The organism is Paenibacillus sp. SAF-068 (assembly GCF_051967555.1).
Taxonomy (GTDB): domain Bacteria; phylum Bacillota; class Bacilli; order Paenibacillales; family Paenibacillaceae; genus Paenibacillus.
This window is the reverse complement of sequence record NZ_JBQCJX010000003.1, coordinates 1-57671: the sequence shown is the minus strand read 5'-3', so window position 1 is coordinate 57671 and position 57671 is coordinate 1. Positions and strand designations below refer to the sequence as shown.

Sequence of the window (57671 nt, the reverse complement as noted above, 5' to 3'; positions counted from 1 at the left end):
AGAAATCATGAGGAACATGGATTATCTCCAACAATTTATAAGCACGCCTGCTTACCTTCCAATCTTATTCTGTTTGCAGTACTTCCATCAGATTGTCGTACTCTTCACTGGTCAGGTACTTCGAGATGACCTGTTCAATCTCACGTAGTTCCTGTTCCGTTAGGCCACCTTCCATGGCGCCTGAGATCTGCTGCATTTCTTTTTGCGGCAATTTATTCATGAGCAGGCTGAAGATCTTTTCTTTCTCCGCTGCCGGCAGCTTGTCCTTCGCTCCTGTAATGTCATCCGGTGATACAACAATGGCATCATTGCCTGAAGAAGCGCCTCCGCTGGCCGCCCCGGTACCGTTTCCTGAAGCTGAGCCACTCTCTGCTGTTCCTGATTCATTACCCATGCCCGTATCCGTCTCAGTGCCTGCACCTGCTCCCTCGCCTGAGCCGTCCCCCTGGGACGCTTCGCCGCCTGTATCTACGCCAGATTCACCGCTCTCTGTCCCATTGCCCATAACTGAAACAGCATCTTCCGGAACCTGCTCTTCGTCTGCTCCTGTCGGCTGATCTGTGGTCCCATTTCCCGGTTTATTCCCCTCGCTGGTTTTAGCACCCAAGGCACCCTGAAACATGGCGGTTAACCCCATGGGTTGACCTTCCCACTGAATATTGAAACTCGCGAGTAGCGACTTTGCATATGACTGTACAATTAATCCGGTCGTAAGCAGTGTCAGTGAACTGACCAGCAATACGGTTAGCACGATTTTGACAAACCACACAAGCAACTTCATCCCGTTCTCTCCCTCCGATTATCCCACCCGTCTAGCATGCGCATGTCGGGATCTGTGACTCTACTGTTAACCAGTATTGACGGAAATCTCGGGATTATATCCGAAAAACATACAAAAAAAACTCCAGTCATCGCTATAAAAGCAACAACTGGAGGCTTTACTGCCTAATCGGCAAAGTATCCTATTTTATAACTCAAGTAACAATCTCTCTATTTTTTCGATTACTCGTAGATTGGGAGAACTTGATTCGTTTGCTCACGGTTACGACCAACGGAGAAGATGGCAATTGGAATGCCTGTCAGTTCGGAAACGCGTTTTACATAATTCTGTGTGTTTACTGGCAGGTCTTCAAGTTTCTTCGCTCCAGTAATATCTTCGCTCCAGCCTGGCATCTCTTCGTATACCGCTTCACATTCAGCCAGCATTTTGAGGCTTGCCGGATAGTGTGTGATGATCTCGCCGCGGAATTTGTATCCTGTGCAGATTTTTACGGTTTCCAGACCTGTCATTACGTCCAGAGAGTTCAGGGACAGACCTGTTATTCCGCTAACCCGACGCGCGTGGCGAACAACAACACTATCGAACCAACCCACACGACGTGGACGTCCAGTTACCGTACCGTACTCATGTCCCGTCTCACGAATTTGGTCGCCGATCGCATCATGCAATTCCGTAGGGAATGGGCCATCGCCTACACGGGTTGTATAGGCTTTGGCTACCCCGATAACTTGCTGGATACGAGCCGGGCCTACGCCAGAACCGATACATACGCCTCCTGCGGAAGGATTGGATGATGTAACAAACGGATAAGTTCCTTGATCAAGGTCCAACATCACACCTTGTGCGCCTTCAAACAATACTTTTTTGTTCTCATCAATATATTCGTTCAGAACAACGGATGTATCACGTACGTAAGGACGCAGAATTTCTGCATATCCGAGGTAATCTCTGAGAATCTCTTCCACATCAACAGGCTGACCGCCGTAGACTTGCTCGATGACACGGTTTTTTTCTTTGACCAAGTGACGCAGTTTCAGTTCGAAATCTTCAGCATCCAGCAGGTCAACCATCCGAATACCAATACGGGCTGATTTGTCCATGTAACAAGGGCCAATTCCTTTGCCAGTCGTACCGATTTTGTTCGGGCCTTTGCTCTCTTCTTCCAATGCATCCAATACCATGTGATATGGCAGGATGATATGTGCACGCTCACTGATGGACAGGTTCTTCGTTGTAAAATCATTGTCATGAATATAATTAATTTCTTCGATGAGTGCCTTCGGGTTGATAACCATTCCGTTACCAATGACACACGCTTTATCCGTGTAGAAAATCCCTGATGGAATCATCGTCAGTTTATATTTTTTGTTATCAATCAAAATTGTATGACCCGCATTGTTACCACCTTGATAACGAGCCACTACATCAGCGCTCTCCGCCAAATAATCCGTGATTTTACCTTTTCCTTCGTCTCCCCATTGCGTTCCCACTACAACTACCGTTGACATAGTTAACATTCCTCCGTGGGTGCCTTGCGCACCTTTGTATTGGTCTGTCCGTCCTCTATCCCGGCAGGCATGTTACGCAATAAACCGACTGAGAAGCGTGCTAACGGACAGTAAAAATGTCCTTCCGTTACATTCAAGGGAAGGTTTGTGCTGCTTTAACGCAGCAATATTAGTGTACCAGTACCCTTTTTCAAAGTCAAATCAAATGGCGAACAATTAGATATAGTGCAACCGTAATGTTCGGGAATTACCCACTATTTCGACACAAAAAACCGGCGACTTCAGCCCAATCTTGCTTGACTGCTATCACCGGTTCAAGGATACCCATTTCAAAGTGGACCTATATCTGGTATTTATATGACATATTTGAGTTCAGTTGTGCTAATGGTTGATCTTCGGGACAGGCGATTTGGCTTCTTGATCGAAGCTGTCAGCACCTGTCCGCTACATCGCGAAGGCGTCATTATGTGCCCTCTCGTAATTGACGAATTTATTAAAGTTTTTCAGGAAGACCAATTCTACCGTACCTACCGGACCGTTACGCTGTTTGGCGATAATGATCTCGATAATATTTTTCTTTTCGGTATCCTGATTATAGTAGTCATCCCGATACAGGAACGCTACGATGTCGGCATCTTGCTCGATCGAACCCGATTCCCGCAAGTCACTCATCATCGGACGTTTATCCTGACGCTGCTCTACACCCCGGCTGAGCTGAGACAAGGCGATCACTGGAACTTCCAGTTCCCGGCCAATCTGCTTCAGTGTACGTGAGATCTCGGATACCTCTTGTTGACGGTTCTCCCCGGCTTTACCGCGTCCACTAATCAATTGAAGGTAGTCAATCAGGATCATACCCAGACCTTTCTCCTTCTTCAGACGACGGCATTTGGCACGAATATCGGCTACCGTGATACCAGGTGTGTCATCGATATAGATATTGGCTTCGTTTAGAGCTGCAATACCCATCGTCAGCTTCTGCCAATCTTCGTCCCCTTTGAATTCCCCTGTACGAAGAACTCCGGCGTCCAGGTTCGCTTCCGCACAGATCATCCGTTGTACGAGCTGTGCAGCCGACATCTCCAGACTGAAGATGGCTACCGTTTCTTGCGCCCGGATACCTACATTCTGAGCGATATTCAAGGCAAAGGCCGTCTTACCTACGGATGGACGTGCCGCTACAATGATCAAGTCACTGCGCTGGAATCCGGCAGTCATCTTGTCCAAATCGATGAAGCCGGAAGGGATTCCGGTTGTCGTTCCCCGGTTCTGATGCAGCGTTTCGACTTTATCGAATACTTCCATCAATACATCCTGAATGGCTATAAAACCACTACTGGAGCGACGATTGGAAATCTCCAGAATGCGACGTTCAGCTTCTCCCAGCATGGCTGCAACATCTTCGCCGCCTGTATATCCTTCGCTTACGATCTGTGTTGCCGTACGAATCAGACGACGCAGCATTGATTTCTCTTCAATAATCTGAGCGTAATAGTCTACGTTCGCGGCTGTAGGTACACCATGGGCCAGCTTAGCCAGATAACTAACGCCGCCGATGTCCTCCAGCTCACCTTTATCCTTCAGAAGCGAAGTCAGTGTTACAAGGTCAATCGGTTGATTTCCCTCACCCAGTTGAATCATCGCTTCGAAAATTAATTGATGGGGCTTATCGTAAAAATCCTCGGTTTGCACCCGTTCCATCGCTGTAATCAGGGCCTCGCCCTGCAACAGGATTGCACCCAGCACGGCCTGTTCGGCTTCCAGGTTCTGCGGGGGAATCCGGTCGAATAACATTTCGCCGCCCATCTTACTCTTCCGTTACCTGTACCTTCAAGGTTGCCTTCACTTCAGGGTGAACCTTGACAGTTACTTGTGTTACGCCGAGTGTACGAATAGGCTCGTCCAGCTCAATTTTGCGTTTGTCTACTTTCAGACCCTTTTTAGACAAAGCTTCTGCGATCTGTTTGCTGGTAATGGCACCGAACAGACGACCACCTTCGCCGGACTTGGCTTTCAGTTCAGTCACTTCTGCTTCCAGCTTCTTCGCGAGTGCTTCCGCTTCGGCTTTCTCTTCCTGTTTGAGTCTTTCTTCAGCCGCCTTCTGGTTGTCGAGTGTCTTCATGTTGCCGTCTGTTGCCAGACGTGCGATTCCCCGTGGCAGCAGGAAGTTCTGTGCGTAGCCCTCAGATACTTCCTTCACTTGCCCTTTCTTGCCTTGACCCTTCATATCTTTTATAAAAATGACTTTCATTCGAACAGCCCCTCTTCCTTTTCGATTTCAGCCAGTACGTTCGTCAGCCGTTTTTCTGCCTCTCCAAGCGTTCCTTCAAGCTGCACGGCAGCATTCGTCAAATGTCCGCCACCGCCCAGTCGTTCCATGACAACCTGAACATTCATGCGCCCCAGCGATCTCGCGCTGATGCCAATCAGTCCATCTGGACGCTCACTAATAACAAATGAAGCGACCACGTCCGTCATGTTCAGCAATGTGTCCGCCACTTGGGCGATCATCATCTGTGAAATCTTGCTACCAGGGTCCGTGACCGCCAGTGCAATGTTCCCGTATACCATTTTAGCATGCTTTATGATTTCTGCCTTAGCAATATATTCTGACAGATCCTCTTTCATCAACCGCTGGACCATAATGGTATCCGCACCACTACGGCGCAGGAAGCCTGCCGCTTCGAAAGTTCTGGACCCGGTGTGCAATGCAAAGTGCTTCGTATCCATTGTAATGCCGGCCAGCAAAGCCGTAGCTTCAAGCGGAGTGAATTGTACCTTGTCATGAATGTATTGTAAGAGCTCCGTTACCAGTTCCGCAGCCGAAGATGCGTAAGGCTCCAGATAGATCAGCACAGCATCATTGATGAACTCCTCACCCCGACGATGGTGATCCACAACGACCACACGGGTTGCAGACTGCACCAGTTTCGGCTCCATTGTCATAGAGGCCTTGTGTGTATCCACTACAACCAACAGCGTGTGCTCTGTCATCATCTGGGTTGCTTGTTCCGGTGAGACAAATGCCTTGGACAACTTCTCGTCCTTGTTCACTTGCTCCATCATCCGTTCAATCGCTGGATTAATTCCATCCAGAACAATGCGTGCTTCTACATTGTACAGACTCGCCGCTTTCCATACCCCGATGGATGCACCGATTGCGTCCATATCCGGGATTTTGTGCCCCATGATGAGCACTCGATCGCTCTCCTGCATGAGGTCACGCAGCGCATGCGCAATAACACGTGCTCTGACCCGTGTCCGTTTCTCCACGGCGTTGGACTTGCCACCATAGAAAGACAGACGTTGCCCCGATTTCACAGCGGCCTGGTCGCCACCGCGCCCAAGTGCCATATCCAGACTGGACTGAGCCAGTTCTCCCATCTCGCTGATGCTATCCGAACCAAACGCCAGTCCTACACTGAGTGTCATTGGCACTTTGAGGTCAGCGGTCATCTCCCGAACTTCATCCAAAATGACAAATCGGCTTTGCTCCAGTTCCTGCAAAGACTTATGATTCAGCATTAACAGATAACGATCCGAGGACAGCCGGCGCAGGTACACTTCATACTGCTTGGCCCATGACGTAATCTCGCTGGTCACACGAGCAATCAGCGCTGTACGCTGCTGGTCATCCATACCTTGGGCAGCCTCGTCCAGATTGTCCAGAACGAGAATACCCAAAGCAAGACGTTCATTTTCATATTTATCACGAAGAATGGCTAGCTCCGTAATCTCGTACACATATACATACCGCTCCTGCGGGTTATGAATAACTCCATAATGCCGATCATCCAACTGGAATTCATCATGGAACTCCCTGGATGAAGGTTCCTTGGCCCCATCCTTCTTCTCTTTAGGCTGAGGAAGTTTGGGAAACAAATTAAGTAGCGGATTACCCACCATTGTCTTCTCTTGGAACATCTCCGCAACGAAGCGATTATGCCACTCTACCGTACGATCTTCGCTGTACAGCACAATTCCGAATGGAAGCATGCTGACCGCTTCCCCCTCCATCCGTTTGATCCGAATGGACAGGCCATTAATGTAGTCGTTAAGCTCACGGCGGAACGCGAGCTCCGCCTTAATCATGACGATTCCCAGCGCCGAAGCCAGTATCAGACTAATCAAACCAAGCGTCCAGTTATAAATGGTAACGAACATAACGAGCAACAGCAGCAGTATGAACGCCCATACGGTATAGTAGCCGTGCCAGCGTTTCTTCAGAAATTTAGGCAAGACTCATCACCCTATCGTTTTGATTTCGATATTGCCTCACGAAGCGGGAACGCCAGATCGATAATCCCGATAATCCGAAGCGGACCAATGAAGAAGACCGCAGCCGCCAGGAAATAAGGTATAACCGGATTCCATTTCTTAGTATGTGAGAGAAAGAAGAAGAAGCCGATCGCTTGAATCATGAAGCCCAGATTGATCAACGGCGACAGATTCATGGCAATCATGGTCCAGTATGTTCCATCACTTTGTCTGGAGATCACTTCGATCAACAGTGCCAGGAAATAATACCAGATCAACGCACGCGGCATACGCCACTCTCTCGCTGGTGGAAGCTTCGATACCACCACACCCATCACATTCAGAATCGGACGTGCAATGGCGTGCGTAATGAAAGCCATGACCATCGATGTGACAACGAGGGCAAACGGAATCATAAGCTGCGTTTGTTTGGCGACATCCTGAGTCATCTCCGGTGTCCACGCAAACCCGTTGATCATCTGATTAGATGAATTCGTTAACGGTTCAATGGTTAATTTGACTACATCTTCAATATAACTGGACAGGTCGAATTGGAAAATGACACTGCCGACCAAGAGCAACAACAAGTATTCTGCCAACATCATGCCACTTCCCGCCATCAGCGCAAACAGGGCCGACTTGCGTGTTTTATACGCGTGACCCATAACGATCGCAGGCAGGGTAAAGATGAGCAATAGTAACAGATAAATGGGGTGGAATACGACCAAAATAACCGCTACGGGCACGAGATGCCATATAAATGATTTTAAGGACAATGAAGCATACAAAATAACTCCCGGAATCATCATAAAAAATATGGCAAGTACTGATAAAGGAGTTAACAGCGAAAGTAGCAAGAGCAGATAGACTGCGCTCCAAACAGCTGATTTAAAGCTAAATTTCAACAAATTCACCTCTTACGCATATGATCTTCTAGCGCGGAAATATCCTGGTACCAGTCTTCAAGCTGGTGACCTTCCTGTTTATGCTTTTTCAACTTCTCAACTAGCAGTTCATCCAGATCCTTGAAAGGAATACCGAGCCTGCGGCCCAATATGTAACTACTCATCATCAAACTGGCAAGACTGTCCCCGATTCGAGTTGTACTGCCTTCCCATAACGCCTTGAATAATCGGGATACCTGATCAAGCACTTCGGTTTTCAGCCATTCAATCACTTTAGCACGTTTGGCTACATCCAGTTCTTTAGGCATATTGGCGAAAGTCACTCCCCCGAAAAAGCTTTATTCTCGATTATAGCATAAAAAGAGGGCCCGCAAAATTACCCCAAAAAGCGGAGAAGTTCTCCGAAACTGATGTCAGGTACTTATGCGGAGTCCTCCGTACATCCTATTGAACTTTATATTTTGTAAAAAGCTTCAAATGCGCCCTTGATTCACGACTTCTTAAGTTTAACATGATACCGGGCGGCGGTGATTATCCCTAATGACACAATAATGTTTAAATTCGGCGCAGCTTTACTTGGCCTTGATTGATTCTTTGGCTACAATGCCCTCGCAGTACTCAATAATCTGACTCCGTCTGACAATACCAATGAAACGCTCCATGTCATCGACCACAGGGACAAAGTTCTGAACTTTAGCCAGATTGATCAGGTCCTCCATGTTGGCATCAATGGACACGGGTTTAATATCCAAGCGAAGTGGAACGTCTTTGAGCAAGAACTTTGAAGCGTTTTCAAATGTAATCTTTCCCTCGGCATTCTTCATATACCACAGTAAGTCGCCTTCGGTAACCGTACCAATATATTTGCCCTCTTTATTCAAAATGGGAACCGCCGTAAAACGATGATATTCCATCCGTTCCAACGTTTGCCGTAGCGTAGAATCCGACGTCACACACGTAACCTCTTGTTTGGGTAGCAGAAAAAATGCGATGTTCATACCCTTGTGTATCCTCCTTGTGAATTTCTTCGTTCAACCTATCTCGCTCAACTTATATTATACGAATCAGAGCGCAGGATGTTCCAAAAGGATCATATTTCTCGCTACAAAGAAAAAAAACAGCAGCCCGCGAATAAACGTACTGCTGATTGTGGTCTACAACACATCATCGGTATGGAATTGGTTATTCAATCTTTTGCCGGTCAGGAATCATTACTTCACCGGCTGGGGTGGATTGATCCATCCAGTTGTTAATCAGCTCTTTGGCATATTGGACATCTTTCTCGTCAGCCTGACCATAATAGATACCATCTTTTTTCATCCCCTCACCAAGAATAGTGAAGCTTGAAATCTGCGGTTTCTCCTGAGTAAGCACCTGTTTAGCCAGATCAATAATAAAGGAAGCTCGCATATCCGTCTGGAAGCTATCTCCCATAATCTGAATCAACTCCGGAATTTTGGCGATTTGATTCAAGTTCAGCATCTCGTTCGCCATCGCGTTGAGGAAGATCTGTTGCCGCTTGGTACGATTAAAATCGCTATCCTCACGGTATCTGACATAATACAGTGCGTCCTGCCCGTCATAGATCGGCTTACCGCCTTCAATCGTGAATTGAACATGATTCGGGTTCTTGTTCACAATGTCCTCATCAATTGGGAGTTTCACACCACCAAGTGCATCAACCACTTTTGTGATTCCATCGAAGTTGATCGTTGCATAGTAACCAACATCAGCATCAAGAAATTTCTCCACCGTATTGATGGACATATTCTCCCCACCGAAAGCATAGGCATGCGCCAGCTTATCATAATCATCTACGCCGTCCTTGTTTGCATCCCGTCCCACAATTTGCACATACGTATCACGTGGAATGGATACCAGAAGCACACGGGATTCCTTGGGACGTACTACAGCATAGATGACGGTATCCGAACGTCCACGCGTCTTCTCATAGGCGCGTTTGTCCGAACCCAGCAGTAACACGGAGAAAGGTTCCTTACGATACACCGTTGGATCAGGCGTATTGTTGCCTTCTTGCGGTACATAAGAGCGGGATAACTGCTCTTCTACCGAACCGGCGAGAAACAGATCAAATGCCGCTACAGCCAGCTGTTGACGGAACAAATAACCTCCGATTAACAAAACAACAAGTGAAACGAGCGTTATATATAGGCCTTTTCTTCTTTTCTTCTTCTTATCTTTAGTTCTGCTTTTCATCCATCGATTCCTTCTTCACTATGAAAATGATACTGCATAATACCAATTAAACGCCTGGGATGCCTTGTGACTCGGTGTTCTCTGAAGTTTTATCTCTCTGGAATCAAGACACCGCTTACGCTCGTTCTATTGTAATCATTGCGGGAGCAAGAAAAGTTACAATCCGGTTAAATTGAAAAGAACAGCGACTCCTTTTTGAGTTACAAAAGGTGCACTGTTCTCTTCATTTCCACACGATATCTAATCAATTCGAGGATACACTTTCCACATGATGACTCTTCTCCTTATGACGCAGACGTCCCGTTATAAGTGCAGCCACCAGCGTAAGCACGCTGAATATAACCGCGGACCAGAAAAGCCCATTGTAACCCTGCCCTGTCGTTTGATGCACTGCCTGAAGCAATACATCACGGATCCCTTCATCAGGGATTTGGGCCAGACCTGCTGTCAGACCGGATACATCACTCCCGGATGCTCCACCTGAAGCATATTGCTCCAGCATCTCAGGCGGCACCTGAATTCCTTTGTCAGCAAACCCAGTCTGAATATTGGACCCCAGATTAATGAAAGAACGCGCCAGGAATCCGGCGAAAATCGTAGGTGCAATAGCCATCGCCATCTGGCGGAATAACGAACTGGTCGCTACCGCGATGCCTTTATTGTTCTCACCCGCCTGTTCTGTGACAAGCACGTTTACTGGTGCACCAAGCATCATGCCGAAGCCGATCCCTACGAGCGTACTCGCAATGACAAATTGCCAGATATGCTCCACCCATAATGGGAACAGCAGAAATCCAATGGCAGATAATAGCCCGGCAACCGATAACGTCCAGATGGGCCCTTTGCGGTCAACGAGGTAACCACCTCCACCCGCCCCAATGCCGGATGCCAGCGCGAGCGGAGTAAACCAGTATCCGGATGCCGTATTGGATACGCCAAGATACTGTTCAACAAAACCGGGAATAAAGATCACCGAGGCCAGGATGGCTCCGGAGAAAAAGGCAATCAACAGCGTCCAACGAAAGGACGCAATGCCCAGAAGCTGTGTCGATACAACTGGTTCACGTTCAGATCCTTCCAGTCTTTTTTCCATGAAATAAAAGAGTATCAGAATAATTATACCTGCCAAGAAGAAGCCGTAGAACATCGGTGATCCCAGGCTTTGAATCATGTTCACACCGTCCAGATTGCTGAAGCTATACATTAAACTGAGTACACCTAGCGTCAGGACAGCGATACCGCTCCAGTCCACTGCTGTACGGTTCAATTCCTGTTCTTCATGAATATATCGAATACCTGCAATGAACAACAGAATGGCGATAGGTACATTGATTAGGAATAACCAATGCCAGTTACCCGTAATGTCCAATATGAAAGCACCGACATTAGGTCCCAGAATAGCAGCAACACCATTCATACCTCCAAGCAGACCCAGAGCAGTGCCTTGACGCTCCACTGGGAACTTGCTTAATACGTATGAGCTGGCAATGATAAATATCCCCCCACCGCCCAAAGCTTGAATAACACGAGCGATCAGGAAGAACGTAAACGAAGTGCTAAGCGCAACGAGCAGGGACCCGATCCCAAACAACGCCACTTCAATCAAGAACAGTTTCTTGCGACCATAACGATCCGACAGTTTACCTGCAATAGGAACACTCACCGCAAGCCCTAGCGTGTAGAGCGTAATCGTCCATGCCCCCCACGTTGGAGATACACCAAATGATGCATTCAAAGTGGTCAATGACGAGGTGATGATTCCGTTATCCAACGCAGCCATAAATACCCCTATGGCAAAGAGGATTAACGGCCATTTCATTTGTTTTTGCATCACATGTTACCTCCCGATCAGATCATAAATTCAGTATCGTACCGTTGGTATTGTACATATATATTAAACCGAATCGAATAATAATGACTCACTGGTCATTTTAAAACAAAAGAAATCCATATGTCAATTTAATAATATGATTATATGGTTCAATTTACCTCTGATTCGATAAAATAAAGGCTGTCCCACCGTTTCAATGAAACCGGCGGGACAGCCCTCGTGACTAACGTATTATGGCTGCATCAGATGACGATTCAGGAATTTCTCCATCGCACGGTACAGATCAAGCTGATTCTCGACGTTCGCAAAGCCATGGCCTTCATTGGTCTTTAACATATAGGGTACATCGACACCACGCTTGCGCAAGGCTTCAACGATCTGGTCTGACTCAGCCTGTTTGACCCGTGGATCATTAGCACCCTGAACTACGAATAATGGAGCCTTCATCTGATCGATGTGGAAGAGCGGTGAAATCGCCGTCAACAATTCCTTGTCTTTCTGGGGATCTCCTACACGTTCATAGAACATGCTGCGCTCTGACTCCCAATAAGGAGGCAGTGAGTCCAGAAGGGTGAAGATGTTGGAAGGTCCCACATAGCTAATGCCAGCAGCATAGACCTCTGGTGTGAAGGCCAGACCTGCGAGAGCAGCATATCCACCGTAAGATCCTCCATATATGGCTACACGTTTAGGATCAACTTTCCCCTCTTCAACCAGCCAGTTCACACCGTCTGTGAGGTCGTTCTGCATGGCTTTGCCCCATTCTTTATTACCTGCATCCAGGAATTCCTTGCCGTATCCCGTGGAACCACGGAAATTAACCTGTAGAACGGCATAACCGCGACTTGCAAGGAATTGAACCTCCGGATTAAAGCCCCATGAATCGCGAGCCCAAGGACCCCCATGTGGCACTACAACCAATGGCAAGTCGGAAGCCTCTGCTTCAGCACCTTGAGGCAGCGTCAGATAACCATGCAGGGTGAGGCCATCGCGTGACTTATACGTAATGGGTTTCATATCCGCCATTTGCTTTTCATCAATCCAAGGTGCGGCATCAGCCAGTTTATCAAGTTTGCCTGTTTTGGAATCGTAGAAATAATACGTACCCATCGCTTTGTCACTATACGCTACGAACAATACTTGGCTTTCCTCGCTTATGCTGCTGATACTAATCTCCTTGCCTGGCACGTTTGCTTTGATATCCTGCATTAGCGTTTTGAACTCTTGATCAAAGAATTCATAGTTCACTTTATCTGTCTCATACACAGCAGCAAGAATGGTACCCTTTTCTTTGGAAGGTACGAAGCTGCTTACATCCACATCTTTATTTTCATAGATGGTTTTGGTTACCTTCTTACTGCTTGGGCTGTACTCGACAATCGCCGTTTTATCTCTCTCCAAGTTGGATATGGCATAGATATTTTTGTTATCATACGTGAACATGACTGGCGCAAAGGTCTCTCCAAGCTTCGTTGTCAGAAGCGGCTCAAATTTTTGATCTTCTGATTCACGATACAGTAACGAAGACACATTGCCATCACTAGACACAGCAACACGAATTTTACCCTCGTGATCCGTCAGCCAGCCCGTAATATTACCCGGGTTCTCTGCGGCAAGTACAGCCTCCCCTGTCTTGATATTAATCCGATACACATCGAAAATGCGCGGATCACGCTTGTTCAAGCCTACCAGAATCTCATCCGGAATATTTTCAAGTGGATCTATCAGGATCGCTCTTGTGTCAGGATACGGCGTCAGGTCCTTGCTATTTTTACCATCGATATCCGTCACATATATATGGTAATTTTCATCGCCTGCTTTGTCTTGTACATAGAGTAGCTTTTCATTGGTTGCCCACGCAAACCCAGCAATATTACGTTCAGTTTCGCTCGTAATCCGTACAGGCTTGTCCTGACCGTTTGCAGTAACTACGATATTCATGCGGTTGTTCCATGGCTCCAGGTAAGCAAGATGCTTACCGTCCGGCGACATCTGGAACCCTGCCTGAGCAGGCTGTTTGAAGAAGTCCTCCAGAGGAGTAAGACCATCCGATTTCACATCAAGTCCAAGTGCCAGATACAGTGCATCAGCGAATTCCCCATGGGTGACTGATTGTTTGGCGTTAAATGCGCTACCTTCGATAATAAAATGCTGTTTTACCCGCGCAGCGTCATCGGCATGCACAGCTGGAATCTGATCGGCATCACTGTATACGACCTGGATTCCATTATCCTTCAGTTCAAATGCACGTGTGAACAACGATGCCATCTGTGCACGTGTTAGTGGAGCATCTGGCGCGTAGCCTTTGGCCTTCCCTTGAATGAATCCGCCTTGCTTTAATGCGTAGATGGCAGGCGCAGCTTCATTCTCCGGCAAAACATCTGCAAAACCTGTGAGTGAAGCAGGCGCATCCAGTTGAAGTACACGTTGCAGAATGATTGCTGCCTCCGCGCGAGTGATTGGAGTCGTTAATTGGGTCATGCCATCTGTAATGCCATCTATGTATCCCAGTTGTTGCAGTGTTTTTGTCGCCTTGGAAGCAATGGCCTCCGAGACTGAGGCTGTAGGTTTTACGGCTTCGGCCGCCTGTACAGCTGGTTGAATCAGTGCAATGGACATGGCCATGGTGAGTGTGAGAGCATATACCTTTTTACTAATCGTGTTCAAACAATCTCCCCCTTTAAAGTGAATTGCATAAAAATATGGAATTATACGTAAGTCATTTTACCATGATTAACCACAAGTTAACAGCGAGATGGGTCTTCTTGAGTATGTTCATGTCCTCTCTTTATTTGGAGCCCGAAAATCCATAGTTGAATAGCTTCCGTGTCTCCACAAAACGTCCTTCACGAGTTTCTGTTCCAAATACAACTGAAATCAGTCTTTTGCCATCACGTTCAGCTGTCCCCACAAAATGATATCCGGAATCCTCATCATACCCGGTCTTCAATCCGTCATTCCCATCATAAGCATAAGGCCCACCAATGGAAGACAACATCCAGTTCGTGTTGCTCATGTACATCCCTTTTTGATGCATCGATACTTGCATTTGACTGGAGATTCTTAAAATTTCGGGATGGTTGTTCAGCAGATATCGCGCAAGCTTGCATGCATCTATAGCCGTCATCAAGGTCTGCCCTTTTATTTCCATCGGACGGTTAGGACCGAGCAGCTTTTCACTGAGGCCTGTTGAATTCCTGAATTTTGTATCCTCAGACAGCCCAATCTGAGTTGCTTTCTGATTCATCTGTTGCACAAAATTCTGCTCAGTACCACTGATATGTTCAGCCAGAGCCACTGCTGCATCATTCGCTGAGTATACAGCTACCACTTGGAACAACTCCTGAACAGTGAACTGTTCTCCCTGTTTCAGAGTCAGTTGACTGCCACCCACGGAACTGGCATATAGACTCACGTTAACGAGATCATCCCACCGGATATCTCCATTAATTACAGCTTCCATCACTAACAATTCTGTCATCAACTTACTGACGCCTGCCGGAGCAATCTCTTCGGAGCCATTATAATCCATTAAGATCTGTTCGGAGTTCATATCCATTAATACTGCAGATTCAGCTTTTATTCCCGGTTTGCCTACCAGCATGTCCGGTTTTACACCCAAATATATAATGAGCAGCAGAGCCAGTAGCATACCTGACCGTTTCCACCATTTTTTCATAAGATGATCACCTCTTACCTATATAGACGAAGTGAAAAGGCATTTTGTCTGCACTTTTTTGAAAAAAAGTTAAATTTTTTTTATTTTTTGGTTACAAAAAAAACATGAACCCCATACACCCATGCCAGAGTGTACAGAATCCATGTTTTAAAGACACTTTAGTTCAATCTCCCAGGAGAATTCTTCAATATCATTTAGCAACCGACTTCTTAAAAGGACCCCAATCCTTACAGCTGCTAATGGAAGAAGTATTACTCAGCTACAACTGCCTTGTCTGCATTAACTTGCAGGTCGCTCAGGTAAACGCCTGTTCCATCACCAATCGCATAATTCATTACACGTTTGTTAACTGGTGCTACAACTGCACGATACAGTGTAGGGAATACAGGAACTTCATCTACCATGTATTGCTGCCATTGATTGTAGACCTCTTTACGCTTGTCTACATCAAATGCTTCAGCAGAGATACCTTGTGCCAACAATTTGTCATTCTCTTCGCTGGAGAATCTGGAGAAGTTGTAGAGTGCATCACGGCCGTACAGACCAGATGGATCTACGTCAATACCAACACCCCATGCTGCTTGATACACATCAATGTTCGGATCATCTTTACCTGTGTTACCTACACGGTCATAGAAGCTGTTGAACTCAACCATTTCCAGGTTTACTTTCAAACCAATAGCAGCCCATGATTGAACATAGTAACGTGCCAATGGTTCAGCTGTGTCGCCACCAGTCATGGATACAAAGTTGATTTCGAGTGGTGTTCCATCCGGATTCGTACGGAATTCACCATCCAGCTTGTAACCAGCTTCATCGAGCAATGCTTTCGCTGCTTCCGGATCATACGTTACACCCGGATTGCTGGAGTCATGGAATTCTGGGTGAGACGGTGGAATCAGGGTTGTTGCATTCCAGCGCAGACCGTTATAGAAACGTTTACCAACTTGATCGTTATCTACAGCCATCCACATTGCTTTACGCAAGTTTTTATCGCCCATTTTTGCTTCGGCATTGCTTACCACTTTTCCGTTCTCTTCATCCCACGTACCCAGTTTGAAGCCGATGTACGTATACGCACGATCGATTGCACCCAGGAATTCTACGTTGGACAGGTTAGCATTGTCTTTATATTGATCTGTCGGGAATGCATCCACGAGGTCTACCCCGCCAGATTTCAGTTCTTGAACAACCGTTGTCGGGTTGATAACTTTCAGAGTTACACTATCCAGTTTTGGAGCTCCACGCCAGTAGTCATCGTTTTTAACAAAAGTTACAGACTCACCTGGAGTGATAACATCCACTTTAAATGGACCAAAACCAATTGGTTTTTCACGTACTTCTTTGGAAGAAGACATTTTTGCTACATCCATATCTCCGAAGATATGTTTAGCGAGTGGATACGTCCATACGCCACCTGTCAGCAGGGACGGAGTAGATTCTTTATACGTAATGCTGATTTGTTTGTCGCTCAGCACTTTAATACCAGAGATTGTTTTTGCTTTTCCAGCATGATACTCATCCATACCCACGACACTAGTGAAGTTGGAGTCGTAACGTGGACCATCATAAGCTTTGTTACCGATAACTTCGTAAGCAAACTGCAGATCTTCAGCCGTTACCGGCTTGCCATCATGCCAGTTTACATTGTCGCGAATGGTCAGTGTGAACGTTTTGCCATCTTCGGAAGTTTCATATGTTGCAGCACCATCATTGGTGTACACATAGTCTTTATCCCAAGTCAGCAAACCTTCATCAAACCATTGAAGAACCTGTGCATCCGGGTTACCGGAATAGAAGTTGAAATTCAGTGTACCTTCAAAAGCAGTATCCGATACAAGTCCGAATGTAATCGATCCACCCTCGATCGCAGTACCTTCATTCGTTTTGACATTGTTGAAGTCTTCAATGGAGTAAACGCCCTCTTCATTTGCAGGTTTTTCCTCCGTTTTTCCCTCTTCTGTGTTGTTGGTAGCAGGAGCTGGAGTAGCTGCTTCTTTCTCAGAGCACGCTGCGAGCACCAATACAAAGACCAACATCATCGTGAAAAATAGTCCCCGTGAAAATAATCCCTTTTTCATGAACCTTTCCTCCCTTTTTTTAACCTCTTCTTTGTCTTGCATCAGTCGCACGCTTTAGGGCTTGACCGACATTATTTATACTCAACATCAATACCAGAATCAGTACCGATGCGGGTAGCCATATCCACCATCTGGACTCCAGGGTTTGCGGATTACGTGCATAACTTACGAGTGTTCCAAGACTAGGCGTACTTTCGGGAAAACCAAACCCCAGAAAAGACAGCCCGGATTCGAGGCCAATGTTGGCAGCGAGGTTCAATGTCATCGTTACGATAATAATGGAGCTCAGATTCGGAAGAACCTGTGAGAGCATAATCTTCAGATGAGAAGAGCCCAATGTTTTTGAAGCTTTTACATAGTCCAGCTCCCGTTCCTGTAATGCTTTGGAGCGAATCAATCTGGCAATACCCATCCAGAGAAACGCCGTCATGATCAGAGAGAAGGAGATGATATTGTATTTCGGTACTGCCGTAACAAACGCGATAACAATCATCAACATCGGAAGGATCATGAAGAAATCAACAACACGCATAAACAGGTTGTCTACCATGCCACCGAAATAACCGGATAAAAGGCCAATGAAGATACCTATGAAGCCAGTCATTAACGTCACAATAATACCAATGGTCAGGGAGTTACGTGTACCGATGACCAGTTGGCCAAACACATCACGACCTCCATAATCTGTTCCAAGCCAATATTTCGCGGATGGCGGTTCATATAAGGCAAATAGATCCACGCGTACGATATCATCCTGATTCAGAATGAGAGACGTGCCATATACCAGCAACATGACCAAGCCCAAGAAAATGAGCGAGATTAGTGCCACCTTATCTCTGACAAGCTCCCTCCATAAAATACTCAAGCTGGAGGGGCTTTTATCAATCTTTTGTGAAGTTACAACTACCTCGTTGGCCTTGCTCATCTTGTTTTCACCCCGAAATCTTCAAGTTCTTACTTGATCCGTATACGTGGATCTACAATTCCTAGAATTATGTCAGACAGCAATGCCCCGAGAATGGAAGCCACGCCATATAACAATACGAGTGCAGTCACAACGCTGAAGTCCCGCAATGAGATGGAACTCAGGAACAACTGCCCCATACCTGGATAACTGAATATGCTTTCGATAAATACCGTACCTCCGATAAGCCCTGTAATCTCATATCCGAAGAACGCAGCGATAGGTAACAGTGAGTTCCTCAAAATATGTCTGTTATAGATCCGGGATTCCGAGGCGCCTTTGGCTCTCGCGGTAATAACGAATTCCTTATGCTTGATATCAATGATTTCACTACGCAAATATTGAACCGTAGATACCGTTGTAATCAATGCCATGGATAGTGCCGGTAATAATAAATGATAGAACTTACTCATCACATAGCTGAATGTACCTGGTGTAAGACCTGGTGCAACACTTCCTCCCGTTGGGAACCAGCCGAAGTGGAATCCGAAGATCCACACCATCACCAGTGCAAAGATGAACAAAGGTGCGGCAAAGCCCAGGTAGGTGTATCCGGTGATCAACCGATCAGACCAGGTATCGTTGTAACGACCACTGATGATACCGAGTGGAATAGCAATCAGGTAAGTCAGTACAAGTGTCGCCAGTGCCAGCCAGAATGTGTTTGCCACACGTTGGCCGATCAGGTCCGTAACCGGCATTTTAAATCGGAAGGATTGTCCAAAATCACCTTGAATGGCGTTTTTGATCCAGTCCCAATATTGCACGTACCAGGGATTGTTTAATCCCAGTCTCTCTCGCTGTGCTTCCAATGCTTTGGGATCAACACTTGGATCAAGCAATCCCGTTAGTGCATCACCCGGCATGGCTTTCGCCATCAGAAAGACCAAAAGACTTAGTAAAAAGATCTGAGGGATCATTATGATAATTCTGCGTACTATCGTTTTCCACATATGGCCTTCAACCTTTCTGAGGTAGAGCTACTCGGTGAGTATCGGAAATGGATTGGAGCGAGTATGCAAGCCCTTCCTCATCAAAGAAATTTCGGTATGAATGTTCATACTCGGATTTGACCTGTTGACGGAAGGCTACCATTTCCTCTCGTTTGGTTGGGTCCATATCCGGAATGGCTGCAATCAGACGTTTGGTATAGATGTGTTGCGGATTCTCAAAAATATCATTTGTTGTGCCCTGTTCCACATATCGACCTTTATACATAATCCCAATCTGATCACACATATGACGGATAATGCCCAGATCGTGACTGATGAACAGATAAGTCAGATTTAATTCTTTTTGAATTTCCTGCATGAAATTGAGTACCTGAGCCTGTACTGATACATCGAGTGCAGATACTGGTTCATCCGCAATAATCAGCTTCGGCTTCAATGCAATAGCCCGTGCAATGCCAATCCGTTGACGCTGCCCCCCTGAGAATTCATGCGGGTATTTGTAGATTGACTCTGGACTCAGACCAACCTTTTCAAGCAATTCTCTTACTTGTCTTTTCTCCTCGGTCGCTGTCAGACGCTCATAGTTACGAAACGGCTCAGCGATGATATCGATAACTCGCTTCTTTGGATTCAGTGATGAATATGGATCTTGAAAAATCATTTGTACATCCCGCTGGAGCTGCCTGTTCTTACGTCGCTCCGTAGCCAGATTTTTACCGTTAAACAGAATCTTTCCCTCAGTGACATGGTTTAGCCCAATAATGGCTCTTCCTGTTGTTGTCTTACCTGAACCTGATTCGCCAACCAGACCATAGGTCTGACCTTGTTCAATGGAGAAGCTAACATCATCAACAGCCTTTACACTGCCAATTTCCCGTTTAAGCAATCCACCGCGAATTGGAAAGTGTATCTTGAGTCCTTCTACTTCGAGTAATGCCATTATGTTATTCCTCCTCAGCTTTGGTCAGGGAAATGAAAATGCTGGTAGCAGGTACATCTTACAAAGTGACCTGGCGCAATTTCATGCATCTGTGGGTTCTCTTCATGAGCCGATTCACTAATCCATGGAATTCGGGCTTTGAATCTGCACCCTTTGCGAGGAAGATTTTTGAGCGATGGAACAATGCCTTGGATAACATGCAATTTGGATCTTTCTTCAGACAGGGTAGGAATAGAGTTCAACAATGAGCGGGTATATGGATGCTTCGCATCGTTCATCAATGTGAAGATATCTGCGATTTCAACAATTTCGCCTGCATACATAACGGCAACGCGGTCAGCCATCTCAGCTACGACACCCAAATCATGTGTAATCAGAATGATGCCTGCGTTAATATCATTCTTCAGATCACGGATTAGTTCCAGAATCTGTAGTTGAATCGTAACGTCAAGCGCCGTCGTTGGTTCATCGGCTATGAGTAGTTCCGGTTTGTTGGCAATCGCAATGGCGATGACAATTCTCTGTCTCATACCACCAGATAATTCGTGAGGATATTGCTTGTATATTTGTTCGGGACGTGGGATCCCTACCTGATTCAATAAGTGAATGACCTTTTCTCTCTTCTCTCTGGAAGATAGCTTAGACTGATGAAGTGTGAGGATCTCTTCAATCTGTTCACCAATAATCATTAGAGGATTTAACGCAGACAATGGGTCCTGAAAAATCATGCCCATTTCTTTACCGCGTAGCTTGTTCAACTTGTTTGGAGAGATGTTGGCAATATCTTGTCCTTTATAGAGAATCTGGCCTTCGATTTTTGCTTTGTTATGCAAACCCATAAGAGAGAAAGCAAACGCACTTTTACCTGAACCCGATTCACCTACAATCGCCAATACTTCATTTTTTTTCACCTTAAGGTTAACGTGATCCACTGCTGCATAATAGTCATCTTCAATTCTGAATGATGTTGTTAGATTTCTGACTTCCAATAGCTCTGTATTCAAATCAATCACCCTAACCCCATAATTTCCGTAGATTGTATTCACGTATAGATGAATGCATCCACTGTATATTTCCAAGTTCTTGAAGATAACGAACAATAGCTTATACAAAATACCAAATCATTAGGAGAAACAAGTTTAAAAGACTTATATTTAGACCATTGGTCAATTAATGTTGATAATTCCTAGCGGAATTAAACAGCAAAATAATTAATGTAATCATACGTGTAATTTTAGCTAACGTCAATGCTTATTTTGAGATTTTTGGTATAAATGTTTTTTATACTACAGATTTGGATATTAGTAATACTATAAAGGTATATAGCCAGGAGTTTGGGAGGTATTATCATGTTTTTGGCTGTGAGGAGTACATAGGCAATTAGTCAATTTAACGTATACGTAACATAATAGTTACATAGAGTGTATGTGTGTGTTTTGATTTGAGTAGATAATCCTAACTATACGTGAGGTAAATGTCATATTTATGAGTGTTGAATAGTTCTCGAACTATAGCTGAGATTTAATCCATTGGAGTGGTCATGCTTATATTTAAACCATATGTGCGATCAAAGTAAAAAATCTAGTTATTATAGTATAGTTTTATTTATTTGCTAATGTAAAGACCAAATTGTCATCTTTTATCATTTATTTTACAAAAGAAAGAAAAAAGCCCTGCAAAATGCAGAGCTTATCTAATATTTATTCATTTAAATGTATATATAATATCGTTTTACTGTGATTCAGGAGGTCTTTTACCACGTTTCAACTCATTGATATTCAAGCCGAAATCCATCTGTAAGTGAGGATAGTCCGGAAAGTTTGCCCAGTCTCCACCCCAAGTGAAACCTAACTCTTTGGCGAGATCTACAACTTCCATCCAGTCTGCCTTGCCATTCCCGTTATCATCCCGCTCCATATCCCACACCACATCACCCTCAGGCGTCCTCAGTGCAAAATCAATAGCTAATCCATAGTTATGATATGACTCGCCACCACGCGCATTAGTAACAATATTGCCTGGACTTGAGCGACCTTGGTTAAATAGTGCATCTTGCTCTTCAGAACTCCGGTAGCCGTGGGTGATAACAATCTCTATTCCGCGTCTCGCTGCCTTCCGTACCAATAATTTCTCATTCTCTGCTACCACAGGATGAAGACCGGTGATCGGTACAACCTCTTGGACCGTTGTCCCGGGCCACATGTTATCCATATCACCGTTTTGCTGTAACCATACATATATAATGGAAAGTAAAAGAGTAGCTATAATCCAGGTTTTCAGACTTCTCTTTTTTCTCTGTTTGCCTTTATGTTTTGATGTATTCATGTCCACTCCTGGTGATTATTCTGAAATAAAGCTATTCCTGCTAACTGAGCCTTTTCAGTAGGTAGACTCTATTATAATTCATTTGAGGTTTGAATGCTTCTATCACCATAGTATTGGATTCTCTGATTAGTTAGAGTGAACATGCAACTTCGCACTTACATAAACAAAAAAGCAGCCGGCTATAAGCCGACTGCTTCGTATGCAAGCTGAGTATAAACTACTCAGTTGTGTATGGCAATAATGCGATTTGACGGGAGCGTTTGATTGCAATCGTCAGCATGCGTTGATATTTAGCGCTAGTACCTGTTACACGGCGTGGCAAAATTTTTCCACGTTCGCTGATAAATTTACGAAGCAAGTCCGTATCTTTATAATCGATGTGAGTAATTTTGTTAGCTGTGAAGAAGCACACTTTACGACGTTTATTACGGCCGCCACGACGTGCCGGTCTTTTATCGTTGTCTCCGCCTTCTCTTTGCTTGAAGCCCATGCTTTTCAGTCCTTTCCTATCATGTAACCCATATCTCCTAAGAGTATCAGTTCATGTTAAAATGGCAAATCATCATCCGATATATCAATCGGTTTTCCGTCATCGGAAAAAGGATCCTGATTGTTGCTACGCGAATTATTGTTATTGTTCGCGCGTCCGCCGCCTCCATAAGAAGGCTCTTCACGCATTGGTTGCCCACCGCCGCCACCGCTATTATCACGGTTAGCTGACTCCAAGAAACGGACATTATCGGCAATGACTTCGGTCACGTATACACGTTTTCCTTCGTTATTCTCGTAGTTCCGTACTTGAATGCGTCCTTCGACTGCAGCCAGGCGTCCTTTGCGCAAGTAGTTTGCACAAGTCTCGGCAAGCTGTCTCCAGGTTACGACCGGAATGAAATCCGCTTCCTTTTCTCCCCCTTGGCTTGTAAACGGTCTGTCCACTGCCAAAGTAAATTGCGTAACTGCTACTCCTGCTGGAGTGTAACGCAACTCAGGATCCCGGGTTAACCGGCCAATCAGAATGACACGGTTCAACAATGTAATCCCCTCCTTCAGAGCGTATTGGTGCGTTAATCACGAGTTGTCTTAAGCAGACTTAACGTCGTTGGTAATGAGATAACGAATAACTTCGTCAGAAATTTTCATGAGACGCTCAAGTTCAGTTACAACTGCTGGTTCAGCAGTGAAATGTACCAGAACATAAAAACCATCACGGAATTTCTTGATCTCATACGCAAGACGGCGTTTACCCATAACGTCGTGAGCTGTAACTTCACCACCGCCGTTGGAGATGATGCCTTGGAATTTATCGACTGTAGCTTGAACAACTTCTTGCTCAATGTCAGGACGAATAATGTACATCACTTCATATTTGCGCATAATTTTCACCTCCTTATGGACTCTGGCCCTCAATCCAGGTTGAGAGCAAGGAACGAGCACAAACTCGAACTATATTAATATAACAAATACCGAGTCAAAGTGCAAGCAAACGTTCCCTGTACATATTGGCACATGATCAGATCGGCAATGGAGCAAACTACAGAAGCAACAAAGTAACATAATCTGCAGAGGAGGTTTTATCATGGGTGAAAAAACCGAGTTTGAACCCGGAGACAAAGCACCAAACGATGGAGAGTATACGGAGATTGGGGAAAAAAGCTTTGTTACGGAGATTCAGAACCCAAAGCGGGTAACGCTGCAAAAAGGTGAAGCTTTCCCTGAAACGAGCAATCATAATCGGAAGTGGAAGAAGCTGACCAAAGCCCGCGTTCATTGACCGCAATACTTTTTACGATCCATGTATATAAAACTGAATAAAGCACATAATACATTTAGGCGGTGCACGAGAGAGGTGTGGTTCCGTTGGACAACGAAGCCGATCATTCGCTGTTGGAGATTCATCCCGTAATTTAAGAAGCAAGTGGTTATGTGTTGTAAGGCCCTTCGTCTGAAGCACGCGTATTGCTACGTGCAGTACACCAGGTTTCTGATTGTTACGACCGATTGTTTCCTAACAAACAAATGCACCGCCGGATAAAGAGCCCTTTTGGGCTCTTTGTTTTTGTTTTTAGTCATAAATATAATTGAGACAACTGATATACATACAAGCTTAATACATACTTATTTGATATAACATTATACAAAAAAAGACTTTCCTAATGGAAAGTCTTCTTATCGATCTTTTTTATTCAACTCAAACGTATTGAGTAAATTGCAATTGAAGTGGCGGAAAGGGTGGGATTCGAACCCACGCACGCTGTGACACGCCTAACTGATTTCGAGTCAGCCCCCTTGGGCCTCTTGGGTACCTTTCCGCAGCAATATTGATTATAGCATGATCATTTACAGAACGCAATACTCCTACGGAGCCTGCATGTAAACGTTATTACGTGTACTGCATCCCTTATCACTGCAAGATCATGATTCTGTGGAATCTTCGGCTGAACGCAATACTTTCTTCATGTTCTTCTCGAATTTTGCTCTAGGGATCAACACACTATGCTTACATCCGACGCACTTGATCCGAATATCCATACCCATTCGAATGATCTCCATCTCATTACTGCCACAGGGATGTTGCTTCTTCATCTGCACGATATCCCCAAGCTGGAAACTTTTACGCTCCACCTGTGCCATCCCCCTCATTTTTCTCCAAAGCTGCTGCATGTTCCAATGCTGCTTGATGACTCATCTCACGATACTCCAGAGTTTTTTTCACATCGCCCTGAATCTGCCGTTCCACAGAAGCACGAGAGTTGGGCATACATTCAGCTACAATTCGCACCACATACTCTGATGTAGACATCGACTGTATACCAAGCACATCCGGTACCTTCACGATATTCAGATCACGCTCTTCAATCCCTACCAAAGACTTCTTCACCAGGTTTACCGACTCATCGAGACTTAAGTCCGCCTTCATCGGAATATCCACTACAGCCAGCGAATTCGACATGGAGTAGTTCGTTACACTTGCAATTGCCCCGTTCGGGATAATGTGTACCTCACCTTGCCAGCTGACCAGTTTGGTTGTTCTTAGCCCAATCACCTCAACCGTTCCCTTGTAGGTTCCCGTCTGAATAACATCCCCCACAGCGAATTGGTCCTCCAATATAATGAAGAAACCCGTAATAACATCCTTGACCAGACCCTGTGCACCGAAACCAATGGCAAGCCCCAGCACACCGGCACTCGCGAGTAGTGGTCCAACTTGGATATTGATCTCAGATAACAGTAGCAGAATCATAATAAAATTACATGTTATGGAGGTCGCATTTTTTAGAAGTTCCCCTACGGTTACGAATCTGCGCGGATTCACGCGAATCTTGCCTTCCTGCTTGCGTTCCATGGAACGATCTATAATTCGATATACCACCTTAATGACAATACGGGTGATGATAAAAATAATGATAATCCGGATTGAGCTGAACATAATGTTAAGCCACATATCGGGATCTGCAATTTTGTTCCAGACTTTATCGGTCCAACGAAGGGCTTCATCAACGACGGCTGCGGTACTGACATCAGCATCCCCTTGAGCAAATTGAAATGGCAACATGCATCATGCCTCCTCTACATCGGTATGTTATCATAGCTGTCTTCTGTTTTGAAATAGAGGCCTCGAATCTCTACGAACTCGTTACGAATGATCTTTTGCACTCGCTCCAGATCCTCTTTCGGAAACTGAATACATAGCGCACACCCTGCTGTAATTTCTTTTGGCGTAGGGAACAAATCAATCTCTATCTCGGCAAACTCCAGCAGCATTTCAGCACGCAGTGCCTGCTGGGTTGAATCAAACGCAATCAGCATCCAATCGTTAATCCACTCGTCCATGTCCGGCTCCTTTCACCCATACGTCCAACCCCAGAGAAAAAGCTTGTCCTCGTGAAGTATAAAACGCTCTACCTTTCCATATACTGTTACTACTATTCCAAGGGAAAGGATAGATCCTATGAATCCCACTTCGCGTTCCTTTTCATCACAAGACATGACCAGTCTCAAAATCCCCCATACCGATCCAGGCATTCACTCCGCCATTACCCATCGTTTAATGTTCCATCTCTATAAAGCCCATTCTCTGCAAAATGTAGTGATCGTCTGCATCGGCACAGATCGCTCAACAGGCGACTGCCTTGGTCCTCTGGTCGGATCAGCCCTTTCCAAGTGGGACAGCCCTTTATTCCATCTCTATGGCACCTTGGATGAGCCCGTCCATGCGATGAACCTACAGGATACACTTCACAACATACAGAAGACACACCATAACCCTTATGTGATTGGCATTGATGCCTGTCTTGGGCAATCATCCAGTGTAGGGTGCATTCAAGTCGTCAATGGTCCACTCAAACCGGGTGCGGGAGTAAATAAAGAATTACCGCCGGTCGGCGATATCCATCTGACAGGTATCGTTAACGTCGGCGGCTTTATGGAATACTTTGTTTTACAGAACACACGGCTCAGTCTCGTTATGCGCATGTCCGAGATTATATCCAGCAGTCTGTACTCGGCTATCCGGGAATGGCATACACGTTCTACTCTGCTTGCTGTGCCAGAGTAATAGCTTCCTTTTCCTCTGGGGACAGAGTGTAGGTGGACTCTCCCCCTTTAAGAGGTTTTGCATATACATAAGAACCGTCTCGGTTATATATCCCCGTAAGGACCATGCCATCCTGGCTATCGTTAATCATTGCCATGGAGAAACTCAGGTCACTGCCATGCTCTCCATAGGCATTGTATCTCTTCACGCCAATTTTACCTTGAATGCGGGTCAGCTTTTGCATGACAACTTGAAGCTGATTCGTTTGCAGTTTGTGTTCATCCTCAATGCTGTCCATCTGGATTTTCAGATTAATCAGCAACGATTCCAGGTCCTCTACTCCACTGCCAGCCATCATGGCTTCATATTTACGTTTAAACTTTCGTAACTTTGCCCCTTGAGCAATACTCACAATCAGCAAGATCACCGTAAGTAATGCCATTCCGCCAATAATCCATAACAGCTGTTCCAGAATCAGCTCATTTAATTCAGCCATGTAATTGCAACTACCCCTCTATATTTTTGATCAGATTACGTCTGTCTGTAATTTTATCAATTATTATTAATCAACCGGATATCCATAAGCTTAATCAAGCAGTACTGTAATATATGAATTCATCACTTCAACTCTAATTAGTCTGCCCCCGTCAATTCCAAAACTGCCTTAACGAGTGCATCCATATGGTCTCGAGTTGAGTTGTATCCCACACTTGCCCTTACTGCTCCGGTAGCGGTTGTACCTGCAGATTCGTGTGCAAGCGGTGTGCAATGAAAGCCGGAGCGAACCGCAATCCCGTAATTTCGATCTAATCGGAAGGCGAGTTGTGCCGAATCATACCCTTCCACAGTAAAGGATACTAATCCGGTGCGTGGCTGGCCAATCTCTGGACCGAGCATCCGAATGCCCTTGACGGATGACAACCCATCCATCATATGTTGGGTCAATTCCCACTCATGTTGGTAGATGAACGCTGGAGTCATCTCCAGAACGTGCTTCACACCCGCATTCAACCCTGCGATTCCGACTGTATTGGGTGTACCCGCTTCATACCGATCAGGACGCACCTTAGGCTGCTCCAGCGCTTCGGACTGACTTCCTGTTCCTCCATGGAGTAAAGGCTCTATATCGAGCTCAGAGGCAATGTACAAGCCCCCTGTACCCTGAGGACCAAGCAGTCCTTTATGCCCTGGAAAAGCCAACATGTCGATTCCCAAGTGTTGTACATTTACAGGCATAACACCAGCACTTTGGGCCGCATCTACCAACAAGATCGCTCGATTTTTACGACACAGGAGCGAAATTTCTTCAATAGGAAGAATACTGCCAAGGAGATTCGAACTATGTGTACATACCACCAGTCTCGTATTGGAACGAAACATACGTTCCATTTGCATCAGATCAATGGCTCCAGCTGCATTAACGGGTACATAATCAATCTCCACATTTCGTAATCTGCGCATGTACTCCAGTGGGCGTCTAACTGAATTATGTTCAGCCATAGTGGCAATCACATGGTCGCCTTCCTTGAGCGAACCTTGAATAGCCAAATTCAGTGCTTCTGTCGTATTTGATCCGAAGGCAATATCATTTGCATTTTTGATACCAAAAATATGGGATATGGATCTTCTCGCCTCGAACAGAACACGACTTGCCTGTACAGCCATTCGATGGCTTCCTCTGCCCGGATTAGCCCCTGCAATCTCCATTGCATTCAGCATCGCATCACCGACAGCAGGTGGTTTGGGCCAAGATGTTGCTGCATGATCCAGATAGATAACTCCCTCCACCTCACAACCACCCCTGTCCCATATATTAATAATTAGCCTACACGCACTACGCATATGACCCCGTAAACAAAGAATGACATATCGTTTCTCCATGATACAGAGGCGATATGTCATGACATGAGTAAGCCCCGCATGTTGTTAATGAATCATAGACCGACTGTTATTGTAACAATTCCAATAGCCGTTCCAGATCCTGTTGACTGTAGTAGTTGAGCTCAATTTTACCTTTATCTTTATTGTGCTTGATTTTCACTGTTGTTTTGAAACGTTCACGCAGAGATTCTTCCAACGTATCAATAAATGGATCTTTCTTTTTCAACTTCGATTTGGCCTTAGCCTCACCTGTTTTGGAACGATCCAGTTGTTGAACAGCTTCTTCCAACTCACGTACACTCCATTGCTGATCAATGGTTTGTTTGGCAAGTTGCTTCACTACAACCTCGTCTTTAATGCCAACGATGGCACGTGCATGTCCCATAGATAATGTTCCACGTGAAACATGGTCTTTCACTTCTTCAGGCAATGATAATAGACGCAAGAAGTTAGCGATGTGAGAACGTGATTTACCTACTTTTACAGACAACTCTTCCTGAGTCAACGCGAATTGATCCATTAACCCCTGATAAGCAACTGCAACTTCCATGGCATTCAGATTCTCCCGTTGCAGGTTCTCGATCAAGGCAATCTCCATTACCTGCTGGTCACTAAAGTTGCGGACTACAGCCGGTACGGTTGCATTACCACAATATTGGGATGCTCTGAACCGTCTCTCTCCGGCAATAATCTCATAACCTCTTAATACAGGACGAACTATAATAGGTTGTATGACACCATGCTGACGAATGGACTCAGCCAGTTCATGGATCGCGCCCTCATCAAATACTTTACGTGGTTGATAGGGGTTAGCCCGCAGTTGACTAATCGGGATTTCTACGACTTTATCATCGTCATTAATTGAAAGCGAAGGAATGAGGGCATCAAGACCTTTTCCAAGCCGCTTACTCATAAGAAATCACTTCCTTTGCGAGCTCTAGATACACTTCCGCCCCTCTTGACCGAGGGTCGTACGTAATGATCGATTGACCATGAGATGGTGCTTCACTAAGCCGTACGTTGCGCGGAATAATCGTTTGATATACTTTTTGTTGAAAATACTTTTTCACTTCTTCAATAACCTGTATCCCCAGATTGGTCCGTGCATCAAACATCGTCAGCAATACCCCTTCTATCTGCAGGGATGTATTCAAATGTTTTTGTACCAAACGAACCGTATTAAGCAACTGACTTAATCCTTCAAGAGCATAATACTCACACTGAATCGGAATGATCACCGAATCGGAAGCAGTCAACGAATTGATCGTTAACATACCAAGGGATGGTGGACAATCGATCAGTATGTAATCATAGTTTTTTTTCACCATGGCGAGTGATTTTTTCAGGCGAACTTCCCGTGATATCGTGGACACCAATTCGATCTCGGCTCCGGCAAGCTGAATCGTTGCAGGTATGATATGAAGGCCTTCAATCTGAGTCTCCACAATCGCTTCTTGAGGAGGAACCTCATTAATAATGACATCATATATACAATTAGCCACATCTGCTTTGTTGATTCCAACTCCGCTGGTTGTATTCCCCTGAGGGTCAATATCGACAAGCAATACTCTTTTCCCGAGTGAAGCCAGTCCTGCACCCAAGTTAACAGATGTCGTCGTTTTCCCCACACCGCCCTTTTGATTTGCTACGGCCATAATCTTAGACAATTACTTCACCTCAAATAAAATAGGAGTCTTTTCTTGTAGGTTGTGAGATATTGTTAACAAAAAGCAGGCGGCTATCGTCCACACAAACAACAACTACCGTTCCATCACTATACTGTTCTTTGAAAATGTCAGACCTAACTTGCTTTATAGACATAAAAAGCGGCTCATTGCCGCCATAAGCTTCAATTATTTACGTTTTGGAATATGGATAACGATCTCGTAATGATCCTCATGGTCTGCTTCTTTGGTTTTAATGTCCATACCTGAGCCAGTCACCATGTCAATGGATTGGCGAATCGTATTAAGTGCAAGTCTTACATCCTTGGTAAAGGAAACGCGTTTGGATTTTTTGATCTTGGATGCTTCCTTGTAGAAGGCAACACGTGCCTCTGTCTGTTTCACGTTTAACTCTTTTTCGATAATCTCTCCAAGCAACTTCATCTGCAGTTCTTCCGTATCCAGAGAAAGTAATGCTCTTGCATGCCGTTCAGAAATTTTGCGTTCCATCAACGCGGCCTTAATGCCATCCGGGAGCTGCAACAACCGGATTTTGTTGGCGATGGTTGACTGGCTTTTGCCGAGTCGCTGTGCAAGACTTTCCTGTGTCAGTTGATGCAAGTCAATCAGCTTCTGATAAGCGACGGCCTCTTCAATTGAGGTCAATCCTTCACGCTGCAGGTTCTCAATCAGTGCAATGGATGCGGCCTGAGAATCGTTGAATTCCCGTACAATAGCCGGAATCGTATCCAAACCCAGTTTTCGAACTGCACGCCAGCGACGTTCCCCGGCAATAATCTCATATGATCCATTTCGCACGCGAACGACAATTGGCTGAATGACGCCATGTGTTTTGATCGTCTGCAACAACTCATCAATTTTATCATCATCAAAAATAGTACGGGGTTGATATGGGCTGCTCACAATTTCATTAACCGGAATCTGTTTGATCTCATCTCCGTTATTGCGCTCCGCCAAACCAAACAACTTCGAAAATTGTTCTTTCATTCCGCAGATTACCACCTAGTTTCGTAATAGCTCCCACAGTCTTTGCAGGTGCTTCTTATTCAATAAGCGACCCTTCACATGCATCGTTCTTGGAATAAGTATTGCCTTTTATAACGCCTTCTGTCATACAACAACGAGCGTATATCCATCTATCTATACATATAATCTATGATCGCTGTGACCCAGGATCGGATACTTCTATTCTATCATCTTTTCTATCATAATCCTATGCTTACCTATTCTTTAAACTCTGCTAATTTTCCTGCTTTTTCTTTGTGAATATTGGAAATATGACGTCTTGCACACGTTCAATTAATGAGCTTGTGCATCAGATACGCTGCTTGAAATTCATCATTATAGTTTCTTTAAGAGATATGTAATATGGAGGGTCTGTGTTGTTAACCTTAATCATCCCCTTCAGAAAACAAAAAAAAGAAGATGTTTCACGTGAAACATCCTCTTTATTCATTTCCACAATCCATTTAGTTTTGACTGATTACAAAATCCACACACAACTACACCAGTGGAGTCTTCATTGGTGTACCTGGTTTGCGCGGATACTTATATGGTGTCTTATCAAATTTCTGAATCAGGATGATGTGACGCTCTGATTCTTCAACCGGAAGCTGGAATGGATGAACGGCCTTAACCCGTCCTTTCAGCTGATTGAAGCTGAACTCCGCCTCCTTCATTTCCTCACGTGGGTCTCCACCCTTCATCGCAGCGAATATTCCACTTTTACGAACAAAAGGAAGACAGAATTCATTCAGCACAGCCAGCTTGGCTACTGCACGCGCGGTAACGAGATCGTAACTGTCACGGTATCCTTCTTTGCGTCCAATCTCTTCCGCACGTCCATGGACCAACTCCACGTCTGTCAGACCAAGGATATCTACCACATGTTGTAGAAAGCCAATCCGTTTATTCAATGAATCAATGATCGTAAGCTTAATGTGCGGGAAACAGATTTTCAGTGGCAATCCAGGAAAACCTGCTCCAGAACCAATGTCAGCCAGCTTATTTACTTTGGTCATGTCTGTATAAAAGGCCAGTGAAACCGAATCATAGAAATGCTTGGTATACACTTGCTCCCGATCCGTAATTCCGGTCAGATTCATCTTTTCATTCCAAGATACCAGCTCCTGATAATACAGTTCGAATTGCTCCAATTGGAGTTCTCCCAGCTCTAATCCATGTTTCTTTAAGCGCCGCTGCAGTTGCTGTTGAATATCGTCCATTATTGTCCCCTTGCTGCGGTTACACGGTTATAATGCTCCAGGTAGACCAGCAGAATGGAGATGTCGGCAGGAGTAACTCCAGCAATACGAGAAGCCTGACCAATCGAGATTGGACGAATCGTAGCGAGCTTCTGTTTGGCTTCCATAGCGAGGCCATGAATCTCATCATATACGATGGTGTCCGGAATTTTCTTTTTCTCCATCTTTTGCAAACGTTCCACGTGGATCAATTGTTTCTCAATATAACCCGCATATTTAATTTGTATTTCCACTTGTTCTTTCATATCTGCTGTCAGTTCTACCTCAGATGGTGAGAGCTGTTCAATCAGTTCATACCCCAGCTCCGGGCGACGCAGCAAGGTAAGCAACGTACTGCCATCCTGAATAGGTGTAGATCCGTACTCTTCCAGCTTGGCATTCACTTCAACCGGGCGAGCTTTAGCCACTTTCAGACGTGCGACTTCCTGCTCGACTTTTGCCTTTTTATCCAAAAATTTCGCATAACGCTCTTCAGGGATCAGGCCAATGTCATGTCCGATCTCCGTCAAACGCATATCTGCATTATCATGGCGAAGCAACAGACGATACTCAGCGCGTGAAGTCAACAGACGATACGGTTCATTGGTTCCCTTTGTTACCAAATCATCAATCAGTACACCAATATAACCTTGGGAACGATCAAGCACAATCGGTTCTTTGTCTTGTACTTTGCGAGCTGCATTAATGCCGGCCATAACGCCTTGTCCAGCCGCTTCTTCATAACCGGAAGTACCATTAATCTGACCTGCTGTGAACAGACCTGGCAGACGTTTGGTTTCAAGGGATGGCCATAATTGTGTAGGCACCATCGCATCGTATTCAATTGCATAGCCGTTACGCATCATTTCCACTTTTTCCATACCTGGAATGGAGCGCAGAACCGCAAGTTGAACATCTTCTGGCAGACTTGTAGATAGTCCCTGCACATAATACTCGGATGTATTTTTGCCTTCCGGCTCCAGGAAAATCTGATGTTTCGGTTTGTCGCTAAACCGAACAATTTTATCTTCAATGGATGGGCAATAACGCGGTCCAGTTCCTTCGATTACACCCGAAAACATCGGTGCACGATGCAGGTTGTCATTAATAATTTGATGTGTCTCCACAGAGGTATACGTCAACCAGCAAGGCAGCTGCTCATTATCAGAAGATTCCGTTTCATAGGAAAAGAACTTCGGCTCATCATCGCCAGGCTGAATTTCCGTTTTGCTAAAATCAATCGTGTCCTTATGCACACGTGGTGGTGTACCTGTTTTGAAACGAACCAGATCAAAGCCCAGTTCACGCAGATGCTCTGACAATTTAAGAGATGGTTGTTGATTGTTTGGTCCACTCTCATACATCAACTCACCCATGATCACTTTGCCGCGCAGGTATGTGCCTGTTGTCAGAACGACTGCTTTGGCCCGATACTCCGTTCCGGTCTGAGTCACAACACCTACACATTTTCCATCTTCAACGATCAGGCGATCAACCATACCCTGACGCATTGTCAGATTACGTTCATTCTCCATCGTTTCCTTCATTTTATGCTGGTAGGAGAATTTATCTGCCTGAGCTCGAAGCGCGTGAACAGCAGGCCCTTTACCCGTGTTAAGCATTCGCATCTGAATAAAGGTTTTATCGATATTCCGTCCCATTTCTCCACCAAGTGCATCAATCTCACGCACAACATGTCCTTTGGCCGGTCCCCCAATAGATGGGTTACAAGGCATAAAGGCTACCATATCCAGGTTGATCGTAATCATCAGTGTTTTGGACCCCATACGGGCTGCGGCCAGCGCGGATTCCACACCAGCATGTCCTGCACCAACGACGATTACATCATAACTGCCGCCATCAAAAGCCATTCCCGTTTACCCCCTTATAATGAAAACAAAATACTTCTAACCGTTCATCGGAATCTGCATTCCTATCTATATGAAACCAACACGTAATGGCTACAATATCATTCCATCCTTTGACAACAGGCAGAAATTGTACCTTTCCATCATACACTAGGATCTAAGTCAATCGTCAGTATATTATTTTTACTTTCCTAGACAGAACTGGGAGAAAATCTGATCAATTAATGCATCATGGGCTGTATCTCCAACAATCTCGCCTAAGTGCTCCCACGCCAAACGAACATCAATCTGAATCATATCGATCGGAATGAACTGGTCTGCTGCTTCATATGCATCTACCAGGGACTGCTTTGCTTTTTTGAGCAACGCAATATGACGTACATTGCTGACATAGGTCAGGTCTGCGGACTCCAGTTTGCCACTGAAAAATAGCGTAGAAATCGCCTCTTCCAGTCGATCCACACCCAGATCATCTTTCACCGACATCGGCACAAGCCGTTCTTCCGGAATATATCGAAGCAGCACGTCACGTTCTACATGTGGCGTTAAGTCCATTTTATTCATAATGATTATCGATTGTCTACCGCGGATTTGTTCCAATAATTCAATCTCATCCGGATGAAGTGGCTCCGCAGCATTCACAACCATCAAGATCAGATCGGCTTCACTTACCGCAGAACGAGAGCGTTCTACCCCGATCTTTTCTACAACGTCCATCGTTTCCCGTATGCCTGCCGTATCCAGCAACTTCAGCGGAATGTTATTAATCGTAATAAACTCTTCAATTACATCACGAGTTGTCCCTGGAATGTCGGTGACGATAGCCCGATTGTCTTGCGCCAGTGTATTCATCAATGAGGATTTTCCTACGTTAGGTCGTCCAACAATAGCGGTAGTGATACCTTCTCGCAGGATTTTTCCTTGCTCTGCTGTAGTCAGCAATTTATCGATCTCAGTCATAACCTGACTGGACTTTTCTTTGATAAAATCAGACGTTAACGATTCCACGTCATGCTCGGGATAATCGATATTTACTTCAATATGAGCCAATGTTTCCACCAAAGTATATCGTAGATCACGCAGTTTGGAGGACAGTTTGCCTTCAACTTGTTTCAATGCAACCGAGAAAGCCCGGTCCGATTTGGAACGAATTAGATCCATGACACCCTCAGCCTGAGACAGGTCAATCCGCCCATTAAGGAAAGCACGCTTCGTGAACTCACCGGGTTCAGCCAGGCGAATATCGAGCTGCAACAACAAGTCCATGACCCGTTTTACCGACACTACACCACCATGGGCGCTGATCTCCACGACATCTTCTGTTGTAAAAGACCGTGGAGCGCGCATGACTGTTACCAGCACTTCCTCGATCTTCTCGCCGCTCACTGGATCTATGATATGACCATAATGAACTGTATGGGATGCTGCCTGAGTTAAAGGGGTTTTACTGCGGAAAATCTTTTCCGTCTCCGACACTGCTTCCGGGCCACTCACCCGGATCACGGCAATACCCGCCTCTCCGACAGCCGTTGATATCGCTGTGATCGTATCACTGATCATGGTTATCTCTCCTTGCTCTATTTTAAAATTGCCGTCCCTCGGGGGACGCCATATCCATTTTCAACTCTATTAATGATATAACATATGACATGTCACTTATCGTATTAAGTTCACTCTTCACTTGTTCTACGTACCTTACCAAATTGCTTCTGTACGAAAAAAGCAATGGCTTCTGCACCGGGCAGGAAGCCATTGCGTCTTCAATTTCGAGTTATTTCGTCGTAATAACCACACGCCGATTAGGCTCTTCGCCCTTACTTAACGTCTTAATCTGCGGGTGATTTTGCAGTTTTGCATGAATGACTTTTCGTTCGAGCGGAGGCATTGGTTCCAGTACAACTTCCTTACCGGTACGGATGGCTTGTCCAGCCAACCTATCGGCCAGGTCCTCCAGCGTCTTCCGCCGACGTTGACGGAAATTCTCCGCGTCGAGCACAATTCGAACGAAGCTTTCCGAATATCGGTTCGCTACAATGTTCGTCAGATACTGAAGCGCATCCAGTGTTTGTCCACGTCTGCCAATAATCATGCCCAGATCGTCGCCGGCAATATTGAAGATATGTCCATCCCGCTGTTTTTTGATATGCACTTCAACATCCAGTCCCATACCTGCTGCGACCTCTTTCAAGAAAGCAGCCGCTTCTTCATAGGGATTTTTAGCTGCGATATCCTTAAGTAATGCATCTACTTCAAGTTGGTATGCAGCTGGTTTGATCGGCTGTGGGACAACTTCTGGTACAGGCAACAATTTCACTTCTACTTTGGCCGCCCTCACCCCGAACAAACCCAGGAATCCTTTTGACGGCTGCTCTAACACTTGTATCTCGACCTTGTCCCGACTTACGCCAAGCTCGGTCAATCCTTGGTTTACAGCATCTTCAACGGTTTTTCCTGACGTAATGACTGTGGTCATTTCGATTTTTTGGCCCCTTTCGACCCTTTTCCAGAGACGGTCGCTTTGCCACCGTTTTTGCGTTTAGCTCCATTTTTCGAAGAGCTATTCTGCTTCACGTTGACCTCAGCCACGATTTTATCATTATTCCGGTAAAGGAAATAGTTTTGCACGATCGTGTAGATGTTACTGTAGAACCAGTACAGCGGAAGTGCTGACGGGAACTGATAGGACATCACGAAGATCAAGATAGGGTAAACCCACAGCATGAACTGCATTGGTCCCACTTGCTGCGCAGGGTTCATACGCATCATCATCCATGTTTGAATGAATGTAGTGATCGCAGCCAGCACTGGCAAAATAAACAGGTGATCGGGTTCTCCGAGCTGGAGCCACAAGAAATCATGGGTTCTCAAACTGGAGTTTCCATTAATTGAACTATAAAGTGCGATGTAAATCGGCATCTGAATGATAAGCGGCAGACAACCCGCCATCGGATTAACTTTGTTCTCTTGAAACAACTTCATTGTTTCTTGCTGAACTTTCTCAGGTGTATCTTTATACTTGGCTTGGATCTCCTTCAGTTGCGGCTGGATAGCCTGCATCGCCTTGGAACTCCGTACCTGCTTCATAGTTAACGGTAAGATTAATGTCCTTACAATTAAAACCATTAGAAGAACTGATAGACCGTATTCACCATTGAACCAATTTGCAAATTCGTCAAGTGCTAAGGAAAACCAATAAACGACATTACTTTTCCAGAACGACTCACTGTTCTTTAGATCTTCCGTAGTGACTCCAACTGTCCCTTGTGGAGTACATCCGGCCAGTACGGTGACCATTGCAATGACTGCAATGAGGAGAATCCACTTCCCCTTTGATGTCTTCAATCGCGACACTTCATAACCCCTCTCTTAACCAATCCATTCCACCGTAAATCATACCATAATTAGGAGGACAAATAAACCGAAGCTTACCGCTTACTTGACTTCAAAAGTGAGCCCTTGCGCATCGCATGTAGCAGGCTTTTTTCCATTTCCTTATAGGGCATGTCCAGTGCACCTTTTCTGACGATAAAAATCAGATCCATTTGCGTGACAATCTCATGCTCATGATGACGAACAATTTCCTTAATCATGCGTCTCATCCGGTTACGTACGACAGCGTTCCCGATTTTCTTGCTGCATGATACGCCCACCCGGAATTGTTCCGTATCTTTACGTCGGCAGCCGTACACCACGAATTGATGATTGGCAAACGATTTTCCATACCGGTATACGCGGCTAAAGTCCGCCCGGTTTTGTAGACGCAGTCTTTTATACACGGCGCTTCTCCTTGCTGTTCTCCATCATTGTTGTTGACGGAGGCCTCATTACTGTTTTAGTATAGGCTTTCTTGAATGACGGTAAACCGTCATCCTTATATAAAGGTAAGTTTTCGACAAATGGAAAACTCACTCCACATACATACATCGTGTCTGTTCAGCACTTTTTGGCAGACCATTCAGACCTGAACTATAGCAGCATCCAGTCTGAATTGAGCTAATTAAGAAAAAAAAGACCACCTCGGTGGTCTTCAATGCATTAAGCACTCAGGTTTTTACGGCCTTTAAGGCGACGTGCGGCCAAAATTTTACGGCCGTTGCTCGTGCTCATTCTTTTCCGGAAACCATGAACTTTTTTACGTTTGCTAACGTTCGGTTTGAATGTAGGTCTCAATGTATTGCACCTCCTCACAAGGAAATACTTATGTGATGAATCACTTTCATCTTCACAGAAAACACCTTTATAAATATTATCATGACCCACCTATAAAAGTCAACTACGGTGATTGAACATGGTTGGGAAATTATTAACATGTGGATAACTAATTAAAGTTAGAAACTATCCACAGTATAAATCCACATATCTCCGAGTTCAGTCAGGAATAGAATTTTGCTTGACTCAACTTATAAATATTTTAATTTCTAAATAAAGTTTATACACTAAAGCCTCCAAATCCCATTTTTAAACGGGCTTGGAGGCTTCATTTTGCATATTTTTATAAAATGATAGCTACTCTAAAAATAAAGCTTTGTGACCAAGAGCTATTTTAATATGAGTAAAACCAGATTATCTACATAACTTTAAAAACTTGCATCAGCATTATTGAACACTGTGAAACTTTTTGCAGCGTTAGAAATTGTTACATTAGCCCCGAAGTTACCACCAGACACACCTAAACTAATGCTGCTTATTTTTGCTGTGTCCCATGTGTGTACATACATTGTTCGAGCATTTCCGTGTAAATTTTTAAAATTGGAATCATATGTTATTTGGGCGGCAAAATTATTACCCATGTAAGCAACATCAACTGTTCCTGCATTGACAAGTTTCATATAATCTTGAATTTCAAAAGCGACTCCTGCTGCCCCACTCCCATAAGTAGGATTTGGATTTTTAACCTCATTGCCTCTACCATCATATAAATAACCTGCTGATCTAAGGACTTTAGCATTATAGGTTCCACTCTTATTGTAATAAGTTAATCCTATAGAGTCAGGACCACCAATTATTTTTGTTTGGCCTGTAATAGGAACCCATACACCAGGTGTATCTGCTTTCCAAGCTTCATTATTCCAATGGCCGCCACCTGTTACTGTCCATTCACCAGTTGTACCAGAATAAGTTATTATTGGTTTAGTTAATGTAACATTAGAAGCTTGTGAGAGTGGTGATACTTCATTTTTATCTGGGTTAGTTTCTGTTTTGAAAACATGAGCGTTAAATTGACGAATTACCTTATCTATCTCGTTCTCTGTTGCCCCCTGAGCAACCAGTTTAGCAATAGTAGAATCAAGTTCTTCCCTATATTCTACTTTTTCTTCTGAGCTCAAATCTACTTTTAACTCATGGCTGTACTGTTCTGCAAAAGCTCTTTTAGCTGCAACTTCACTTGGTACAACTTCAGATAAGTTCTCTGCTGAGACAGAAGATAGTGCGAAAGAGCCAACTAATCCTAATGACAATATAGAACATAATATCTTTTTCTTCATACAAATACCTCCAATAAATATATTTTGTGGTTATTACATTATTATATTAACACTATATTGTATATTTTCAAACATTTTCTTTTTAATCAATAAACAAAAGTAATATACTACTGAATAAAGTTTGAATTTAAGTTTATAATGATTACAGATTTCTTATTTACTTTGTAAGATATTCAAATTTTATTTCAGAACCTATTTAGTAAACAATTGTATTCAAGGAAAGTTGGTTTTTTCTTTATACTTTTTTACGTTAAATATTAAAATGAAGATTTCTTTCTTAATAGAAAATGAAGATTTACAATTTTCTTGAAAAGCTATACTATAAAAAAGTATGCTTTAGGGTATTTCATTGAACTCAACATTATATCTACACAAAATAGTAAAAAGTTACATTTTTTGGAAAATTATCAATTAAAGAATATTTATTAGATGCAGTTAATTTTAAGATTCAAACAAATGTCCAGTCCGCAAAATAGTTATGTTATGATCAGTAATGAACTGATTATTATTAATAGGAGCGTTAGCCATATGCTATTTCCTTCTTCCTGGCTTCAAGGGGCTTCCCGTGGTGAAGCCATAGCCTGCGAATTAAGGCTGCGGATCATCAGTGGTACCCTTCGACCTGGAGAGATTTTGTCGGAAAATCGAATTGCGGCTGATTTTGACAGCAGTCGGTCGCCTGTTCGTGAAGCGTTACGAACATTGTCCAATGAAGGCCTTATTCGGCTTGAACGGATGGGTGTCGTTGTCATTGGACTACGAATCAAGGATGTCGAAGAATTGTATGATGTCCGTTTCCTGATTGAAAGTTTTGTGCAGCAGCGACTTGCAGGTGATGTTCCAGCGTCATTAATTACCCAGCTACGTAACGTAATCGACAAAATGCAACTCGCCGGACGACATCAGGACGCTGTCGAATTCGCCTATCAGGATCTCGTTTTTCATGAGACGATTATTGAAGCCGCTCAGCATTCCCGTATTTCACATCTATGGAAGAGTATTCGTTATGTTGTGATGACCGTTATGCTGCTCACGACGCGCAGAGTGTTCGTTCAAGGCGAGCAGAAAGTAAGCGCTGTAATTGAAAAACACCGTTTGCTCGTTGAAGCACTTGAATCCGGTGACAAACTGCTCATTCAGACTGGAGTCCGCACGTATTTCCAGGATTCAGGCAAAACCCTGCATGAGAGCTTTGATTCCTAAAAGGAGTAAAGCGTTCGCAATCATATCCGCTGTGATTGATTGCGGCTTAACTTGTCGACAAGTATACAAAATGCAATTTTGTTTCAAATTTGGGCATGATAAAGCTGTATTTTCGCCAATATCCATGCGGCAAGTACTAACATGGTTACACTTAATGTGAAGTTAATCTCACTTGTAAGCGTTCTATATCAGAAATAAAGGAGCACATAACATCATGAGCACTCTTTTTGGACTATCCCACAACGCAACATTATTGGTTTGGACGTTAATTGCGATCGTTTTTCTGATCGTTTTGATCTCCAAGTATAAATGGAATCCTTTCATCACCCTGCTGCTGTCAGCATTAATGCTCGGTTTGCTTACAGGCATGAAACCTGCCGATGTGATCTCTTCCATTACCGGTGGACTTGGCGGCACACTTGGAACCATTGCCATTGTTATTGCTCTCGGTACGATGCTTGGTAAGATGATGGCCGAATCGGGTGGTGCCGAGCGCATTGCAACGACATTGGTCGATCGGTTCGGTGTGAAACGTGTGCACTGGGCCATGATGATTGTTGGATTTATCGTTGGTATTCCTGTTTTCTTCGAAGTCGGCGTAATTTTGATGATTCCGATCATCTTCACCGTTGCACGTAAAACCAACATGTCTCTGTTGCAGATTGGTATACCCATTTTGGCCGGTCTGTCGACTGTACACGGTTTGGTTCCTCCCCATCCAGCGCCAATGATAGCGATTGAAGCCTTCAGCGCGGATCTGGGTAAAACCATTCTGTACTCCCTTATTGTTGGTATCCCTACAGCGATTATTGCGGGTCCCATGTTTGGTAAATTTATTGGCAAAAGAGTACACACCGAACCGCCAGCTGAACTGGCTGAACAATTCGCAACCAAAACAAACAGCAATATGCCTGGGTTTGGTATAACCCTGTTTACCATATTGCTGCCGGTTATTTTGATGCTCATCGGTTCCATAGCAAGCATCATTGACCCTAACGCCACGAGTGGTCTCACTGTTTTCAGTGAATTTATCGGTCATGAGATCATCGCTCTGCTGATTTCAGTCGTATTTGCCCTCTTTTCACTCGGCTTTGCACGTGGATTCACCAAACACGATATTTCTCGCTTCACCAGTGAATGTCTGGCGCCTACCGCGACCATCATTCTCATTATTGGTGGAGGCGGTGCCTTCAAACAGGTATTGATCAACAGTGGTGTAGGTAACGCCATTGCTGAAGTGGCCACCCATGCCAACATTAATGTAATCTTCTTCGCTTGGCTTGTCGCTGCACTTATTCGTGTAGCTACCGGTTCAGCAACCGTAGCCATGACAACAGCTGCTGGCATCGTCGCTCCAGTGCTTGCACTCACACCAGGGGCCAATATTGAGTTGGTTGTACTTGCCACAGGCGCGGGGTCACTCATCTTGTCTCATGTGAACGATGCAGGATTCTGGATGATCAAAGAATTCTTTAATATGAGCGTTGCCCAGACATTGAAAACGTGGACCGTTATGGAAACACTATTATCCGTGGTCGGACTGATCTTTATTTTGCTCCTGAGTACAGTGGTATAAATGGAGTTTCTATAATAGAAAGAAATTAAAATCTCATCGCTTTCTGGAGAAAGAAGGATTATATATATGAACAACTATATGATTGGGATCGATATTGGTACCACCAGTACCAAATCCGTGTTATTCACCGAGCAAGGCTCTGTCGTAAGTACCTCAACACAGGAATATCCTTTGTATACTCCTGCACCCGATGTTGCCGAGCAGGACCCTGATGAGATTGTACAAGCGGCCCTGCGCTCTGTCCGGGGAGTCATGGATCAGAGTGGCGTTGCTGCCGAGCAGATCCTGTTTGTATCCTGCAGCTCCGCTATGCATAGTGTCATTGCCATGGGACAGGATAACCAACCTTTAACCCGCTGCATCACCTGGGCGGATAATCGAAGTGCAGCATGGTCTGCCCAGCTTCAAGAGAATGGATTAGGACATCGCATCTATCTGCGGACAGGTACACCTATTCATCCGATGTCACCTCTAACCAAACTGATGTGGCTGCATCACGATGAGCCTGAAATTTTTGAGCGTACAGCGAAATTTATCTCTATTAAAGAATATCTGTTCTTCCGTTTATTCGGGCAATATGTTGTTGATCACTCCATCGCGTCCTGTACCGGCTTGCTCAATCTGGAACAGCTGGACTGGGACGCAGAGGCTCTTGAGGTAGCAGGCATTACACCGGACCATCTTTCAAAGCTCGTACCCACAACATATATATTAGAAGGAATGAATACCGAATCCGCTGAAAAAATGGCTCTCTCCTCCTCCACGCCCTTCGTAATTGGCGCAAGTGATGGGGTTTTATCCAATCTCGGTGTAAACGCCATTGAGCCTGGTGTTGTTGCAGCAACCATCGGGACCAGTGGGGCCATTCGTACCGTCGTGGAGCATCCAGTTACCGATCCCAAAGGTCGGACGTTCTGTTACGCCCTCACAGAGAATCTTTGGGTTATAGGTGGGCCTGTGAATAACGGTGGCATGCTGTTCCGTTGGGTGCGGGATGAATTCGCCGCCTCTGAAGTGGAGACAGCAAAGCGACTCGGCATCAATTCCTATGATGTCTTGACCAAGATTGCCGAGCGTGTTCGGCCTGGCTCAGAAGGGCTTCTGTTCCATCCGTACCTTTCGGGCGAACGTGCCCCATTGTGGAATCCGGATGCCCGTGGTTCCTTCTTTGGCTTAACACTCCATCATCAGAAAGAGCATATGATCCGTGCTGTTCTGGAAGGGGTTATTTTCAACCTATACACAGTACTGCTTGCCATGGAAGAACAGATTGGGCAGCCTACCTCCATTCAAGCTACTGGTGGATTTGCACGCTCTCCTCTCTGGCGCCAGATGATGTCTGATATCTTCAATCAGGAGGTCGTTGTGCCCGAGAGCTTCGAGAGTTCCTGTCTGGGTGCCGTCGTACTTGGTTTGTACGCTACTGGACGGATTGAATCGCTTCATGCCGTCTCTTCCATGGTGGGTACAACGCATCGACATACTCCTGTCAAAGAGAACGCTGTACTCTATCAGGAACTGCTGCCCATCTTTATTCGGATCTCTCGCAAGCTTGAAGAGGAATACGCAGATATTGCTGAATTCCAGCGTAAGATGTCCCTTCCCCGTCTCTAAATCATCAATCCATACTTCATCTCTTCACACCAAAAAAGAGGGCGTTCCTAAAACCAAAAATCGGTTTTAGGAACGCCCTCTTTTGCTATAGACACATCATTTATCCTTCAGAATCATAGAATACATTCATATCATTCTATCCCCTGATTTGAGCATTTCTTAGCTCTTCATTTTCGGTTAATTCACATTCCTAATGTCTCAAAATGAAGTCCTTAGTCCATCATTCTCCTACATCGCCGATCACAGAGTGACCATTTGCTCAGAATATACACCTCTGATCTTGTTCCATTAAAAGCATAAGTTTATTCCCCTCTCCGTCTCCACCCTGACACTGAATTCGTAGCTTTCACCATTGCTCCATTGCCAGGAAAACACGAGGTTGAAAGGTAACTCTGTTTACGATCTCGAACATGCTCCATTTTCACTTCATGGTTATCCACAGACAGGTTATTCACAAACGAAGAATGCTTTTACACACAATTTGGCATCATTTGACGGATAACCTGTGTATAAAACATTTTTGGTATTTGGGTCTTTCTGTCGAAAATTAAACAGTTTATAAACAATATATTGTGTTGTGACTAAAAATTATACACAAGTTATTGAATTTGTGGATAAAATCACGCGATACGTTGAAATGCGGGGTTTCTTTTGCTATGATTGTATTACTTTTGGATGTGAATATGTGATCTGACCCATAATATTATCAACAGCCTGTGGATAAAGTTGTGAACAATTTTCCGTTGTTCATACTTTTTTTGTTTTCGACCTGCGGGGGTTTGGGGATAAATTCAACAATATATCTCGTATTTCGACACTGCATCATGGCTTAAGCCACACTTGGAACATGTAAAAGGAGTGACAGTCTGTGGACAGCCATACTTCTGATTTATGGCAGCAAATTTTATCAATCATACAAAACAAACTCAGCAAACCCAGCTTTGACACCTGGTTCAAAGCCACCAAAGCCACCAAGCTGAATGACCGCTCCATCGTCATTTCCGCACCAACCACGTTTGCCGTCGAATGGCTGGAGAGCCGTTACACCAAATTGGTTGGCTCGACGGTATACGAGCTGCTTGGCAAGCAAGTCGATGTGAAATTTGTCATCGAAGAGAACAAGCCTGCTGAACCGGACCCGCAACTGCCGGCGCCAACGCCTACAGTTGTACAGGAAGAAGCGGTACTCAGCATGCTGAATCCGAAATATACGTTCGATACATTTGTCATCGGGCCGGGCAACCGTTTTGCCCATGCCGCATCGCTGGCGGTCGCTGAAGCGCCCGCCAAAGCTTACAACCCTCTCTTTCTGTATGGAGGAGTAGGTCTCGGTAAAACTCACTTGATGCATGCGATTGGACATTACGTTCTGGAGCATGATCCGGGTAGTAAAGTCGTTTATTTGTCGTCTGAGAAATTCACGAACGAATTCATTAACTCGATCCGTGACAACCGCGGGGAGAGCTTCCGTAACAAATACCGGAGTGTCGACATTTTGCTCATTGATGATATTCAGTTCTTGGCGGGAAAAGAATCAACACAAGAGGAATTTTTCCATACGTTTAATGCGCTGCATGAGGAACGGAAGCAGATCATCATCTCCAGCGACAGACCACCGAAGGAAATTCCGACACTGGAAGAACGACTTCGTTCTCGCTTTGAATGGGGGTTAATCACGGATATCCAGCCTCCAGATTTGGAGACAAGGATCGCAATTCTGCGTAAAAAGGCACGTGCGGAAAACCTGGATATTCCGAATGAAGCGATGATGTACATTGCCAACCAGATTGACACCAACATACGTGAACTGGAAGGCGCCCTGATTCGGGTCGTTGCTTATTCTTCACTGACTAATCAAGATGTAACCACTCATCTGGCAGCTGAAGCACTGAAGGATATTATTCCTTCCAGTCGTCCAAAAATGATCACTATTCATGACATCCAACAAAAGGTCGGCGAGTACTATAGCCTTAAGCTTGAAGATTTCAAAGCACGGAAACGGACCAAGGCAGTTGCTTTCCCAAGACAGATTGCCATGTATCTCTCTCGTGAACTGACAGATTTTTCTCTGCCCAAAATTGGGGAGGCATTCGGAGGACGAGATCACACCACTGTGATACATGCTCACGAAAAAATCTCCCAAGCGATTAAAAATGATCAGGATCTCTATAAAGTTATCAACAACTTAACCGAAAAAATTAAGAATCCAACCTGAACAAGTCCCAAGCCTATGCACAACGTATACACATGTGGATAGGCTTGGGTGTACGGGTTTATACCCACTTATCCACATATTCAGTGCCCCTATTACTATTATTACTAAAAAGATCTTAAAGATATCATCTCCAAAATAGCCATTTCGGAGCTTAGCCTTCGGCCTTTGAAAAACACCTTTCAACACCCCAACACCCAAAAAATCAGCTAGGAGTGAAACCATGAAAATCAGCATAATGAAAAACTACTTAAACGATTCCATACAGCAAGTATCCAAAGCGATCTCGAGCCGTACAACGATCCCCATTCTGAGCGGTATCAAATTCGACGTGAATCATCAAGGTGTAACATTGACAGCAAGTGACACAGATATATCCATTCAATCCTTCATCCCGCTTGAAGATGGAGATAAAAGCGTAGTTCAGGTCGATCAACCCGGCAGTGTCGTTTTGCCAGCCAAGTTTTTCGTGGAGATCATCAAGAAGCTGCCATCGCAGGAAGTGCACATGGAAGTCAAAGAGAACTTCAACACCTTCATCTCTGCAGGTGCTACCGAGATTCAACTGGTAGGTCTTGATCCGGAAGAATTTCCGGTACTGCCAAGCATCGAAGAAAACCAAACCGTCTCCATTCCGGGAGATTTGCTGAAAAATATGATCAAACAAACCGTATTCTCCATTTCCACACATGAGACCACTCCAATCCTCACAGGTGTACTCTGGAGTTTGGGTGACAATGAATTGAAATTTGTGGCAACAGACCGTCACCGTCTTGCTACTCGATCAGCAATGCTGGATAATGCAGAAGGTATCCGCTTCAACAACGTGGTTATTTCCGGTAAAACGCTGAACGAGCTCAGCAAAATTGTTCCGGACCAAAATACCCTTGTGGATATCGTTGTTGCAGATAACCAGGTCCTGTTCAAAATCGATCGTGTGTTGTTCTACTCCCGTATTTTGGACGGAACATATCCGGATACTTCTAGAATTATTCCAACGTCATACAAAACAGAACTTGTTTTAGATACAAAAAAATTAAGTGAATCCATTGACCGGGCTTATTTGCTGTCGCGTGAAGAGAAAACAAACATTGTGCGCATGCAAACGATGGATTCGGGATCCGTTGAAATTTCTTCAAGCTCTTCCGAGCTAGGTAAAGTAAGAGAAGAAATCGAACCTGCCGAGTTTACAGGAGATCCGTTAAAAATCTCGTTCAACTCCAAATACATGCTGGATGTACTGAAAGTCGTTGAAAGTGAGCAGCTGATGATCGCTTTTACAGGAGTCATGAGTCCAATCATCTTGAAACCGCTGGATGACAGTCATAGCCTTTATGTGATATTGCCATATCGGACGACCAACTAACGAAAGGAAGATCACAGTGAACCAAGTTACGATTCGTACGGAATATATTAAGCTTGATCAATTTTTGAAACTGGCTGATTGCATCCCAACTGGAGGTATGGCCAAAGCATTGCTTCAGGAAGGACTTGTACGTGTGAATAAAGAGCCCGAGGAACGTCGGGGACGTAAGTTATACCCTGGGGATATCGTTGAAGTGGACGGAGAAGGCACATTCGAAGTTGCTGCAGAATAAGAAGACCAGTTCGATCCTGCTGCCTCCTGACGGACGGGATAAAAGGGAGGTTACCGCGTGTTTGTGAACAGCATTGATCTGCAGAATTTCCGCAATTATGAACATCTGAGACTGGATTCTTTTGGTCCCGTAAACTTGTTGATCGGTCAAAATGCCCAGGGCAAGACGAATCTTGCAGAGGCTATTTTTGTACTTGCACTCACCAAGAGCCACCGTACATCCCGTGACAAGGAGCTGATTCGTTTCGGTGAGGAACGTGCCAGACTTGCAGCAGAGGTCGACAAAAAGTACGGATCAGTCAAGCTTGAGCTATCTTTGTCGCAACAAGGCAAAAAAGCAAAGATTAACGGCCTGGAGCAGCGCAAGCTCAGTGATTTTGTCGGAGCGCTCAATGTCGTGATGTTTGCACCGGAGGATCTGGAGATTGTAAAAGGCACACCGGGGGTCCGCCGCCGGTTTCTTGACATGGAGATCGGACAGGTTGCACCAGGTTATCTGTACCACTTGCAGCAATACCAAAAAGTGCTTGTCCAACGAAACAATTTGCTTAAGCAGCTTTGGGGACAAGGGGCATCAGCCCAGACCATGCTTGAGGTGTGGAACGAACAACTGGTTGAACATGGTGTTAAAATCGTCAAAAAAAGGAAACAATTCATAAAGAAACTTCAAAAGTGGGCAGAAACGATTCATCAGGGGATCACCGGAGGCGGAGAAGTCTTGCGGCTGGCCTACCTACCTTCCTTCAGCGAAGCCTCTGAGGAAGATGAAGCTGTCTTAATGGACCAATTTATGATAAAATTATCACAAATGAAAGAGCAGGAGATTCGCCGAGGCACAACCCTTAGTGGGCCGCATCGGGATGACCTGTCCTTTTTCATTAACGATCGGGAAGTACAAACATATGGCTCGCAGGGGCAGCAGCGCACAACGGCGTTGTCCCTTAAACTTGCGGAAATTGAACTGATTCATGAAGAAATCGGAGAATATCCAGTGCTGTTGCTGGATGATGTTTTGTCTGAGCTGGACCCTTTTCGCCAGACGCAGCTGATCGAAACGTTCCAGAGCAAGGTGCAAACCTTTATTACGGCTACGGGGATTGAGAGCCTGAACGTTGACAAGCTCAAAGATGCCAGTATTTATCACGTTCATGCCGGACAGGTTGAACGCTAAGGAGTGAGGGCTTATGTACATTCATCTGGGCGGTGAGAAGATCATCCGTTCTTCCGAATTGGTCGCTATTTTTGATATATCGATTGAAAAATCCTCAAAGATCTCCAAACAGTATGTCACACATGCCGAGCAGGAAAAAACAGTGGAGCATATCGGCGAAGAGGAAGCCAAGTCCATTGTGGTAACCAAAAACATTGTGTACTACTCGCCTATTTCCTCAGCCACGCTGAAGAAACGGGCTCACATTTTCCCTGATCTCTAGCGTTAATGTGGCACCTATGGAGTGCATACTGTGCTACTTGTCCATAAGTGGACAGCTGGCTGAAATGTAGGACGTTGCCTATTTCAGCAAACATTCTTAGTTAACGCATATTTACGATATTGAATCTATAGAAGTAGGTGAAAGGCATATGTCTATGAATCAACCGTCATATGATGCGAATGAAATTCAGGTCCTTGAAGGATTGGAAGCCGTACGGAAGCGTCCGGGGATGTATATCGGTTCCACCAGTTCCAAGGGCCTGCATCATCTGGTCTGGGAAGTAGTGGACAACAGTATTGACGAAGCTCTCGCAGGTTACTGTGACCACATTGAGGTCAGTATCCATGAAGACAACAGCGTGACTGTAGTCGATAACGGACGGGGTATTCCTGTCGGCGAACACGCCAAAATGAAACGTCCTGCACTTGAGGTAGTTATGACTGTCCTCCACGCAGGGGGGAAATTTGGCGGCGGCGGATATAAAGTATCCGGTGGTTTGCATGGTGTCGGTGTGTCGGTTGTGAATGCTCTTTCTGAAAAAGTGGTTGTAACTGTTAAACGGGAGGGACATATCTATCAACAGGAATATCGTCGTGGTGCTCCTCAGTATGACCTGAAAGTAATCGGTACAACCGAAGAAACGGGAACAACCGTTAGGTTCCATCCAGACCCTGAAATTTTCACGGAAACGAGAGTTTATGATTATGACATTTTGCTTGCCCGTATTCGTGAGCTTGCGTTCCTGAACAAGGGAATTGGTTTGACACTGACGGATGAGCGCACAGGTGCAACCAACACATTCCTGTACGAAGGCGGCATTATCGAATATGTCTCTTTCCTCAACCAGAAGCGTGAAGTACTGCATGAAAATCCAATTTACGTTGAAGGTTCCAGAGATAACATCCAGGTGGAAGTTGCCCTGCAATACAATGACAACTACACTGAAAATATCTATTCCTTCGCGAACAATATCAACACGCATGAGGGCGGAACGCATGAATCAGGTTTCAAGAGTGCACTTACGCGGATTATCAATGACTACGCCCGTAAGGCGGGGGTAATCAAGGACAGTACGGGTAACCTTTCTGGGGATGACGTGCGTGAAGGCTTGACAGCTATTATTTCGGTCAAGATTCCGGAACCGCAATTTGAAGGACAGACAAAGACCAAGCTGGGTAACAGCGAAGTTCGTGGGATTGTTGAATCCCTGTTCGCCGAGAAGCTGCAGGAATTCCTGGAAGAGAATCCTTCCGTATCCCGTCGCATTTTGGAAAAAGGACTGCAAGCAGCGCGTGCGCGTGAAGCTGCCCGCAAAGCCCGGGAACTGACACGTCGTAAAGGGGCATTGGAAGTAAGCTCCCTTCCAGGTAAACTGGCAGATTGCTCATCCAAGGATGCTTCAATCAGCGAATTGTACATCGTCGAAGGTGACTCTGCCGGCGGATCAGCAAAGCAAGGACGGGATCGTCATTTCCAAGCGATCTTGCCGCTGCGTGGTAAGATCTTGAACGTGGAAAAGGCCCGTCTCGACCGGATCTTGGGTAATGCGGAGATTAGAGCAATTATTACGGCGATGGGTACTGGTATTGGTGATGACTTCGATATTTCCAAAGCCCGCTATCACAAAATTATTTTGATGACCGATGCCGACGTCGATGGTGCTCATATCCGAACACTATTGCTGACATTCCTGTATCGCTACATGCGCAAGATCATTGAGGCAGGTTATGTATATATTGCACAACCGCCATTGTTCAAGATTGAGCGCAACAAAGTGATTCGTTATGCCGGTTCTGAGAAAGAGCGCGATGAAATTATTGCAACACTGGGTGAAAATGCGAAATTCAACGTTCAACGTTACAAAGGTCTTGGCGAGATGAATGCCGGACAGTTGTGGGAAACGACGATGGACCCGGAGAGTCGGACCATGATGCAAGTATCGATTAATGATGCCATACTTGCTGATGCCATGTTTGACACCTTGATGGGGGATAACGTTGAACCGCGTCGTGACTTTATCCAAGAGAACGCGAAATATGTGAAAAACCTCGACATTTAACATATTCGAAGAGGCGCCTGTGAGGGCGCCTTTTTATATTATTGGAAACACGGAATAGAGAGCAGCAGACTTCCGGTTCCCTTAGTTAGCGCCGTGTACGTTTTTTGACAGACGAGGCCTGCGCTTTAGAGGATGAACGAGGGCTCTTACCCTTTTTCGAGGGCAAACGACCGTACGCAATGGCATAGCGTCTGATCTTTCGATACTTTTCCTTGTCTGGTAATAAGCCAAAAGCATAAATGCCCGGCAGTGTGTTAACTTCAAGAATCCAAGGACGCCCTTCTTCGTCCAGCGCAATATCAATACCAATCTCTTTGAGCCTTGGAAAAGATGTTTGCAGTTGCACAGCGGTATGAACACCTAAGCGATATAGTTCGTTGCGAAGTTTTTTGAAGCCCTCCTGTTGCAGATGGGGGAGTACGAGTTCTTCAAATGTGGCCAATCGTCCACCACCATGAATATTGGTGATAATTTTGCCCGGTGCTGCAACACGGCCCAGCACACCTGTTGTTTCCCAATTGCGTTGCAGATTTTTCTGAGTCAACACACGCAAGTCAAAAGGCAAATCATCATGCTTCATCAGCGAGATTCCCTGTTGAATGATATAATCACGTTCCTGAATGCGATCATTCAGTGCTCGTTCGAGTTCATCCAGGGAATGAAAGAATCGCTCCTCTGTACCGTAATGGAGTTGATATGTTGTTGTGAGACGGGTAGCTCTGGAGATAACTGTATTTGCTTCAGGTTCATCAGGTAGGTTCGAATCATTGGATTCTACTGGAACCTCTTCATCTGTGGCGGTGTCTTCGGAATTAACGACAGGTTCGTATAAACGGGTTGTTTTTACTCGCATAACGCCATTACCGTAAGTACCACGGTCTGGTTTGATATAGTTGGACTCAAATAACTCAGTCATTCGTTCCAGTGTCTGACGACTATATTTTCGGGTCACTGGGATATATTCATTCACAATGCGACTGCGTTGTAACACAGCTGTTTTGGCCCATTTGCTGGAGACGCGTTGGATACCCAAGATGGATCAGTCCTTTCATGTTTTGCTCAGTTCTAAAGAGGGAATGACAAGGAGAAATCAAAGGACAAGAGATGATTTCAGTGGTATAATAGAGAAATATGGCGTTTTGTGCGATGAGCTGCACAATTTGCGGTTTGATCGTAGGACGGGAATGGCTTTAGCCTCGGTGGGCACAGTACATATGCCGTTTTTCTAGCATTGTATGTGCAATTGGGGAGGAAGGCAGGGCGTATCCCCAGACACGCAGAAGTTCCCGGAAGAAAGGCTATTGCCCAGCGGACGTTTAATTGTGTAACTTTTGTGAAAGTAATATAATAAAGAGTAGCGTTCTTGCGCGGTTTTAGCCTTGTTAGGCTTTTCACATATAATCAATTTTTGCATGACGGAATGGAACGTTTGTTGAAGGACAAGAAGGAGGTCCAGCATGGCGGAAGAAATGAACTCTCAGATTACAGATCGGGATATAGGCGTCGAGATGCGTGAATCGTTTATGGATTATGCGATGAGCATCATCGTTAGCCGTGCCTTACCTGACGTACGTGATGGATTGAAGCCGGTTCACCGGCGGATTCTGTACGCAATGTCAGAGCTCGGCATGACACCCGATAAACCACATAAAAAATCAGCCAGAATCGTCGGCGAAGTTATCGGTAAGTATCATCCACACGGTGACTCTGCTGTTTACGAGACGATGGTACGGATGGCACAGGATTTCTCCCTGCGTTATATGCATGTAGATGGACATGGTAACTTTGGTTCGGTCGATGGTGATATGGCGGCAGCCATGCGTTATACCGAAGCTCGGTTGTCCAAGATTGCTATGGAAATGCTTAGAGATATCAACAAGGATACGATTGATTTCCAGCCGAACTATGATGGTGAAGAACATGAACCAATCGTTCTGCCTGCTCGTTTTCCTAACTTGCTTGTCAATGGGGTCGGCGGGATCGCGGTAGGTATGGCCACCAATATTCCTCCTCATAATCTGGGTGAGGTCATTGATGGTGTACAGGCCATGATTCAAAATCCGGACATTACATCCATGGAACTCATGGATTACATTCAAGGACCAGACTTCCCTACGTCCGGCTACATTTTGGGTCGCTCGGGCATTCGCCAGGCGTATCAGACTGGACGTGGTTCTGTAACGATGCGGGCCAAAACCAACATCGAAGAGAATAACAACAAGGCGCGAATTATCGTTACGGAGCTGCCTTATCAGGTAAACAAGGCGAGACTCGTTGAGAAAATTGCCGAGTTGGTACGTGATAAAAAAATCGATGGCATTACTGACCTTCGTGATGAGTCTGACCGTAACGGTATGCGGGTGGTCATTGAGCTTCGCAGAGACGTGAATCCGGGGGTTGTTCTGAACAACCTGTACAAACATACATCGATGCAATCCACTTTCGGGATTAACATGCTTGCGATTGTTAATAAAGAACCTAAAATTCTGAACTTGCGTGAAGTGTTGTATCACTACCTGCAGCATCAGATTGAGGTTATTCGCAGACGTACGCAGTTTGAACTGAAGAAGGCTGAAGCTCGTGCGCATATTCTGGAAGGCTTGCGCATTGCGCTGGATCATATCGATGAGATTATTACATTGATTCGTTCTTCCAGTAATGCAGATGCAGCCAGAGAAGGTTTGATTGAGCGTTTCTCACTCAGTCATGATCAGGCTCAAGCTATTCTCGATATGCGTTTGCAACGCCTCACAGGTCTGGAACGCGAACGTATTGAGAATGAATACAACGAACTGATGGTCAAAATCAGAGAGTATCGCGAAATTCTGGCCAATGAACATTTGGTGCTTGAAATTATCAGTACAGAGCTGCAGGAGATCCGCGACCGCTTCAGCGATGATCGTCGTACAGAGATCACTGTAGGTGAAGAAAGCATTCTGGATGAGGACCTGATTCCACGTGAAGAGGTTATCATTACAATTACCCATACAGGCTACGTGAAACGTCTGCCGGTATCCACATACCGCAGCCAGAAACGTGGTGGACGTGGGGTTGTGGGTATGGATACGAAAGATACCGACTTTGTTGAGCATCTGTTCGTAACCAACTCTCACAACTACCTCATGTTCTTCACCGACAAAGGTAAGGTGTATCGTCTCAAAGCGTACGAGATTCCAGAGCTTGGACGTACCGCACGGGGGACACCGATTATCAACCTGATCCAGATTGAGCAGGGTGAGTCGGTTAATGCTGTAATTCCGGTTCAAGAATTTGAAAGTGACAGATTCTTGTTCTTTGCTACCCGCCAAGGGGTTGTGAAGAAAACGCCACTTGAGGATTACACCAATATCCGTAAAGGCGGCTTGATCGGTATTTCCTTGCGTGATGATGACATTCTAATTGATGTTAAGCTGACCGATGGACAGCAAGAGATCATTATGGGTACAGCTCACGGAATGTCTATTCGATTCTCCGAAAGTAATGTACGTTCCATGGGACGTAGTGCCACCGGGGTTAAAGGGATCACATTGGATGAACAGGATGCCGTTATCGGCATGGATGTAGTCGATAAAGATCTCGATGTTCTGATCGTTACAGCCAAAGGATACGGTAAACGTACACCTGTGAGTGACTATCGAATGCAGACGCGTGGCGGTAAAGGGATTAAGACGATTAATGTCACAGAGAAGAACGGCGCAGTAGTCAGTCTCAAGATGGTTAAAACGGAAGAGGATCTGATGATCATCACCTCTAGCGGCACGTTGATCCGGATGAGCATGGAAGGCATATCCACTATGGGTCGATACACGCAGGGTGTGAAGCTGATTCATATTCGTGACGAGGATTCAGTAGCTACGGTCAGCCGTATTGACAAAAATGAAGAAGAACCAGACGATGAGTCACTTGAAGGTGTGGAAGGCGGGGAAACCCAAGCTCCGGCAGTAAGCCTGGAAGAGGGAAGCGTTTCTGACGCAGACACTGATGCTGAGGGCGACGATTCCGGTTCGGAAGCATAAAAATAGAATGTTATAATAACCGATCTCTTGGAGATTGGAATGAAGAATTGGAGGGCTCCCACTGGGAGCCCTTTTGTTGTATATAAGGAATCTCTTCGTTTATTCTTCCCAATCTGGGATGTACAGCCTGATACCTGAGTAATATAATGGGAAATATCATGAAAAAACCGGGACTATGGTCTTGTTTTGTTAATAACATAGAAGAACGATGAGTGAGGGGAATATACATGGGACTAATCACCCTGTCAGAAGTCAAACCAGGACTCAAACTTGGGAGTGATGTACAAACGCTTCGTGGCAACGTCTTGCTTCAGAAGGGCAAAGTCATTCTACCCAAGGATATGGAAGTACTGAGAGCCTTTATGATTCACCAGGTGGATATTGAGCAAGAGAGAATGGGGTCAGGCAGTACTGGAACCAAAGGTGCATCTGCGTCCGCGGGAAGTACAGCAAACGAGAAGAATGGTGAACGGGCAGGAAAGACAGGGAACGTGACTACAGCCCCTGTAGCAACGTCCCTACAGGAAGAGTATGAGAAGATGGTCGGACTAACCAAAAATGCATTCTTGTCCTCTCTGGCGGCTGAATTGCCGGTATATGAGTTGCGTACGCAGTTAGAGGCTGTTTTTGCTCATCTCAAACAATATAATGTGCTTACCTTCAGTCCACGAGTAATGCAAGAACATGATTATGTGTATCACCATGCTGTACTGAGTGCAATTACATCCTATCAATTGGCGCAGTGGATAGATCTTCCCTCCAAGGATTGGATGCAAGTGGCATTTGCAGGCTTGTTCCATGATATAGGCAATAATAAAGTAGATCCGCAAATCCTTCATAAGCCTTCTTCATTGACGGTTACAGAGCAGGAAGAGATCCGGCAGCATACCAAATATGGTTATCAGATTCTGAAACAGGCAAAGGCCATTAATGAGGGTGCCAGACTTGCAGCTTTGCAGCATCATGAAAAAGTGGATGGATCAGGCTATCCGTTACAGCTTAGTGGGACGCAGATTCATATCTACGCTAAGATTGTAGCTATCGCTGATATTTTCCACGCCATGACGCTGGAAAAAATTTACCGTAAGGCACAATCACCGTATCTAGTTCTGGAACAGATTCAGAGTGAGGCCTTTGGGAAATTGGACCCTGCCATTGTGAGTGCATTTGTTCAACGATCAACCCAAATCCATAATGGCATACGAGTAAAACTCAGCAATAACCAAATTGGAGAGATCGTATTCTCTGATCGAGATCATCCTACAAGGCCTATGGTATCGGTAGAAGGAAACATCGTTAACCTAATGCAACAACGGCAACTTCATATACAAGAGATTATCAGTTAATTATAGATATTAGAGCAAATTGAGGAGAGGTCTTTCTTTTATAGGGAGGCCTTTTTGTCTGAGATGTAAGTGATAATGTAGATATACCATAATAAAAATAGAAAGATGCATCATTCTTCAAAAAAAGACTTGCATTCAAAATCTGTACATGGTATATTCTAATTCCGGCCAAGAAAACACAGTTTACACGGTGCGGCAAGCAAATGAAATAAGCTTCGAAAGAAACTTAAAAAAAAGAGCTTGCAAAGTTGGTTCGGATGTGGTAAGATATAAAAGTTGCTGAAGAGAACGACATTCGGTAACAAAACAAGTTTGATCTTTGAAAACTGAACAACGAGTGAGTAAACATTCTGCTTGCAGAATGAACGCGAAAGTTCGAGACAAGCCTTGGCTTGAATCGGCTGGAGCACAAATGAGATGTTTAATCTCGTCAGATTCAAAATGAGCTTATCGCTCTTTTCAATACTTTATTGGAGA

General features: G+C 45.0%; 51 protein-coding genes and 1 tRNA gene. 13 read left to right on the top strand and 39 right to left on the bottom strand.

Annotated features, from left to right (window positions below; genetic code table 11):
• Positions 1–64: 64 nt before the first annotated feature.
• From ACTHPG_RS18090 to rpsF, 21 genes are all read right to left on the bottom strand, one after another.
• Positions 65–781, bottom strand: a complete 717-nt coding sequence (locus ACTHPG_RS18090) for a hypothetical protein (protein ID WP_440390872.1) — start codon at positions 779–781, stop codon at positions 65–67.
• A gap of 221 nt (positions 782–1002) precedes the next feature.
• Complete coding sequence (locus tag ACTHPG_RS18085) at positions 1003–2289, bottom strand: adenylosuccinate synthase (protein WP_440390871.1); 1287 nt, start codon at positions 2287–2289, stop codon at positions 1003–1005.
• A gap of 444 nt (positions 2290–2733) precedes the next feature.
• Positions 2734–4095, bottom strand: a complete 1362-nt coding sequence (gene dnaB, locus ACTHPG_RS18080) for a replicative DNA helicase (protein ID WP_253442260.1) — start codon at positions 4093–4095, stop codon at positions 2734–2736.
• A gap of 1 nt (position 4096) precedes the next feature.
• Positions 4097–4540: a 50S ribosomal protein L9 gene (gene rplI, locus ACTHPG_RS18075; RefSeq protein ID WP_036611925.1), complete on the bottom strand. Its 444-nt coding sequence runs from the start codon at positions 4538–4540 to the stop codon at positions 4097–4099.
• On the bottom strand, positions 4537–6528 hold the full coding sequence (locus ACTHPG_RS18070; RefSeq protein ID WP_440390870.1) for a DHH family phosphoesterase: 1992 nt from the start codon (positions 6526–6528) through the stop codon (positions 4537–4539). Before ACTHPG_RS18070 ends, rplI begins: the two co-directional genes overlap by 4 nt.
• A gap of 11 nt (positions 6529–6539) precedes the next feature.
• A complete protein-coding gene (locus ACTHPG_RS18065) occupies positions 6540–7460 on the bottom strand; it encodes a DUF2232 domain-containing protein (protein ID WP_440390869.1) in 921 nt (306 codons plus the stop codon).
• Positions 7457–7759 (bottom strand): MazG-like family protein, encoded by a 303-nt coding sequence (locus ACTHPG_RS18060; protein WP_440390868.1) that lies wholly within the window; start codon positions 7757–7759, stop codon positions 7457–7459. The genes ACTHPG_RS18065 and ACTHPG_RS18060 overlap by 4 nt, the downstream gene beginning before the upstream one ends.
• 264 nt (positions 7760–8023) lie before the next feature.
• The gene (locus ACTHPG_RS18055; protein ID WP_440390867.1) at positions 8024–8449 is read right to left on the bottom strand and encodes a CBS domain-containing protein; all 426 of its coding nucleotides are present in this window, start codon (positions 8447–8449) and stop codon (positions 8024–8026) included.
• A gap of 184 nt (positions 8450–8633) precedes the next feature.
• Positions 8634–9668: an LCP family protein gene (locus tag ACTHPG_RS18050; protein WP_440390866.1), complete on the bottom strand. Its 1035-nt coding sequence runs from the start codon at positions 9666–9668 to the stop codon at positions 8634–8636.
• A gap of 244 nt (positions 9669–9912) precedes the next feature.
• A complete protein-coding gene (locus ACTHPG_RS18045) occupies positions 9913–11499 on the bottom strand; it encodes an MFS transporter (protein WP_440390865.1) in 1587 nt (528 codons plus the stop codon).
• Between the two features lie 231 nt (positions 11500–11730).
• Positions 11731–14166, bottom strand: a complete 2436-nt coding sequence (locus tag ACTHPG_RS18040; protein ID WP_440390864.1) for an alpha/beta fold hydrolase — start codon at positions 14164–14166, stop codon at positions 11731–11733.
• A gap of 121 nt (positions 14167–14287) precedes the next feature.
• The gene (locus ACTHPG_RS18035; protein WP_440390863.1) at positions 14288–15178 is read right to left on the bottom strand and encodes a D-alanyl-D-alanine carboxypeptidase family protein; all 891 of its coding nucleotides are present in this window, start codon (positions 15176–15178) and stop codon (positions 14288–14290) included.
• A 251-nt stretch (positions 15179–15429) separates the two neighbouring features.
• On the bottom strand, positions 15430–17259 hold the full coding sequence (locus ACTHPG_RS18030; RefSeq protein ID WP_440390862.1) for an oligopeptide ABC transporter substrate-binding protein: 1830 nt from the start codon (positions 17257–17259) through the stop codon (positions 15430–15432).
• Positions 17260–17278: 19 nt separating this feature from the next.
• A complete protein-coding gene (locus tag ACTHPG_RS18025; RefSeq protein ID WP_440390861.1) occupies positions 17279–18184 on the bottom strand; it encodes an ABC transporter permease in 906 nt (301 codons plus the stop codon).
• A gap of 29 nt (positions 18185–18213) precedes the next feature.
• Positions 18214–19176, bottom strand: a complete 963-nt coding sequence (gene opp4B / locus ACTHPG_RS18020; RefSeq protein WP_036611942.1) for an oligopeptide ABC transporter permease — start codon at positions 19174–19176, stop codon at positions 18214–18216.
• 7 nt (positions 19177–19183) lie between these two features.
• On the bottom strand, positions 19184–20116 hold the full coding sequence (locus ACTHPG_RS18015; RefSeq protein ID WP_440390860.1) for an ABC transporter ATP-binding protein: 933 nt from the start codon (positions 20114–20116) through the stop codon (positions 19184–19186).
• A gap of 14 nt (positions 20117–20130) precedes the next feature.
• On the bottom strand, positions 20131–21120 hold the full coding sequence (locus ACTHPG_RS18010; protein ID WP_440390859.1) for an ABC transporter ATP-binding protein: 990 nt from the start codon (positions 21118–21120) through the stop codon (positions 20131–20133).
• Positions 21121–21847: 727 nt separating this feature from the next.
• Positions 21848–22441, bottom strand: coding sequence for a M15 family metallopeptidase (locus tag ACTHPG_RS18005; protein WP_440390858.1), 594 nt, complete (start codon positions 22439–22441; stop codon positions 21848–21850).
• A 217-nt stretch (positions 22442–22658) separates the two neighbouring features.
• Positions 22659–22931 carry a 30S ribosomal protein S18 gene (rpsR, locus tag ACTHPG_RS18000; protein ID WP_017691433.1) on the bottom strand — a complete coding sequence of 91 codons (273 nt, stop codon included), beginning with the start codon at positions 22929–22931 and terminating at the stop codon, positions 22659–22661.
• Between the two features lie 56 nt (positions 22932–22987).
• On the bottom strand, positions 22988–23473 hold the full coding sequence (ssb, locus tag ACTHPG_RS17995) for a single-stranded DNA-binding protein (RefSeq protein WP_017691432.1): 486 nt from the start codon (positions 23471–23473) through the stop codon (positions 22988–22990).
• Positions 23474–23521: 48 nt separating this feature from the next.
• Complete coding sequence (gene rpsF / locus ACTHPG_RS17990) at positions 23522–23815, bottom strand: 30S ribosomal protein S6 (RefSeq protein WP_036611944.1); 294 nt, start codon at positions 23813–23815, stop codon at positions 23522–23524.
• Positions 23816–24017: 202 nt separating this feature from the next.
• On the opposite strand from rpsF, the gene ACTHPG_RS17985 reads away from it, so the two are divergent.
• Positions 24018–24212 carry a YjzC family protein gene (locus ACTHPG_RS17985; protein WP_440390857.1) on the top strand — a complete coding sequence of 65 codons (195 nt, stop codon included), beginning with the start codon at positions 24018–24020 and terminating at the stop codon, positions 24210–24212.
• A gap of 447 nt (positions 24213–24659) precedes the next feature.
• Here ACTHPG_RS17985 and ACTHPG_RS17980 read toward each other — a convergent pair.
• The 4 genes from ACTHPG_RS17980 to ACTHPG_RS17965 all read right to left on the bottom strand — a co-directional run bounded on the left by ACTHPG_RS17980 (position 24660) and on the right by ACTHPG_RS17965 (position 26272).
• Positions 24660–24750: transfer RNA gene (locus tag ACTHPG_RS17980), tRNA-Ser, on the bottom strand.
• Positions 24751–24853: 103 nt separating this feature from the next.
• A complete protein-coding gene (locus tag ACTHPG_RS17975) occupies positions 24854–25063 on the bottom strand; it encodes a DUF951 domain-containing protein (RefSeq protein ID WP_036611950.1) in 210 nt (69 codons plus the stop codon).
• The gene (locus ACTHPG_RS17970; RefSeq protein ID WP_440390856.1) at positions 25053–25994 is read right to left on the bottom strand and encodes a mechanosensitive ion channel family protein; all 942 of its coding nucleotides are present in this window, start codon (positions 25992–25994) and stop codon (positions 25053–25055) included. Before ACTHPG_RS17970 ends, ACTHPG_RS17975 begins: the two co-directional genes overlap by 11 nt.
• Before the next feature lie 14 nt (positions 25995–26008).
• A complete protein-coding gene (locus tag ACTHPG_RS17965; protein ID WP_017691427.1) occupies positions 26009–26272 on the bottom strand; it encodes a DUF3343 domain-containing protein in 264 nt (87 codons plus the stop codon).
• 118 nt (positions 26273–26390) lie between these two features.
• Here ACTHPG_RS17965 and yyaC point away from each other — a divergent pair, with 118 nt between their 5' ends.
• Complete coding sequence (gene yyaC, locus ACTHPG_RS17960; RefSeq protein ID WP_036611957.1) at positions 26391–26996, top strand: spore protease YyaC; 606 nt, start codon at positions 26391–26393, stop codon at positions 26994–26996.
• Here the strand turns inward: yyaC and ACTHPG_RS17955 are convergent.
• The 13 genes from ACTHPG_RS17955 to ACTHPG_RS17895 form a co-directional block, all read right to left on the bottom strand.
• Complete coding sequence (locus ACTHPG_RS17955) at positions 26971–27471, bottom strand: DUF4446 family protein (RefSeq protein WP_440390855.1); 501 nt, start codon at positions 27469–27471, stop codon at positions 26971–26973. The two genes, yyaC and ACTHPG_RS17955, sit on opposite strands and share 26 nt — an antisense overlap.
• A gap of 137 nt (positions 27472–27608) precedes the next feature.
• Positions 27609–28763 carry an aminotransferase class V-fold PLP-dependent enzyme gene (locus tag ACTHPG_RS17950; RefSeq protein WP_440390854.1) on the bottom strand — a complete coding sequence of 385 codons (1155 nt, stop codon included), beginning with the start codon at positions 28761–28763 and terminating at the stop codon, positions 27609–27611.
• 160 nt (positions 28764–28923) lie between these two features.
• The gene (locus ACTHPG_RS17945; protein ID WP_339238899.1) at positions 28924–29769 is read right to left on the bottom strand and encodes a ParB/RepB/Spo0J family partition protein; all 846 of its coding nucleotides are present in this window, start codon (positions 29767–29769) and stop codon (positions 28924–28926) included.
• On the bottom strand, positions 29762–30523 hold the full coding sequence (locus ACTHPG_RS17940; RefSeq protein ID WP_024629525.1) for a ParA family protein: 762 nt from the start codon (positions 30521–30523) through the stop codon (positions 29762–29764). The genes ACTHPG_RS17945 and ACTHPG_RS17940 overlap by 8 nt, the downstream gene beginning before the upstream one ends.
• A gap of 186 nt (positions 30524–30709) precedes the next feature.
• Complete coding sequence (gene noc / locus ACTHPG_RS17935) at positions 30710–31528, bottom strand: nucleoid occlusion protein (RefSeq protein WP_440390853.1); 819 nt, start codon at positions 31526–31528, stop codon at positions 30710–30712.
• A gap of 515 nt (positions 31529–32043) precedes the next feature.
• Positions 32044–32766, bottom strand: a complete 723-nt coding sequence (rsmG, locus tag ACTHPG_RS17930) for a 16S rRNA (guanine(527)-N(7))-methyltransferase RsmG (protein WP_062836523.1) — start codon at positions 32764–32766, stop codon at positions 32044–32046.
• Positions 32766–34655 carry a tRNA uridine-5-carboxymethylaminomethyl(34) synthesis enzyme MnmG gene (gene mnmG, locus ACTHPG_RS17925; protein WP_091035227.1) on the bottom strand — a complete coding sequence of 630 codons (1890 nt, stop codon included), beginning with the start codon at positions 34653–34655 and terminating at the stop codon, positions 32766–32768. The genes rsmG and mnmG overlap by 1 nt, the downstream gene beginning before the upstream one ends.
• A 180-nt stretch (positions 34656–34835) precedes the next feature.
• On the bottom strand, positions 34836–36212 hold the full coding sequence (mnmE, locus tag ACTHPG_RS17920) for a tRNA uridine-5-carboxymethylaminomethyl(34) synthesis GTPase MnmE (RefSeq protein WP_440390852.1): 1377 nt from the start codon (positions 36210–36212) through the stop codon (positions 34836–34838).
• A 211-nt stretch (positions 36213–36423) separates the two neighbouring features.
• Positions 36424–37125, bottom strand: a complete 702-nt coding sequence (gene jag / locus ACTHPG_RS17915; protein ID WP_440390851.1) for an RNA-binding cell elongation regulator Jag/EloR — start codon at positions 37123–37125, stop codon at positions 36424–36426.
• Complete coding sequence (locus tag ACTHPG_RS17910) at positions 37122–38003, bottom strand: YidC/Oxa1 family membrane protein insertase (RefSeq protein ID WP_440390850.1); 882 nt, start codon at positions 38001–38003, stop codon at positions 37122–37124. Before ACTHPG_RS17910 ends, jag begins: the two co-directional genes overlap by 4 nt.
• 74 nt (positions 38004–38077) lie before the next feature.
• Positions 38078–38428, bottom strand: coding sequence for a ribonuclease P protein component (rnpA, locus tag ACTHPG_RS17905; protein WP_440390849.1), 351 nt, complete (start codon positions 38426–38428; stop codon positions 38078–38080).
• Positions 38429–38687: 259 nt separating this feature from the next.
• A complete protein-coding gene (gene rpmH, locus ACTHPG_RS17900) occupies positions 38688–38822 on the bottom strand; it encodes a 50S ribosomal protein L34 (protein ID WP_017691413.1) in 135 nt (44 codons plus the stop codon).
• 407 nt (positions 38823–39229) lie between these two features.
• On the bottom strand, positions 39230–40138 hold the full coding sequence (locus ACTHPG_RS17895) for a hypothetical protein (protein ID WP_440390848.1): 909 nt from the start codon (positions 40136–40138) through the stop codon (positions 39230–39232).
• Between the two features lie 528 nt (positions 40139–40666).
• On the opposite strand from ACTHPG_RS17895, the gene ACTHPG_RS17890 reads away from it, so the two are divergent.
• The 9 genes from ACTHPG_RS17890 (at position 40667) to gyrB (ending at position 51832) form a co-directional block, all read left to right on the top strand.
• A complete protein-coding gene (locus ACTHPG_RS17890; protein ID WP_440390847.1) occupies positions 40667–41341 on the top strand; it encodes a GntR family transcriptional regulator in 675 nt (224 codons plus the stop codon).
• 214 nt (positions 41342–41555) lie between these two features.
• Positions 41556–42917 (top strand): GntT/GntP/DsdX family permease, encoded by a 1362-nt coding sequence (locus tag ACTHPG_RS17885; RefSeq protein ID WP_440390846.1) that lies wholly within the window; start codon positions 41556–41558, stop codon positions 42915–42917.
• 66 nt (positions 42918–42983) lie between these two features.
• Complete coding sequence (gene gntK, locus ACTHPG_RS17880; RefSeq protein WP_440390845.1) at positions 42984–44531, top strand: gluconokinase; 1548 nt, start codon at positions 42984–42986, stop codon at positions 44529–44531.
• A gap of 868 nt (positions 44532–45399) precedes the next feature.
• Positions 45400–46746 carry a chromosomal replication initiator protein DnaA gene (gene dnaA, locus ACTHPG_RS17875; protein ID WP_036611990.1) on the top strand — a complete coding sequence of 449 codons (1347 nt, stop codon included), beginning with the start codon at positions 45400–45402 and terminating at the stop codon, positions 46744–46746.
• Positions 46747–46966: 220 nt separating this feature from the next.
• Positions 46967–48109, top strand: a complete 1143-nt coding sequence (dnaN, locus tag ACTHPG_RS17870; RefSeq protein ID WP_017691408.1) for a DNA polymerase III subunit beta — start codon at positions 46967–46969, stop codon at positions 48107–48109.
• Between the two features lie 16 nt (positions 48110–48125).
• The gene (gene yaaA, locus ACTHPG_RS17865; RefSeq protein ID WP_036611994.1) at positions 48126–48341 is read left to right on the top strand and encodes a S4 domain-containing protein YaaA; all 216 of its coding nucleotides are present in this window, start codon (positions 48126–48128) and stop codon (positions 48339–48341) included.
• A gap of 57 nt (positions 48342–48398) precedes the next feature.
• Positions 48399–49511 (top strand): DNA replication/repair protein RecF, encoded by a 1113-nt coding sequence (recF, locus tag ACTHPG_RS17860; protein WP_440390844.1) that lies wholly within the window; start codon positions 48399–48401, stop codon positions 49509–49511.
• Positions 49512–49524: 13 nt separating this feature from the next.
• The gene (remB, locus tag ACTHPG_RS17855) at positions 49525–49773 is read left to right on the top strand and encodes an extracellular matrix regulator RemB (protein ID WP_017691405.1); all 249 of its coding nucleotides are present in this window, start codon (positions 49525–49527) and stop codon (positions 49771–49773) included.
• A 148-nt stretch (positions 49774–49921) separates the two neighbouring features.
• Positions 49922–51832 carry a DNA topoisomerase (ATP-hydrolyzing) subunit B gene (gene gyrB, locus ACTHPG_RS17850; RefSeq protein ID WP_440390843.1) on the top strand — a complete coding sequence of 637 codons (1911 nt, stop codon included), beginning with the start codon at positions 49922–49924 and terminating at the stop codon, positions 51830–51832.
• A gap of 85 nt (positions 51833–51917) precedes the next feature.
• Here gyrB and ACTHPG_RS17845 read toward each other — a convergent pair whose 3' ends face one another.
• The gene (locus tag ACTHPG_RS17845; protein WP_440390842.1) at positions 51918–52865 is read right to left on the bottom strand and encodes a YheC/YheD family protein; all 948 of its coding nucleotides are present in this window, start codon (positions 52863–52865) and stop codon (positions 51918–51920) included.
• A 424-nt stretch (positions 52866–53289) separates the two neighbouring features.
• Here ACTHPG_RS17845 and gyrA point away from each other — a divergent pair, with 424 nt between their 5' ends.
• On the top strand, positions 53290–55848 hold the full coding sequence (gyrA, locus tag ACTHPG_RS17840; RefSeq protein ID WP_440390841.1) for a DNA gyrase subunit A: 2559 nt from the start codon (positions 53290–53292) through the stop codon (positions 55846–55848).
• Positions 55849–56075: 227 nt separating this feature from the next.
• On the top strand, positions 56076–57194 hold the full coding sequence (locus tag ACTHPG_RS17835; protein ID WP_440390840.1) for an HD-GYP domain-containing protein: 1119 nt from the start codon (positions 56076–56078) through the stop codon (positions 57192–57194).
• Positions 57195–57671 lie beyond the last annotated feature (477 nt).

Coding starts and splice junctions, on each gene's coding strand:
- ACTHPG_RS18090 (WP_440390872.1), bottom strand. CDS start 781: ATGAAGTTGCTTGTGTGGTTTGTCAAAATCGTGCTAACCGTATTGCTG.
- ACTHPG_RS18085 (WP_440390871.1), bottom strand. CDS start 2,289: ATGTCAACGGTAGTTGTAGTGGGAACGCAATGGGGAGACGAAGGAAAA.
- dnaB (WP_253442260.1), bottom strand. CDS start 4,095: ATGGGCGGCGAAATGTTATTCGACCGGATTCCCCCGCAGAACCTGGAA.
- rplI (WP_036611925.1), bottom strand. CDS start 4,540: ATGAAAGTCATTTTTATAAAAGATATGAAGGGTCAAGGCAAGAAAGGG.
- ACTHPG_RS18060 (WP_440390868.1), bottom strand. CDS start 7,759: ATGCCTAAAGAACTGGATGTAGCCAAACGTGCTAAAGTGATTGAATGG.
- ACTHPG_RS18055 (WP_440390867.1), bottom strand. CDS start 8,449: ATGAACATCGCATTTTTTCTGCTACCCAAACAAGAGGTTACGTGTGTG.
- ACTHPG_RS18050 (WP_440390866.1), bottom strand. CDS start 9,668: ATGAAAAGCAGAACTAAAGATAAGAAGAAGAAAAGAAGAAAAGGCCTA.
- ACTHPG_RS18045 (WP_440390865.1), bottom strand. CDS start 11,499: ATGCAAAAACAAATGAAATGGCCGTTAATCCTCTTTGCCATAGGGGTA.
- ACTHPG_RS18035 (WP_440390863.1), bottom strand. CDS start 15,178: ATGAAAAAATGGTGGAAACGGTCAGGTATGCTACTGGCTCTGCTGCTC.
- ACTHPG_RS18030 (WP_440390862.1), bottom strand. CDS start 17,259: ATGAAAAAGGGATTATTTTCACGGGGACTATTTTTCACGATGATGTTG.
- ACTHPG_RS18025 (WP_440390861.1), bottom strand. CDS start 18,184: ATGAGCAAGGCCAACGAGGTAGTTGTAACTTCACAAAAGATTGATAAA.
- opp4B (WP_036611942.1), bottom strand. CDS start 19,176: ATGTGGAAAACGATAGTACGCAGAATTATCATAATGATCCCTCAGATC.
- ACTHPG_RS18015 (WP_440390860.1), bottom strand. CDS start 20,116: ATGGCATTACTCGAAGTAGAAGGACTCAAGATACACTTTCCAATTCGC.
- ACTHPG_RS18005 (WP_440390858.1), bottom strand. CDS start 22,441: ATGAATACATCAAAACATAAAGGCAAACAGAGAAAAAAGAGAAGTCTG.
- rpsR (WP_017691433.1), bottom strand. CDS start 22,931: ATGGGCTTCAAGCAAAGAGAAGGCGGAGACAACGATAAAAGACCGGCA.
- rpsF (WP_036611944.1), bottom strand. CDS start 23,815: ATGCGCAAATATGAAGTGATGTACATTATTCGTCCTGACATTGAGCAA.
- ACTHPG_RS17985 (WP_440390857.1), top strand. CDS start 24,018: ATGGGTGAAAAAACCGAGTTTGAACCCGGAGACAAAGCACCAAACGAT.
- ACTHPG_RS17970 (WP_440390856.1), bottom strand. CDS start 25,994: ATGTTGCCATTTCAATTTGCTCAAGGGGATGCTGATGTCAGTACCGCA.
- ACTHPG_RS17965 (WP_017691427.1), bottom strand. CDS start 26,272: ATGGACGAGTGGATTAACGATTGGATGCTGATTGCGTTTGATTCAACC.
- yyaC (WP_036611957.1), top strand. CDS start 26,391: ATGAATCCCACTTCGCGTTCCTTTTCATCACAAGACATGACCAGTCTC.
- ACTHPG_RS17955 (WP_440390855.1), bottom strand. CDS start 27,471: ATGGCTGAATTAAATGAGCTGATTCTGGAACAGCTGTTATGGATTATT.
- ACTHPG_RS17945 (WP_339238899.1), bottom strand. CDS start 29,769: ATGAGTAAGCGGCTTGGAAAAGGTCTTGATGCCCTCATTCCTTCGCTT.
- noc (WP_440390853.1), bottom strand. CDS start 31,528: ATGAAAGAACAATTTTCGAAGTTGTTTGGTTTGGCGGAGCGCAATAAC.
- rsmG (WP_062836523.1), bottom strand. CDS start 32,766: ATGGACGATATTCAACAGCAACTGCAGCGGCGCTTAAAGAAACATGGA.
- mnmG (WP_091035227.1), bottom strand. CDS start 34,655: ATGGCTTTTGATGGCGGCAGTTATGATGTAATCGTCGTTGGTGCAGGA.
- mnmE (WP_440390852.1), bottom strand. CDS start 36,212: ATGATCAGTGATACGATCACAGCGATATCAACGGCTGTCGGAGAGGCG.
- jag (WP_440390851.1), bottom strand. CDS start 37,125: ATGACCACAGTCATTACGTCAGGAAAAACCGTTGAAGATGCTGTAAAC.
- ACTHPG_RS17895 (WP_440390848.1), bottom strand. CDS start 40,138: ATGAAGAAAAAGATATTATGTTCTATATTGTCATTAGGATTAGTTGGC.
- ACTHPG_RS17890 (WP_440390847.1), top strand. CDS start 40,667: ATGCTATTTCCTTCTTCCTGGCTTCAAGGGGCTTCCCGTGGTGAAGCC.
- ACTHPG_RS17885 (WP_440390846.1), top strand. CDS start 41,556: ATGAGCACTCTTTTTGGACTATCCCACAACGCAACATTATTGGTTTGG.
- gntK (WP_440390845.1), top strand. CDS start 42,984: ATGAACAACTATATGATTGGGATCGATATTGGTACCACCAGTACCAAA.
- dnaN (WP_017691408.1), top strand. CDS start 46,967: ATGAAAATCAGCATAATGAAAAACTACTTAAACGATTCCATACAGCAA.
- remB (WP_017691405.1), top strand. CDS start 49,525: ATGTACATTCATCTGGGCGGTGAGAAGATCATCCGTTCTTCCGAATTG.
- gyrB (WP_440390843.1), top strand. CDS start 49,922: ATGTCTATGAATCAACCGTCATATGATGCGAATGAAATTCAGGTCCTT.
- gyrA (WP_440390841.1), top strand. CDS start 53,290: ATGGCGGAAGAAATGAACTCTCAGATTACAGATCGGGATATAGGCGTC.
- ACTHPG_RS17835 (WP_440390840.1), top strand. CDS start 56,076: ATGGGACTAATCACCCTGTCAGAAGTCAAACCAGGACTCAAACTTGGG.